The organism is Ewingella allii (assembly GCF_044430645.1).
GTDB lineage: Bacteria > Pseudomonadota > Gammaproteobacteria > Enterobacterales > Enterobacteriaceae > Ewingella > Ewingella allii.
The window spans coordinates 1,148,651-1,206,321 of record NZ_JAWUDN010000001.1 but is presented as its reverse complement, the minus strand read 5'-3'; the positions used below and the strand labels follow the sequence as shown (position 1 = coordinate 1,206,321).

Genomic DNA, 57,671 nt, shown 5'->3' with positions numbered 1-57,671 from the left:
AAGCCCACGGTTTTGACCTTAAGGCCGGTGTGACGGCAGCGCACGATCTTGACCTTTGGGCCAGTTTGCGTGGCAACGCAAGGTTTTTCCTCAATCTTTCTAAAGATTGAAAAAGTTTCCGATGCTTTCCAAAGCATCAAAACCCCCTCCCGCTGATAACGATATTCATTTACACTGGCGCACTTGCCCGCGCACGGGCCATTCCAATGAGGATGCACGATGCTCCGCCGGTTCTTCTCTTATTACGCGCCTTATAAAAAACTGTTTTACCTCGACTTTGGCTGCGCGATCCTCGGTGGATTGCTGGAGCTGGGGTTTCCTATGGCAATCAAAACCTTTATCGACAAACTGCTGCCAGCTCATGACTTCGTGGTGATCCTGATAGCGACCGTCGGGCTGCTGTGTATTTATTTGATTAACACCGGGCTGATGGCGGTGGTCAACTATTGGGGACACGCGCTGGGTGTGGGGATTGAAACGGATATGCGCCGTCAGGCGTTTAGCCATTTGCAGAAACTCTCTTTCCGCTATTACGACAACACCAAAACCGGCCACATTATTACTCACGTCACCAAAGATTTGGAAGAAGTGGGGGAAGTGGCGCACCACGGCCCGGAAGACCTGTTCATCGCGATCATGACCTTTATCGGCGCCTTTATTTTGATGGCGACGGTGCACTTGCCGTTGGCGCTGATGACCATCGTGATTGTGCCTTTTATGACCTATCTGGTGAGCCGTTACGGCGCGCAAATGACCGAAACCTGGCGTCGCCTGTTTGGTCAGGTGGGTAACTTTAATGCGCGCATTGAAGAGAGCATCGGCGGTATTCGCGTGGTGAAAGCCTTTGCCAACGAAGCCCATGAGAAAACCTTATTTGCCTCCGACAACGAAAACTATCGTGTTACCAAGCTGAAAGCCTATCGCATCATGACCGCCAGCCTGACGCTGAGCTACCTCAGCACGCGGCTTATTCAAATTGTGGTGATGATCGCCGGGACCTGGTACGTGGTTAACGGCCAACTGAGCTACGGCGGTTTTGTCGGCTTCTTATTATTGGTGGAAGTGTTCTTCCGCCCGGTGGCAAAAATCACTTCGGTATTGGAAAGCTACCCGAAAGGCATTGCCGGGTTTAAACGCTTTACCCAGCTGATTGACACCGCGCCGGATATCGTTGACCGCCCGAATGCGCGGGCCGTTGAGCATCTGCACGGCGACATCTGCTATCGCGACGTGGTGTTTGGCTATACGCCCGCCAGTAAGATCCTCAATGGCATCAATCTGCAGATTAAAGCCGGAGAAACGCTGGCCTTTGTCGGGCCATCGGGGGCGGGGAAAACCACGCTGTGCTCGCTGTTGCCGCGATTCTATGAGCTGGATAGCGGCTCAATTACCATTGATGGCATTGACATTCGCGATATGACGCAGGCGTCGCTACGCAACAATATCGGCATTGTGCAGCAGGATGTATTCCTGTTCGGCGGCAGCATTCGCGAGAACATCGCCTATGGCAAACTGAACGCCACTGAGGCAGAAATCCGCGAGGCGGCGCGTCAGGCAAGGCTTGATGAGGTGATTGATGCCTTGCCACTCGGCATGGACACGGTGATTGGCGAGCGGGGCGTGAAACTCTCCGGCGGGCAGAAACAGCGCCTGTCGATAGCCCGTATCTTCCTGAAGAACCCGCCAATCTTGATTCTGGACGAGGCCACCTCTGCACTGGACACCGCCACCGAGCAGGCGATTCAGCAATCACTGGCTGACCTGTCCCAAGGCCGTACCACGCTGGTTATCGCCCATCGTCTGGCAACCATTCAAAATGCCGATCGCATTGTGGTGGTAGATAAGGAAGGCATTGTCGAGCAGGGCACCCATGAACAGTTGCTCGCACAGCAGGGCCGCTACGCTCAACTCCACGCCGCGCAGTTTAGATAATCCCGCCGTCTTTGTTCAGTACACCGCCGCTTTTCTCTCTCATGAGTGGGAAAGCGGCCTCTTTCTCTGCCAACACAAACGATTCACTTAACTGACTTAACGCAGTTGGAATAAAAAGCAGCCAAAACGGGCATGTTGGTAATAACCAATTTGGGATAATTTGAATCAAGATCTCATTATTGCAATTTAGTGAAAGTTTTAAATTTGACTTATTAATTATCTAATCAAAAAAAATAAACAAATGGAGTGGGTTCATAAAATTAGAATTACCTTTTCTATTAAATCGATATAAAAGCACACTAAAAAATAGTTATCCTGCTATGCACTATAAAAAGGCATTACTGCTATTCCGAATGTGTTTTTATTAATGATTGTTAACATCTGGCAACCCCCGCAGAACAGTGATCTCAATAACAGAAAACATACATTTCTAAACATAGTTTGCACCAAAACTATGCAATGCACTATTGTGGTGCAATTCTTTATGCAAAAAACGCATATAATCAGTAAGTTACAGACCCTTCATTGAAATATATTGTTACAACTCTTTGCGTTAAATTAACGTTATCGCCCGAACTTTTCCATTTTAACTTTTCGTGCTTAATGCTAAGGTTCGAATCGTTTTACAGACAGAAGCATTTAAAAACATTTAAAAAACTCACAGCTCGATATTTAAAAGCGGGCATGAGAAATCCTTTATATAAAATCAAGGAATATAAAATAATGATGAAGCGCAGTGTGCTGGCCGTAGTGGTCTCTTTAATCGTTGCATCCTCAGCTGCTAATGCAGCAGAAGTTTATAATAAAGACGGCAATAAATTAGACCTGTACGGTCGCGTGAACGGCAAACATGCCTTCAGCGATGACAAAGGTTCTGACGGCGACAAAACTTATGTCCGTTTTGGTTTTAAAGGGGAAACTCAAATTAATGACCAACTGACCGGTTACGGCCAGTGGGAATACAACGTTCAGGCTAACCACGCTGAATCAGCAGGCACCGAGGGTACGAAAACTCGTCTGGGCTTCGCAGGTCTGAAAGTTAAAGATTTCGGTTCTTTCGACTACGGTCGTAACTACGGCGTTGTTTACGACGCAATCGCGTTTACCGATATGATGCCTGAGTACGGCGGCGACACTGGTTACACTGACAACTTCATGGTTGGTCGTGCTAACGGTCTGGCAACTTACCGTAACCAAGACTTCTTCGGTCTGGTTGAAGGCCTGAACTTTGCTCTGCAATATCAGGGTAAAAACGAAGGTGACGCTAACCGTCCAGACGGTAAAGCGAATGGCGACGGCTACGGCGCGTCATTGGATTATGAAAACATCGGCGGCACGGGTATCGGCGCAGCATTGGCGGGTTCTTCTTCTGACCGTACCAATGGCCAAGCTAACTCTACCTACGGCAAAGGCGACAAAGCTTCTGCATGGGCTACCGGTCTGAAATATGACGCTAACCAGGTTTACCTGGCAGCGATGTACAACGAAACTCGTAACCAGACTCCAATCAGCGTTCCAGCGACTGGCGCGGTTCCAGCTACTTCTGGTTTTGCTAACAAAACCAAAGGCATCGAGTTCGTTGCACAGTACCAATTCGAAAACGGCCTGCGTCCTTCTGTAGGTTACGTACAGTCTAAAGCTCACGATATCGAAAACGGTATCGGCGATGCAGACATCGTTAAATACTTCGAAGTGGGCGCAACTTACTACTTCAACAAAAACATGTACGTTTATGTTGACTACCTGATCAACCAACTTAACGACGACAACAAGCTGGGCCTGAACACCGACGATATCACTACCGTTGCCCTGACTTACCGTTTCTAAGTTGATTCAAAGCATTATTACCCGTTTCTGTGTCTGAAAATGGTAATGGTAAAAGGCAGAGTTTCATTGGCTCTGCCTTTTTTTCGTCTTGAATTTGCCTCGCTTGCCTTCAGTTCTCATACCTTACACTTCAATCGCTTAACCCATAGCCTGAAGGTATAGCGCTACGCCAAACAAGTATTCGCCAGCCTGCAACCCGCATGAAATAGTCGTGCTTTCCTTTATTAGCTGCCCAAGTTAAGGAGCACCAAGTCTATGCAAACCATTCCCAAACCTTATTTACTGTTTTTAGGTGATGTGACCGATCCGCTGGCAGTGAAAACGGCGCGCGGCATCCACCACTGGCGACCAGAAGCCTGTATCGGCCAGCTGCGTCTGGCGGAGGACTCCATTTCTCTCGGCTTGGAAGAAATGGATGTGGTTACAGCCAAGCAGCAGGGGGCGAGGACCATGGTGCTGGGCACTGCCAACTCTGGCGGCAAGCTTCCTGGGCATTGGTTAACATCCATTAAAGCGGCGATCCGCGCCGGTTTAAACGTGGCCAACGGCCTGCACCAAAGGTTGAATGATATTCCCGAGCTGGTGGATTTGGCGGAACAGTATCAAGTTCAGCTGTTTGACGTGCGCCACACGCAGCCCGCGTTAGACACCGGGACTGGCAAACGCCGCAGCGGCAAACGCATTTTGACCGTCGGCACCGATTGCTCTGTCGGCAAGATGTACAGCTCGCTGGCGCTGGAAGCGGCGCTGCGCCAGCTGGATATTCAGGCAGATTTTCGCGCCACCGGGCAGACCGGCATCTTAGTCGCCGGAGCCGGAATTGCCATTGATGCGGTGATTGCCGATTTTATCTCCGGCGCGGTAGAAGCACTGGCTCCGGCCAATCAAGACAATCATTGGGACATTATCGAGGGGCAGGGATCGCTGTTCCACCCATCGTTTGCCGGGGTCAGCATGGGGCTGATCCACGGCGCACAGGCCGATTTGCTGGTCATGTGTCATGAGCTTGGCCGTCCGCATATGCGCCATTTACCTCATATGCCGCTGCCAAGTTTACGCCAGTGCGTAGAAACCAATCTCGCGGCGGCGCGGCTGACCAGCCCACATGTTCGACTGGCCGGTTTCTCACTCAACACTTCGGCGGTGGATGAGCAGCAGGCCAAATCCGCACTGGCGGAAATTAGCGCAGAGTTTGGCGTGCCAGCGACCGATCCCGTGCGCTTTGGTATGCAAGAGGTGGCGCAGTGGGTCAAAGAACAGGGCTGATTTACCGTATCTGAACACAGATGTTGCAGCCAAGTGACAGCCATTTTGCTACCTTCAGTTATCAGTTTTTTTGTGGAGCCACTGGCGCATGCGTCTTCGTCACATTGAAGTTTTTCAAGCCGTTTTACAGGCGGGCAGCGTCAGCGGCGCGGCGCGTTTGCTTAACGTGTCGCAGCCTAACGTTAGCCGCGTGCTCAACCACGCCGAGCAGCAACTGGGCTTTGCGCTGTTTGAACGTAGCCCGCAGGGGTTGATTGTGACCCCAGAAGGGCGGCGATTAATGCCGGAAATTGACGCCTTATTTAGCCATATCCAGACTATTTCTGCCTTGGCCGAGCAGCTGCGTCAGGGGGAAGGCCAGCACGTGCGCATGGGGTCGGCTCATACCCTCGGGCAGGTGATTATGGCCCCGGTGTTAGCCAATTTCCGCCGCCAGACGCCCGGCGGCAGCGTTGAATTGGTGACTACCCACTTCAACACGCTGAGTCAGGATCTACTGCAATACAAGATGGATTTTGCCCTGACTTTCGCCGAACAGGTGCCCGGCGAGCTGATTGCCGAATCTGTTTATCAGGCCAACATGGTGGCGCTGTTGCCACTCGATAGCCCGCAGGAAGGGCCGGTTTCACTCAGCTGGCTGTGTGACAACGAGCTATTAATGTTGCAGCAGCAGGACCCACTTGGGCAGGTGTTAAATCGCGTTTTGCACGAGCATGGCCTGTCGCCGCGTTCCCAGCTGTATATCAAAACGTATTCGGTGATTGCCGATGTGGTGCTGGCCGGAGGCGGCGTCGGCGTGGTGGATACCTTTACCGCCAGCCGTTATCGCGGGCAGCTGAAAATCCTGCCAGTGGTGGAGTATCTGCCTTTCGAGGTGATTTTGCTCAGCCGTAAAGATCAGCCGGCGTCACAGGCCGCGTTGAAACTTCAGCAGCTGATTCGCCACAAGCTGTGGGAGTTGGAAGGGCAACTGCTGAACCCTGCCTGAAGCTCAATTTTCCTTCCTTTATAGTGCGCCTTGTTCAATCAGCAGATAATAGTCCTCGATTATCTGCTGGTATAGCCCCACGCTCTCTTCTAGCCTTGAAACTCGGCAATACTCGTCAGTTTGGTGAGCCATTGAAGGCTCGCCCGGTCCGAGGATCAGGCAGGGCGGATTGCCCAAGGCGTCAACCAACAGCGCGGCGTCGGTAAAATAGGGCACAATTTTGGCCTCGACCGGCGTGTCATGCAGCGGCTGGCAGTGCTCGAATACGCTCTGCACCCAAGGGTTTTGTCGCTCAGTCAGCACGGCGGGGAGGTCAACTAAGGTCTCTATAGTGACAACGTCACTTAAATGCTGTTGCAAACGCGATTTCAACGTAGAGTGCACCAGCGTTGGATCGGTACGCATATCCACATCAAAACTGGCCCTGTCCGGCACTGAATTAATGTTCAACCCGCCCTGAAAAGTGCCGACGTTGAGCGTCGGTTTCTTCATTAATGGGTGCGGCGGGCCGGGGTCGAAATGGCGGATTTTGCCAATAGCGTCAGCCGCCAGATAGATGGCGTTAATCCCCAGCTCCGGCATCGCGCCGTGGGCGGTTTTACCATGGGTAGCGCAACGCAGCCACAGTGCTCCCTTGTGGCCGACCATCGGATAATTGCCCGTGGGTTCGCCGACAATCAGCGCCCCCGGCTGGGCCAGCGTCAGGTTTGAATCATTAATCATGGCGCGCGCGCCGTCGCAGCCCGTCTCTTCGCCGCCGGTTAGGATCAGCATCACGCCGCTGTTCTGCGTAATGACCCCTTGGCGATGAATGCAGGCGACAATAAAGGCCGCGATGGCCGCTTTCATATCGCTGCTGCCACGGCCGTAAAGCTTACCGTCAGCGATCTCTCCGGCAAAAGGATCGAACTTCCACCGGGCGTTTCCCAGCGGAACCGTGTCGAGATGGCCGGTAAACGCCAGAGGTTTACCCGCCGCCGAGCCTGCTAAAGTGGCAATCAGGTTGCAGCGCCGTTCACCGAAAGGCTGTAATTTGACCTCGAACCCGGTGTCGCTCAGAAAATTCGCCAGCCAGCTCAGGCATTCTACCTCGTCGCCCGGCGGGTTAATGGTGTTGAAGCCAAGCAGAGCGCGGGTTAGGGCGATAACGTCTTGATCCATTTGGCGCTCCTTAATGCAGATTTTTGCGTTCGGTTTAGCGACTGAAAACGCGCTGCGGGTTGCCGATTAACAACGTTTCCAGCTGTTCACCCGTCACGCCGTGGCGACGCAAGCGCGGCACGAAATGCTTGAGGATGTAACCATAACCGTGGCCGCCAAACTTGGTCAGCATGGTCTTGAGGAAAACGTCCTGCGACAGCAACACTTGCTCGATAAAACCGTCATCAATCAGCTCACGAATCGCCCGCGCGTTGTCTTCGTCGGAGGGCGATTGCGCGCTTTCGTCGGCATAAAAATAGGGCATGCCAATCATGTCGTATTCGAGAAAAGCGCCGCGCTCGGCCAGCGTTCGCTGATAGTTCTTATCCGCAAAGCTCGGGTTCATGTGGCACAGCACCACGTGGCGCAGGTTGGTGCCTTCTTCCGCCAGAATATCCAACACTTTGTGGCCATAGCGCTCCCAGCCCGGCAAGTGGATTTGCATCGGCACGCCAGTTTTGGCGCTGGCGCGACCCGCCGCCCGCAAGGATTTCTCCTCATTCGCGGTGAAGGCTGCCGATACGCCAATTTCGCCAATCAGCCCGGCCACCACATCAGGTTTATCGCTGAAGCCGCCGACGTCATAAATAATCTGATCGGTCAGCGCTTCCAGCGAACGGCTTTTCACATAGTCGGGGTGAGACGGCTCAAGGTAGAAGCCGGTACCCATAATAATGTTTAAACCGGTCAGTCTTGAGATGCGTTGCAAGGCTTTCGGGTCGCGGCCTATGCCGATATTGGTGGGATCGACTACGGTTTCGCCCCCCAGCGCGCGGAACTTCATCAACTCTTCAACGGCTAAGTCAGAATCAAACAGCTGGCAATTATCACGGCTCATTAAAGGGTTAAGTTGCAATTCGCCCAGATTCTCAATTTTCACCGGCATCTCGGCGATGTGCCGCTCGCTACAGCAGCAGGGCGGCACCCACTTGCCCGAGGCGTCGAGCAGGATGTGCTCGTGCATCAGGGTGACGCCCAGTTTCTCCACCGCCAGCGGGCCGAGCACGGTCATGGCGAAACCACTCTCCGCGCCCAGCGGGAAAGGGTCGGCATGTCTAAATAAAGAACCTGCGAAACCGTCTTTAGAGGTCATGGCGCTATCCTTTACTACTTCGAACCGGGTTAAAAATGCGGGTGTTCAGCCAGATAGCCAGCAGAATGATTAAGCCCGTAGCGATTTGGGTATAGAACGGCGACATGTGAGACAGGATCAGACCATTTTGGATAACCGCGATGGACAGCGCGCCAAGCAGGGTGCCGATAATGGTGCCGAAGCCGCCAAACAGGCTGGTGCTGCCGAGCACTACGGCTGCAATCACTTGCAATTCAAAGCCTTCGCCCTGATTTGACGACCCACTGCCCAGACGCGCAGTAATGATCATCCCGGCTAAGGCCGCTGCCATCCCGCAAATCACATACACCCACATGGTGGTCGATTTGGTATTGACCCCGGCGCGGCGCACCCCTTCGGCGTTAGCACCAATCGCGGTGACATAGCGACCAAAGCGCATATGGTTGAGCAGCACGTGTCCGAAAACTAACGCCAGCACCCCGAGAATGGCGGGCAGCGGCAGCCCCAGCACCCAAGCGCGACCCAGCAGCGTAAACGGACTATCCGCCGGAATAGGGATGGAGTAGCCCTGAGTGATCAACAGCGCCACCCCGCGAATGACCGCCAAGGTTGCCAAGGTGACAATAAACGCCGGGATGCCCTCATAGGCAATGAAGTAGCCATTGATGGCGCCAATCAGGCCGCCGAGTGCCAGCCCGCCAATCAGCACCACGGGCCACGGAAGTCCCCAGTTATTCAAGGCAATAGCGGATAACGCGCCGACCAGCGCCAGCGTCGAACCGACCGACAAATCAATGCCGCCGGTGGTGATCACCAGCGTCATAGCGGCCGCGACAATCAGCAACGGCGCGCTTTGACGGAGGATGTTTAACCAATTGTATCCACTGAGGAAATTGTCCGTTGCGAAAGAGAACACCACGCAACAGAAAATGAAAAATACCGCAATGCTCACCACGCCTGAATGGTTGTGCAGCATGCGCCGGGTAACCGATTGTTTAATAAGTCGGGGACTGGACATGTTTATGATACTCATGGGCTTACCCTTTTAATTCACCAGACGGCGCTTAGTGGTGCACAGCTTCGCGCGCAGAGTGGGCCTCGAACTTCTCGCCGACAATCAAATTCACAATGTCGGACAAGCTGGTTTCGGCGATTTGTCGGTCGGCAACATTGGTCCCTTCGTACATCACCATGATACGGTCACAAACCAGGAACAGATCTTGCAGACGGTGTGTAATGAGGATCACGCTGACGCCGCGAGCGCTGACCCGGCGAATCAGTTCGAGCACGGCTTCCACCTCGGCAACCGCCAGTGCGGCCGTGGGTTCGTCCATGATCAACACTTTCGGGTTGAAGGCTGCGGCGCGGGCGATGGCGATGGCCTGGCGCTGACCGCCGGACAAATTACGCACCAGCAGGCGAGTGTCGGGGATGGAGATCCCCAAGCCTTGCAGCATTTCGTGGGCCTCTTCGTGCATCTTTTTCTCGTCGAGGAAGGGGATGCCCAACACGCGAGTTTGAGGTTCGCGGCCCATAAACAGATTGCCCGCCACGTTGACCGTGTCGCACAGCGAGAGATCCTGATAGACCATTTCGATATGGCAGCGGCGCGCGTCAGAAGGGTTAGCGAAATGGACATCCTGACCGTCAATGCGCAGGGTTCCACCGGTTGGCACCACGGCACCGGCCAAAATTTTAGTCAGCGTGGATTTACCCGCGCCGTTATCACCGACCAAACCCAGCACTTCGCCGGGTGCCAAACTCAGGTTTACGCCGCGCAAAGAGCGGATTGAACCATAGGTTTTGGTGATATTTACCATCTCGACCCGGGGTGAACCAGATAAGTTTCTGGACATCTCTTGAGACATAATTGCTCTCCAACTGGTGAGGGGCTTGCGGGTGCCGCGCCATAAACCTGCCGCTGCTGACAGTGCCGTCTTCTTGCCTCTTCCGATTTCTCTGTCCTTGTAAACCGGTTTACCCAAAAGGCAAAAATAACGGCGATGTCTTTTCCCGCACCCGTAATGGTCAAAAATATTCTGAGTGTGGAACTCTGTGTCGCCGGTTTGAATCTAGCAGAATGTATGCCAGTTAATTTCGCGGGGAAAAGTGATCGGGTTCAAAAAATAAACAGCAGGTATGTTAAATCCATTAATAATCAATGTGATAATTAAGTGACAAAAAGGCTAAAATTTTATTATTTGAGAGCTAATTCACATCAGCTGAGCAGGTTTAAGCAAGGCGGGCAATAGGGGGGCAGGTTTTTTAGTTGCACAAAAAAGGCGCAAATGCGCCTGATTCGTGCACTAAAACTAATCAATCTACGATTTCGTTGGAGGGGCAACCGAGTCGCGTGAGATCCACTCCACGGGAATTCGCGACACCTGCGACACGTCGGGTTCATCGTTAAACAGCTTGATCAGCGTTTCAACCGCGACGCGCCCCAACTCCCTTGCCGACTGGCGAATGGTGGACAGGCGCGGGGTGATCAAATCTGAGTAGATGGCATCATCGAAACCCACCAGAGACAGCGAAGCCGGAACGGCCAGCCCGCGCTGGCGCATGCCGTCGAGCAGGCCAAGGGCCAAATAGTCACTGGCGGCAAAAATGGCGGTCGGCGGCTGTGGCAGGGCCAGTAACTGGTCGAGCGCAGCGCGGCCAAAGGTGCGGCTGTAATCACCGTACAGCACCATGTCGGCGCTGTAGGGCAGGCCCGCGTTGAGTAAAGCTTGACGAAAACCCTGATGACGTTCGCGCACGCTCATCAATTCATCCGGCCCGCCGACAAAGGCAATGTGCCGATGCCCGGCGGCAATCAGCTGGTTCGCCGCCAGCTCGCCGCCGTGAACATTATCCGAAAATACCTTGGGTACCGTGCTGCCGGGCACATCTTCATCCAGCAAAACCACGTGGCGCTGGCCCTTCAACTGCTCGCGCAGCTGGCCGTTATCCGGGCGGTTAGTGGTGAACAGCAGGCCATCAACCTGACGGGTATCCAGCCAGCGAATGAACTGGCACTCTTTCTCCAGATTGTTGCGTGTGACGCACAACACCAAGCTGTATTTATGCTGGGAAGCGGCTTCCTCAGCAGCATCGGCCAGCTCGGCGAAGAAGGGGTTGGCGATGTCCGGCAGCACCAAGCCTATGGTTTCACTGCCGCCCTTGCTTAGCCTGCGGGCCAGACTGTTGGCGCGGTAATCCAGCGCCTTAATGGCTTCTTCAATCCGCGCGACCGTGGGCTGGGGCAGAGAGATGCTTTTGTTGAGGTAACGCGAGACCGTCGCTTTCGACAAACCGGCGTATTTCGCGACGTCGGACAACACTACCCGTTTTGTTCCCATTAACTTTTCATCCTTCACATAAGGGCTTCAGTTGACACGCTGCTCACAATGCCACGGATCAGATAAAATTTATACTTGACAATTTTTTGACGTCGTTTAATTGTAATTAACAGTTTACCCGCGTTACCAGCTTCAGCGAATACTCTCCGTTTGGAACGGTCTGTTTCGTTAAATCGACATTCTGACGTGTGCCTCCCGCCAACATTCTCCTGAGTGTGCATAGTTATATGCTTTCGTTCAGGTTTCAGCTGCTCAACGACTTTCTAAAGTTGTTGCCGCCAGCTTATTGCATTGTCATCACCAAATCTTGAGGATGTCATTATGTTGAACAACACCGGAAAGAAAAAATCACTTTCTCCCTTTAACGCTTTGAAATTAAAAAAAGCGGCCTGCACAGCTATCGCTACTCTGACTCTTTCAATGTTCAGTTATTCAGCTTTTGCAGCAGACGCGCCGACCTATGCTCTGGTGCAAATTAACCAACAGGCGCTGTTCTTCAACTTAATGAATAAAGGCGCACAAGAAGAAGCCACCAAGTCTGGGGCGAAATTAGTTATTTTCAACGCCAATGATAATCCGGTTTCACAAAACGATGCGATTGAAACCTATATTCAGCAAGGTGTTAAAGGGATCATGGTGGATGCTATTGATGTAAACGGCATCATGCCGGCCATCAAAGAAGCCGCCGCTAAAAATATTCCTGTTATTGCTATCGATGCCGTATTGCCAGAAGGCCCGCAAAAGGCGCAGGTTGGCGTAGATAATAATAAGGGCGGGGCGCTGATTGGTAATTACTTCACTAAATACGTCAAAGACAATATGGGTGGAAAAGCCAAGTTGGGCATCGTCGGCGCATTGAATTCCGCAATTCAAAACCAGCGCCAAAAAGGGTTTGAAGACACCCTGAAAGGCCACGATGGCATCAAAGTGGTGGGCGTGGTCGATGGCCGAAATATTCAGGATGACGCCCTGACGGCGGCAGAAAACCTGATCACCGGCAACCCGGATATGACCGCGATTTACGCCACCGGCGAGCCTGCGCTGCTGGGCGCGATTGCCGCAGTGGAAAACCAGGGCCGCCAGAAAGACATCAAAGTGTTTGGCTGGGATCTGACCGCGAAAGCCGTCAGCGGCATCGATCAGGGCTATGTGGCGGCGGTGTTGCAGCAAGACCCTGAGAACATGGGCGTGTCAGCCGTTAAGGCACTGAATACGCTGGTGGTAGATGGCAAAACGGTCGACAAGACTATTCAGGTTCCGGCCACTATCGTGACCAAAGCTAACGTGGATACATTCCGTCCATTATTTAAGCAATAAGCTTAATCAAGTATGAAAAGCAGTGGCAAAAAAAGTCGTTAAAAATAGAAAGAAAAGAGCGGGTTACGTTACTTCTGCGTAACCCGCTAGCCGCTAGGCCAGAGGTGAATTGAGTATTTCCACCAGTTCGGTTTGGCTTGGAAATGCGCTAAAGGTGCCGGTACGGCTGATGGTGATGGCCGCCGCCCGCGCGGCGCGTTGCAGGTCTAGCTGCTGAGGGGAAGGTGCCGAGCGGCGTAGCATTGAGGCCAGCATTACGGCCAAGAAGGTGTCGCCAGCGCCGGTGGTATCCACCACTTTGCACGGCGGCGTGGCGACATGCAGCTGCTGGTCGGCAGTGGCGAAATAGACGCCGTCAGCTCCCAGCGTCACCACTACGGCAGAGGCTCCGGCACGCAGCAGTTTGCTGGCGGCTTCCACCGGCGGCAGTTGAGGCGCGGTGAAATAGCTCGCTTCACCTCGGTTGACCACCAGTAAGTCGACCAGTGGCCATAGCTGGGAGAAGGCCGGTTTGACCGGCGAAGGATTGAAAACGGTCCGCAAGCTTAGGCGACGGGCCAGCTGGAAAACGGCGGCGGTTTTCTCTAATGAGAAATTACCCTGCTGTAATACAACATCACCAGGCTGTGCGTTATTTAATGCCTGTTCAATATCCGCTAATGATAATGCATCGGCGGCAGTAGTGGTGGTGATAATAGAATTATCACCGTCGGCGGTATTTAATATGAGTGAGGTGTCTGTGCGACAGTTTAATGATTCTTCCGGAAATAAAGTTAATAACTCTTGGGCTAATTGTTGGCGACACCATTGGCCCTGATTATCATTTCCGGTTGCGGCAATTAGCACAGTACTCACCGCGCAACGTGAAAGAATAACCGCCTGATTAGCGCCTTTACCGCCCAGATCTTGATTTATTTTCTGGCCGTGAATTGATGCGCCTTTTTCAGGTATTTCATTTATTACATACGTTTCGTCAACGCCTGTATTACCTACGACGAATACACGCATAATTAATCCCCTAGAAGGTGAATGAAGATGGCATCTATATCAGCAGGAAAACCAAGTGCGATTCAAGAAATATTTTCTCGTTCTAAAGCAATAATGGGTGTAGTACATTGTGAAGCCTTTCCTGGTTCGCCAAATTATCAGGGTAAATCAATTAATAAAATAATCGATGTGGCGTTAAAAGATGCCGATGCTTATTTAAAAGGCGGCATTCACGGGCTGATTATTGAAAACCACGGTGACATTCCTTTTTCTAAGCCAGAAAATATTGGTCATGAAACGGCGGCATTTATGTCGGTGATCACTGACCGAATTAAACAAGAGTTCGGCGTGCCGCTGGGTATTAACGTATTAGCCAACGCCGCCATCCCAGCATTAGCCACGGCGCTGGCCGGCGGCGCAGATTTTATCCGCGTCAACCAGTGGGCCAACGCCTACATTGCCAACGAAGGTTTTATTGAAGGCGCCGCCGCCATTGCGCTGCGCTATCGCTCCCAGCTGCGCGCCGAGCACATCAAAATCTTCGCCGACAGCCATGTTAAACACGGTAGTCACGCCATTGTGGCCGACCGTTCCATACCTGAATTAACCCGCGACGTGGATTTCTTCTTGGCAGACGGCGTAATTGCCACCGGCCAGCGCACCGGCGATAGCGCCACCATGGAGGAAATCGACGAAATCCGCTCCGCCACCGAGCTGCCGCTGCTGGTAGGTTCAGGCGTTACGCCGGACAATATTTGCGCTATTTTACAGCGCACGCAGGGAGTGATTGTGGCCAGTACGCTGAAGTTCGGCGGCGTGTGGTGGAATCAGGTTGAACTTGAGCGAGTCAAACACTTCATGTCTATCGCTCGCGCTGAACTGGAGGACTAATATGTCGACCGCAATGGGAAAAAGTCAGAATTCGTTTACCGATTGGCTGCTTGAGGAGCATCAGGAAGTCTGGCACGCCATGCAATACCATCCTTTTGTCACCGGCATTGAAGACGGCAGTCTGCCTGCCAAGGTATTTAATCAATATCTGGTGTATGAAGGGGATTTCGTGGCCACGGCCATTGGCATATTTTCCTATGCGGTAATTAAAGCGCCGGATATCCGCCATCAGCGCTGGCTGATTGGCGTGCTCGACGCGCTGGCAAATGAGCAAATTGCCTATTTCGAGCGAGTGATGGAAAAGCGCCAGGTGACGCCGTCGGACTATCAGCGCAGTGCGCCGGATGTCTCGCGCTTTAGTCAGGGGATGCTGCGCACCGCGCAAAACGGCAGTTATGCCGAGATCCTCACCCTGATGTTTGGTGCCGAGTGGATGTACTACCACTGGTGTACGCGCGTCAGTCAGTCCGCCATTGCTGACCCAGAAGTGAAAGATTGGGTGGTGATGCATGCCGAGAAGACCTTTATCGATCAGGCGAGCTGGCTGAAGGCGGAACTGGACAACTGCGCCGCGTCGCTGAGCGAGGAGCAGCGCCAGCATCTGTCAGCGCTGTATGGGCAGGTGTTGCAGTGGGAGATTGATTTCCACAGCGCCGCCTTTGATTAACTCTTTGCCCAGCAATAAAAAAGCCTTCCATTTGGAAGGCTTTTATCTTTGTGGCTCAGGCCAAATTACTCTGCCGGCTGCCAGCGCGCCCGACACTCATCGCGGCGGAAATTCAGCACCCGGCTGCGATTGGCAATCAGCTGCACATTGTAGCCTTGGAAATAGAGGCAGAAGGTTTTTTGCCACGGGCCGTCAGGCATTTCGACTAATAACCGACCCAGACCAATCGACTTTAGCTTGCCTTTGGCGCGCAGGGGGCCGACGCCCATCAGCAGATAATCCTCTTCTATATCAAAGGCCGCCTGAGATTGCGGATGGAACCAGCGCCCCTGAACCATAGATAAGCACTGGGTTGGCGTCGCGGGCACAAAGTAGCGCGTCGCGTGACCCATCTCGCCTTGCAGCGTTTTGCCGTCCCAGCGCAGGCGCATGGGCATATGGGCGGAAAGCGAAATCGCTTCGTTTTCATCCGCGCCCTTATAGAGCTTTTCGCTCGCGCCGAGATAATTCGCTATTCCTTGCTTAACCTCAAGCCAATAAGGCTCGGCGATGCTGGCATAAACACCGTCGGGAATGGCCTGACTGCGCGGTGGAAGAGGCGCGCCGAGCAGGGCAGACATCACCTCAAAGGCGGTATCGAAGGCCGGTGTGTCTTCGCGGTTCGACACCATCGCCACGCCGACATTCAGCTGCGGATGGAGTAAAAAGTAAGTTTTGTATCCGGCGTGCGAGCCACCGTGACCATAGACTTTATGCACGCCGACCTGAGTTGAGGAGATGCCCAAACCATAGGCGCTTGGCGTGCCGTCTTGCAAATAGCGCGGCTGGGTCAGCTTCTCCAGCACTTGCTCGCCCGGTCCCTGATTCGCCAGCAGGCTTTGCAGCCAAGTGGTCAGGGATCGCAGGCTGCCGGTGATGCTGCCGGAGGCCGAAAGATGCATGCCCGCGCTGGCGGTTTTCCAGCTGTCGCCGTCGCGCCAATAGCCGGGCGCTAAATCGGCAACCACGTCAAACCAGGTTTCCGGAGCGTGCAGGGCGATATCCAGCGGCGCGGCGACGTGCTCGCGCAGCAGGTCATTAAATTGAATGCCTTTGGCGTTGAGAATGGCTTCCACCAGGCGATAGCCGGTATTGGAGTAGGAAATCTCAGAACCGGCCGGGAAATTCAGCGCGCCGTCTTGGGCAAGGAAATCCAAAATGGGTTGAGGTTCAGTGGCGCTATAAACCGAAATGCCCAGCAGCGAGAGGGTTTCGCGCACGTCGGGCAAACCGCCGGTCATATCCAGCGCCTGTCCAATAGTGACGTCAGCCATCGGGGCTTTTAACGCGGGCAGGTGCTGCCCCAAACGGTCTTGCAGTGATAACCCAGCATGGCTACGAAACAGGGCCAGAGTAGCAAAAATATGCTTGGTTATTGAGGCATAGCGCACCACGTTATCGAGGGTGAAAGGCTCGCCGCTGCCGAGGTTCGCCAGTCCGCCCGTGGCACTGCCTTTGATTTCATCACGCGTAAACAGGCTGATCGCACCGCCGGGTTGGTCCGGGGTGTTCCACTGTCCGGTGATTCTTTTCGCCGTTGCCAGCGCCGCGTCCCACTGCAAAGGCGTCGGTGGTTCGCGTAGGGTGAATGTCATTGCTGTTCCCCTTTATCTAATAGTCATGTGTGGTAGAGAGAGCGGCATGGCCACTCCGTCCTTGTTACTCACTTCTCCCAGAAGCCAGCCCATTTCAACACCATTTTGCGCCACAATTCTGGCTCAAAGGTGCGTAAAGCTGACCTTGACTTGTGAGCGAGCCGATGGTTTTAATGAGAGATGGGCTTTAGTCGCCATCTTTATGCATCTCATTGAAATCCTAAGATGAAAATGTGCTTAGCCGGTCGTTTTTAGCGCCGATAAATGCCGTTATGCTTTTTTCATAATTAACCAGAGTAGACCCTTTTATGAATAACACCGAACGCGGAACGGAAACGCTTATCCCCATTTTTGACGGCCACAATGACGTTTTACTGCAATTGTGGGAGCAGCATCGTCAAAACCCCGAGCAGGCTTTCCTCCAAGGCCCGGCCAGCGGCCAGATGGATTTACCTCGTTGTCAGCAGGCCGGTTTTGCAGGTGGTCTGTTCGCCGCGTGGGTGCCATCCCCCCGTTTTGATGCAGCAAGTAGCGTGCCGGATCTGCAAATTGACGGGCGTTTTTTGCTGGAAGGGACTCAAAAGCATCCTGATTTTTCGCCGACGCCATCGTTTGAATCGGCCCGCGACACCACCATCGCCATGATGGCTTTCCTGCTGCGCATAGAGCAGCAGTCGCAGGGCGCGGTGAAAGTTTGCCGCAGCGCCGCCGATATTCGCGGCGCACTGTCCAGCAAGGCGCTGGCGGTGGTGATGCATATAGAAGGCGCAGAGGGCATCGATCCTGATCTCTACACCCTCGACGTCCTGTACGAAATGGGCCTGCGCACGCTCGGCCCGGTGTGGAGCCGTCCGAATATCTTCGGCCACGGCGTGCCGTTTAAATTCAATACTTCCCCAGATACCGGCCCCGGTCTGACTGACTTAGGCGTGAAACTGGTGCAAGCCTGTAACCGCAAACGTATTTTGATCGATCTGTCGCACATCAATGAGCAGGGCTTCTGGGATGTGGCGAAACTGTCCGACGCGCCGCTGGTGGCCAGCCACTCTAACGCCTTTGCCCTGTGCGCCCAGTCGCGCAACCTGACGGACAAACAGCTCGCCGCCATTAAAGAAACACAAGGCTTTGTCGGCGTGAACTTCGCCACGCCGTTCCTGCGCGAAGACGGCAAAAACAGCCCCGACACGGGAACCGAGGACTATCTGCGCCATCTGGATTATCTGGTGGAAACGCTGGGTGAGGATCACGTGGGCTTTGGTTCAGACTTCGACGGCGCGCCGATGGCACTTTTCATGCGCGACGTCAGCGGGCTGCCGGTGTTAATTGAGGCGATGCGTAAAACGGGATACGGCGAGCAGCTGATTGCCAAAATTGCGCATCAGAACTGGATTAACGTGCTGGAAAGAACCTGGGGCGAGTAATGCTCTAAACAGGTTGGAAGGAATGGCTCCTTGGGCAGTTCGCCTCGGGAGCCATTTTTTATGATTAATCTGCGAACAGCGTCTGTTTCAGCGCGCGCTCCACGCCGCGCAACTCGGCTAAACCGCGCAAACGGCCAATAGCCGAATAACCCGGATTGGTCTTTTTGTGCAGGTCGTCGAGCATCTGGTGGCCGTGGTCCGGACGCATCGGAATAGGGCGCAGATCCCCGGCGCGGCGGCGAGCCTGTTCCTCAGTCAAAATCGCTTTAATAATGGCGACCATATCGACATCACCGTCCAGATGATCCGCCTCGTGGAAGCTGCCCGGCGTGGCTTCGCGCCGCGTGGCGCGCAGATGCACGAAGTTCACGCGGTCGGCGTAAGTGGTCATCATCTTCACTAAATCATTGTCTTCGCGCACCCCGTAAGAGCCGGTACAGAAGCAGAAACCGTTGTGCAGGCTATCCACCGTCTCTTTCAGCCACTGCATATCTTCAATAGTAGAAATAATGCGCGGCAGGCCGAGGATTGGCCGCGGCGGATCATCAGGATGTACCGCCAATTTCAGGCCATGCTGCTCGGCCACCGGCACGATGCTGCGTAGGAAGTGCGCCATGTTTTCACGCAATTTTCCCTTATCAATACCGTCATAGGTGGCCAGCCGCGCGCGGAACTGGTCCAGCGTGTAACCCTCTTCGGCACCCGGCAAACCGGCGATAATATTGGCGGTGAGGGTGGCGATATCTGCTTCGCTCATGGCCGCGAAATAGGCACTGGCCTGCCGCTGCTCTTCGGCGGAGTAGTCCCGCTTGGCCCCCGCGCGTTGCAGGATATGCAGCTCGAAGGCGGCAAAGGCGATATGGTCGAAACGCAGCGCGCGCGAGCCGTCCGGCAGCAAATAGCCGAGGTCGGTACGGGTCCAGTCGAGGATCGGCATGAAGTTATAGCAGACGGTATCGATGCCGCAGGCCGCCAGATTGCGCAGCGACTGCTGATAGTTGGCAATATACTTTTCAGCGTCTCCGCTGCGCGTTTTGATCTCTTCGTGAACCGGGATACTTTCCACCACCGACCACGTCAGGTTTTTCTCTGCCAGCTCTGCCTGACGCTTCTTAATCTCTTCGACGGTCCACACTTCGCCATTAGGGATGTGATGCAGGGCAGTAACCACCCCGGTTGCCCCAGCCTGTCTGACATCGTCCAGCGACACGGGATCTTTCGGGCCGTACCAGCGCCATGTTTGTTCCATGTGAAATTCCTTGTTTGCGACCTAAGTCAGCTTATGTGCGAGGAAGCGTGAAAATGGACAATCTGTGACGCGGGCTGTTTTAGTTTTCTTGACGTCAGACAGCATGCCAGTTCACTCTATTAACATTACAGGTCAGGTGGTAGGGTGGTCAGGCCACCTGACCGACATATCATTCAGGATGCTCAGGATCATTAATGTGATCCGGTCGACAGTTTTGCTAACGCCAGTGATTTTTGTCTCAGGCAAGCCAGACTTCGCCACACCAGCCGGAGAGAACCATGGAATTACCTACGCTAAAAGTAGAAAGGCTGTACCGTCAGATTTCAAACGTGCTGATTGGCTGCATCAAAAACGGCCAGTTTGCACCGGGTGAGATGATCCCGTCCGAGCGCGACCTGTCGAAGCAGTTTGGCGTGAGCCGCTCGTCGATTCGCGAGGCGTTAATCGCCTTGGAAATCACCGGCTGGATTGAAATTCGCACCGGCAACGGCGTCTACGTCAACAATACCTTACCCGAGCAACCGGCGGCGCAGAGCGAAGAGGAGTTCAGCCTCGAGTCACTACTCAAGGCGCGGCAGATTTTCGAATGCACCACCGCAGAGCTTGCCGCCCTTAATGGCACTGACGAGCAGCGTCGGAAACTCACCGAGATTAATCAGTCGCTGGTGCAGTTGAACATTAATAACGACAGTTTTCTCGAGGAGGACCGCCGTTTTCATCTGATGATTAGTGAGATGACGGGCAACGAAGTGCTGCGCGATATGATGGAATACCTGTGGGATAAGCGCAGTTCGCGACGTTTCGTGCGTCTTGAGCGCCACTACAGCGAGAGTGATTTCGCCCGCGAGATGAATACCGACCATCAGGGGATCACTGACGCCATTCTGGCGGGGGATGCCGCCGGGGCGAGGGCGGCGATGCAGGCGCACCTTCAGCATGTGTATGATCAGTTATTGGAGGGGTGACGCTTTTTGGGAAAAAGCTGGCAAAAAGGGTTTTGGATTTAATTTCAAATTCAAATTCAAATTCAAATTCAAATTCAAATTCAAATTCAAGGTCGTGGGCGCCGGCCCACACCGGGCAAAGGGGGCGTAAACGCGCCCCCTTGTGCAATCCCGCGTTTTTCTGTGGTGAGATCGAGGCTTCGCAGGGTTGGAATGGACGTGTTCCAGCGGCCACGGTGTTCGTCGCGAAGTGCCGCCGCTTAGGCGGTTCCCGAATTTCAGGCTTCGAGCCTTTGGTCTCGAACCATTCATTCTGCGTCACTTCTGAACGCGACCTACTGGCATTTACACCGTGCCGTTTCAGTGGCTTAGATTAAACTGAACAGCGATGAGAAGTGATTTAACTCAGCGCATAATCATCTCCCATATACCTTAGCTCCCCACGAAATCATCCCCTCCAACATTGGCTTCAGCACCCCCTGCAAAACAACCGCTTTATCCTCGAGGTACGGATAGGGCTCAAACTCATCCATGTAGTTGCACTGCGCCAGTTCGAGCTGCACCGCATGCTGGTTGGCCTGCGGTTGGCCGTAGGCGCGGGTGATGTGGCCGCCTTTAAAGCGACCATTTAGCACGTGGCTGAAAGTGGATTGCTGCTTGCACAGGGCGTCGAGCATGTCGCTCAACTCTGGGGCACAGCTCGCCCCGCTGTTGGTGCCGATGTTCAAATCGGGCAGCTGGCCGTCGAACAGGCGTGGGATCACCGAGGCGATGGAGTGGGCATCAAACAGCAACGCGTAGCCGAACTCCTGCTTCATGCGGGCAAGCTCGGACTCAATCTTCTGATGATAAGGCTGCCAGATCTCATCCAGATAGCGCTGACGGGTTGCAGCGTCGGGCTGGCCGTCAGCTTTAAAGGTTGGGCGACCGTCGAACAGCGTATCGGGGAACAGGCCGGTGGTGGCGGTGGTGTACAGCGGCTGATCGTCTGCGGGGCGATTAAGGTCAATCACGAAACGCGAATACTGCCCGACCAAAATATTGGCGCCGAGAGATTGGGCGAAGGCGTAGAGCTGTGGAATATGCCAGTCGGTGTCCGACAGGGGCAGCGCGTCGTCGCTCAAGCCGCTGGCGACTTCAGGCGTGAGCCGGGTTCCGGCGTGGGGAATGCTGATCAGCAAAGGGCTGCGACCCGCGCTGAAGTGATAAGGATCGGCAATGGTTGGCGCGCTATTCAGACTCATGAACGAACATCTCCTCGATAAACCACGGTACAGGGCAGTTGACCACCCAGCCAATAAACTAACTCTGCCGGACGCTCGACCGGCCAGTGCACAAAATCAGCCACTTTTCCCACTTCAAGCGAGCCGTGAGTCTGCTGCAAACCCAGCGCCCGCGCGCCGTGGCATGTGACGCCGGCCAAAGCTTCTTCAGGCGTCATGCGGAACAAAGTACAGGCCATATTGAGCATTAAACGCAGGGAAAGCGCGGGAGAGGTGCCAGGGTTGGCGTCGCTGGCAATCGCCATCGGCACGCCGTATTGGCGGAACAGCGCCACCGGCGGAGCTTGGGTTTCGCGCAGCATGTAATAAGCCCCGGGCAGCAGCACGGCGACCGTGCCGGACTCGGCCATGGCTTTGACATCCTGCTCGGTGGCGTATTCCAGATGGTCGGCAGAGAGTGCGCCGTATTGTGCTGCCAACTGGCTGCCGTGCAGGGAGGAGAGCTGCTCGGCGTGCAGCTTAACCGGCAGGCCAAGCTTTTGCGCCGTCTTGAAAACGCGTTCAATCTGCTCGGGGGAGAAGGCTAAGTGCTCGCAAAAACCGTCTACGGCGTCCGCCAAACGCTCAGCTGCCACCTGAGGCAGTAAGTTCTGGCAAATGTGGTCGATATACTCGTCGGCGCGACCCTGATACTCAGGCGGCAGGGCGTGGGCGGCAAGGCAGGTGGCTTTAACCTTCACGGGCTGGGTTTCGGCCAGCTCGCGGATCACCCGCAGCATCTTCAGCTCGCTCTCATCACTCAGCCCATAGCCGGATTTGATTTCGATGCAGGTCACCCCTTCGGCTAACAGCGGGGCGAGGCGAAAACGCGCCTGTTCAAACAGGGTTTTCTGGCTGGCGGTGCGGGTGGCATTCACCGTCAACAAAATCCCGCCGCCCTGAGCCGCTATCTCGGCATAGCTCACGCCGTTCAAACGCTGCTCAAACTCGGCGCTGCGATCGCCGCCAAAAACCAGATGCGTGTGGCAGTCCACCAGGCCGGGGGTGACGATGCCGCCCTCGAAGTGGTGGCGGGAACTGGCGACAAATTTCGGGCTACTTTCCTCAGCGCCGATCCAGACTATTTTTCCATCTTTGACAGCTAACACCCCGTTTTCAATCAGGTTATAGCTTCCATCTCGCATAGTAACTAGCGTCGCGCCGGTCCATAGACTGTCGCAAACCAGCCTGTCTGAAGCAGTGTTCAAAGGAGAAATCGATGACGGCATGTAAGGCTCCTGACCGCGTTTATCTTGTATAGACAACTATAGTCAACCTAACGTATTCGCCGAAAAGCGGCAAGCCATCGCCAGAGGTTTTTAATTTTTTTCGAGGTGTATTCCAAAAACAGGCATTCGTATTAGACGGGAATCCTGTTTATTTATACAGTTCCCCGCGAAAAGGGCATTTTATGGAGAGGGGAATGGCAACAGGGAGATTAGCCGTGGCTGGTAAAACGACCAAACAGTTGGTAGCGAGAGCCGGGATAAACCAGACGGGCCGAGGTGACGACGCGATTTCCGCTCCAGGTACGGCGGTGGATCAGCAGGCAAGGTTCATGCTCTTTCAGTTGCAGCAGCTGGCGCTGGGTATCACTGGCGCTAATAGCTTCGACGCGGTGCTCGCCTGCGGTCAGCGGAGCGATTCGCATCAAATAGGTGTAAGGCGTGGCGTTGTTCATCACGTTTTGCAGGTAATCCGGCGCGGCCTGAGGGTTCACATAACGGTCTTCAATCTGTACCGGCACGTCGTTTTCAAAATGGACGATTTGCGAATAAAACAGCGACTCGCCGGGTTTAATCTCCAGCTGCAGCGCCTGTTCGGCATCGGCTAGACGGGTTTCACAGGCCATCACCACGCTGCTGTGACGGTGACCGCGCTGGGCGATTTCATCAGCAATATTATGCACTTCCAGCATCGGCGTGTAGGCCTTGGCTTCGGCCACGAAGGTGCCGACGCCCTGCATGCGCATCAAAAAACCTTCGTTGGTGAGTTCCCGTAAGGCGCGGTTAATGGTCATACGGCTGACGCCAAGCTCGTTTACCAGCTCGCTTTCTGAGGGGACGCGCTGATGGGGCTTCCACACGCCGTCGCGAATTTGCCCGATGATGGCCTGTTTCACGCGTTGATAAATCGGCGCTGGGGTGTCGCTAATGGCGGCGGCCAGCTCGGATAATCGCTGCTGTGAAACACCCTGTTGGGACAACGGTGTGGATTCAGACATATCACTACCTCATTAAGAAAAATCAGCCGGGTACGGGCAGAGCCACTCACCCACGCCGACAGAGTAAACGAACGCCAAATGCGCGTCATCAATGCGTGATGAAAAACGAAAATATTAAAAAAAACGCTCGACGAAGTTTACAGCGCAATCGGGCATATGTATATGTATAGACAAGTAGCCGGAACGTTTCGCAATTGTTTCTTATAAATTGCATTTGTAGACCTTCAATCTCAAGATTTAGGACTGTCTCTATGCCTGCTTATTTCGCCACACGCGCACTGTTGCCACAGGGTTGGGCGAGTCACGTGCGACTTACCGTTGATGAACTGGGCGTGCTGACCTCGGTAGAGGCCAATGCCCAGCCGGAAGGGGCTTATCGGCTCAACGGGCCGATTGTGCCGGGGATGCCAAACCTACATTCTCACGCTTTTCAACGGGTCATGGCCGGTCTGGCTGAAGTGGCGGGCAACCCGCAAGATAGTTTCTGGACCTGGCGAGATCTGATGTATCGGCTGGTCGGCCGTTTGACTCCTGATCAGGTGGGCGTGATTGCCCGCCAGCTGTATATCGAAATGCTCAAAGGCGGTTATACCCAAGTCGCCGAATTCCACTATTTACATAATGATATCAACGGCCAGCCATATAGCGACATGGGTGAAATGACTGCCCAGCTTAGCGATGCCGCCGAGCAGGCGGGCATTGGTATGACGCTGCTGCCGGTGCTCTACAGCTACTCGGGGTTTGGCGCGCAGCCTGCCCAGACTGGCCAAAGACGCTTTATTCAAGATGCAGAGAGTTACCTCAATCAACAGCAAGTGATTGCTTCGCAGCTGCAAGACAAACCACTGCAAAATCAGGGGCTGTGCTTCCATTCGCTGCGCGCGGTATCTCGTGAACAAATGCAGCAGGTGCTGGCTGCTAGTCCAGAGGATCTGCCGGTGCATATCCACATTGCCGAGCAGCAGAAAGAGGTGAATGACTGTCTGGCCTGGAGCGGGCAACGGCCTATTGCGTGGCTGTTCGATAACATCGACGTGGACCCGCGCTGGTGCCTGATCCACGCTACACATCCCGACCGTTTCGAGCTGGCGAGCATTGCGGCCTGCGGCGCGGTGCTCGGCCTGTGCCCAACCACCGAGGCGAATCTCGGCGACGGCATTTTCCCCGGCGTGGATTATCTGGCGCAAAAAGGGCGCTGGGGCATTGGCTCTGATAGCCATGTGTCTCTCAACGTGGTGGAAGAGCTGCGCTGGCTGGAGTACGGCCAGCGTCTGCGCGACCTGCGCCGCAATCGCCTGACCAGCGCTGAGCATACTTCAGTAGGGGATTTGCTCTACACCCAGGCGCTACGGGGCGGTGCTCAAGCCTGCGGCGCGGCTATCGGTCAGCTTGCCGTGGGCTATCGCGCCGACTGGCTGGTACTAGACGGTGAAGACCCGTACCTCGCGGCGGCGGCAGACAGCGAACTGCTCAATCGGTGGATTTTTGCCGGTAGCGCCGCGCAAATTCGTGACGTTTTTGTGGCGGGCAAAGCCAAAGTGGTCAATGGCCGCCATCCTCAACAGTCTCAGGCCAGCGCGGACTTCCTTGCATTGCTCCAGCAACTGGCAAGGGACGCGGCATGAGCGCATTAACCCGATTCTCCTACGCCAGTCTGCCTGTCAGCCCTTGGCGCAACGGCGGGGGGGAAACCCGTGAAATTATCAGCTGGCCTGCGGGTCAACGCGATTTTGAGTGGCGGGCCAGCATCGCCACCATTGCGGCTGATGGGCCTTTTTCTCTCTTTGCCGGTATTGACCGCTCGATCACCTTATTAAATGGCGAGGGCGTGCATCTGCACGGTGAGCAGGGTGTCGACCACCCCTTAACTAAGATTGGCGCGCCTTACTCTTTCGCTGGAGAAGTGCCGATCGCCGCCACGCTGCTGGGCGGCGTGACCAAGGATTTCAACATTATGACCCGTCGCGGCAGCTGCGCGGCGCAGGTCAGGGCGCAAAGCCATGACTTTGAGGTCAACTGGCAAACCGCCGGGCTGCTGTACGTTCTGCGCGGAGAGTGGCAGGTGACGCCCTCCATCAAACTGGCCGCGGAAGATGGCTTGTACTGGGCTTTTGAGCCGAACCAAGAAAAACGCCAGCCAGTCCGGGCTTTGCTGCCAGATGCGAAACTGCTTTGGGTAGAAATCACCCGCTGATTTAGCGATTTCAATAAAGGGCCCGGCCATTTCACTGTGTCGGGCGTTGTTTGTCCCTAACTTGTCTATACAGGATTAGATTATGTCATCTGCATCTCACGACATTCGCGTCTGCCATCTGCATCCCGGTCAGGTTGACCTCGCCACGCTGCGCGCGATTTACTCTGCCGAAAAACGAGAAAACTCGCAGCAACATTGGAGCGTTCGCGTTGAACTGGCCGAGGAAGCGCGCGCGGGCGTGCTGGCGTCACAGGAAACGGTGAACCGCATCGTTGAGTCCGGCAAAGTGGTTTATGGCATCAACACCGGGTTTGGCAAGCTGGCGCAAACTCGCATTCCGGCAGAGCGTCTGGCCGAGCTGCAGCGCAATCTAGTGCTGTCGCACAGCGTCGGGATTGGCAAAGAGCTGGCCGATAACGTGGTGCGTCTCGTGATGACCACTAAGATCCTCAGCCTATCGCGCGGCCATTCTGGTATTCGCATGGAAGTGATTGATGCACTGATAAGCTTGCTCAACGCGGGCGTGCTGCCGTGTATTCCAGAGAAAGGCTCGGTGGGCGCGTCGGGAGATTTGGCTCCGCTGGCCCACCTGTCGCTGATGCTGATCGGCGAAGGGGAAGTCACCGCGCAGGGCGTGCGCATGTCGGCGGTAGAAGGGCTGGCGACCGTCGGTTTGAAACCTATTGAGCTGGGGCCAAAAGAGGGGCTGGCGCTGCTAAACGGCACGCAGGTATCGACCTCTCTGGCGCTGGCCGGGCTGTTTGAAGCTGAACGAGTCTTCTCCGCAGGCTTGGTGGCCGGGGCACTGTCGCTGGAAGCGATCAAAGGCTCGGTGAAGCCTTATGACGCGAGAATTCATCAGGCGCGGGGCCAACTGGGGCAAATCTCCGTCGCCGCGGCGGTAACCGCATTACTCGAAGGGAGTGACGTTGTCACCTCTCACGCCGACTGCGGCCGGGTGCAAGACCCTTATTCTATCCGCTGCGTGCCTCAGGTGATGGGCGCATGCCTTGATAACCTGCAACACGCCGCCCGCGTTTTGCAAATCGAAGCTAACGCCGCTTCGGATAACCCACTGGTGTTTGCCGAGAACGGCGATGTTATCTCTGGCGGTAACTTCCACGCCGAGCCGGTAGCCTTTGCCGCCGATATCATCGCGCTGGCGGTGGCCGAAATTGGGGCTATTTCCGAGCGCCGCCTGGCATTACTGCTCGACACAGGGCTGTCAGGTCTGCCGCCGTTCCTGGTTAATGACGGCGGGGTGAACTCCGGCTTTATGATTGCACAGGTGACCGCCGCCGCATTGGCCTCTGAGAACAAATCACTGGCGCATCCGGGCAGCGTGGACAGCCTGCCAACTTCCGCCAATCAGGAAGACCACGTCTCTATGGCGACCTACGCCGCCCGTCGCCTTGGCGACATGTGTTTCAACACTTCCGTGGTGGTGGGCATTGAGGCGATGGCTGCCGCGCAGGGCATCGACTTCATTCGCCCGCTGAAAAGCTCTCCGCTGCTAGAGAAAGAGTTACAGGCCATTCGCCAAGACGTGGCCTATTTGGAAAAAGATCGCCTGATGGCACCTGACGTAGAAGCCATGCGCCTGTGGGCCAGTCGCGGGCAGTGGCCGTCGGTCATTGAAGCTTTGTTACCGAGTTTTAACTGATTAATAAGGAATTCAACATGAATGCACCTCAGAAAACGGCGGTTGCTCGCGCGGTTCGCGCCCCTCACGGCACGGAATTGAGCTGTGAAAACTGGCTGATTGAAGCGGCCTACCGGATGATCCAGAACAATCTCGATCCTGACGTGGCCGAGCGCCCGGAAGATCTGGTGGTTTATGGCGGTATCGGCAAAGCGGCGCGCAACTGGCCGGCCTTCGAAGCGATTTTAGACAGCCTGCGCAAGCTGCACGCTGATGAAACGCTGCTGGTGCAATCCGGCAAGCCTGTGGGGATTTTCCGCACCCACGCTGACGCGCCGCGCGTGCTGATTGCCAACTCTAACTTGGTGCCGCACTGGGCCAACTGGGACCATTTCCACGAGTTGGATAAAGCCGGGTTGATGATGTACGGCCAGATGACCGCCGGTTCGTGGATCTACATCGGCGCGCAGGGCATCGTGCAGGGAACCTATGAAACCTTCGCCGAGGCGGGCCGCCAGCACTACAACAGCAATTTGCGCGGTAAGTGGATCCTGACTGCCGGTCTTGGCGGCATGGGCGGTGCACAGCCTCTGGCTGGCGTACTGGCGGGAGCCTGCGTGCTGGCGATTGAGTGTCAGGAGTCGCGCATCGATTTCCGCATTCGCACCCGTTACTTGGATTACAAAGCGTACAGCATCGAAGAAGCCTTGGTGATGATTGAGAAAGCCTGCGCGGAAAAACAGGCGATTTCCGTTGGCCTGTTGGGTAACGCGGCGGAGCTGATGCCGCAGCTGGTGGCGCGCGCCAAGCAGGGCGGCCTGCGCCCGGATATCGTCACTGACCAGACTTCGGCCCATGACCCGCTCAATGGCTACCTGCCGGAAGGCTGGACGCTGGAGCAATGGCAGGACAAACGCGTCTCTGACCCGCAGGCGGTGGTGAAAGCCTCTCGCGCGTCGATGGCGAAACACGTGCAGGCGATGCTCGACTTCCACGCCATGGGCATTCCAACCGTGGATTACGGCAACAATATTCGTCAGGTAGCGAAAGAGGAAGGTGTGCTGAATTCCTTTGATTTCCCGGGCTTTGTTCCGGCTTATATCCGCCCGCTGTTCTGCGAAGGCAAAGGCCCGTTCCGTTGGGTGGCGCTCTCCGGCGACCCGGAAGATATCTATAAAACCGACGCCAAGCTGAAAGAGCTGTTCCCGGACAATGCTAATCTGATCAACTGGCTGGATATGGCTCGCGAGCGCATCGCGTTTCAAGGGCTGCCGGCGCGGATCTGCTGGTTGGGCCTCGGCGAGCGTCATATCGCCGGACTAGCCTTTAACGAAATGGTGCGCAACGGCGAGCTAAAAGCGCCGGTAGTGATTGGGCGGGACCATCTGGATACCGGCTCGGTGGCCTCGCCAAATCGCGAAACCGAAGCGATGAAAGATGGCTCCGACGCGGTTTCTGACTGGCCGCTGCTCAACGCGCTGCTTAACACGGCGGGCGGCGCTACCTGGGTCAGCCTGCACCATGGCGGCGGCGTAGGCATGGGCTTCTCTCAGCACGCGGGGATGGTCATTGTCTGCGACGGCACCAAAGAAGCCGATGCCCGCCTGTCACGCGTGCTGTGGAATGACCCGGCAACCGGCGTCATGCGCCACGCCGACGCGGGTTATCAGCAAGCCATCGACTGCGCCAAACGCAATGACCTAAACCTGCCAATGGTGTGAGTAAGCTAAGTTAGAAAGATAAGGGCAGGCGCGAGCTTGCCCTTTTTTATGGCGAAGATTAAACCGGCACGTGAACATGCTTTTTGATGTTTTTCAGCCAGGTGATCATGGTGAAAGTCATGATAACCAGCAGCGCCCAGGAGCTCCATTTACCCAGATGCACGCCGGACCAGCTGCTGAGCTGATTAGGGTAGCGCCAGATAGTGAAGAAGGTGCTGATGTTCTCCGCCAGCCAGATGAAGAAGCCAATCAGAATAAATGCCAAAATCAGCGGCATGCGGCGTGGGGTATCGTAGGGAGTGAACACCACATAGCTGCGGGCGTAAAGCCCCAGTACCAGCGCGGTGATGTACCAGCGGAAATCGCCAATGTAGTGATGGGTGAAGAAGTTCACGTAAATCAGCAGCGAGCAGATGGCGGCCAGCGTATAGGGCGGGTAGTTGCGCACTTTAACGTCCAGCAGCCGCCAGCACTGAATCATATAACTGCCCACCGCCGCGTACATGAAGCCGGAAAACAGCGGCACGCCGAACAGCTTGGTGTAGGCGAAATCCGGGTAGCTCCACGAGCGAATGCCCGACGAGGTTTTAAAAACTTCCAGCGCAAAACCGACCACGTGAAACAGCATGATGGCTTTAAACTCATCCAACGTTTCAAGCTTGCTGGTCAGCATCCACACCTGAATAAACAGCGCGACCAGCAGCAAAACGTCATAGCGCGGGACATGGAATATGCCGCCGCGCGGCACCAAAAACACCGCCAAAAAGAACAGTCCGACGAAGATACAGGCGCGCGCCTCTTTCACCCCGAAGAAAACAAATTCGGTTAAAAAGCGGCGAACTCCGCGAATTGGCTGCTTTTCGCGGGGTTGAGTCAGAAATAAATCCAGTCGTTGTAAAGGGCCCATGGTCGTCCTTGAATAAAATCCCCATTGCAGGAAAGCCGCTAAATTTACTTCATCACGCGCAGTTGCGCACGCTCATTATAGAAACGGCGGTAGGCGAGGTAACCCGCGATGATGGTGGAGACGCTGGCGGTGCCAAGCAGCATAAAGGTGACCATTATCTGGTACTTAATGGCTTTTACCGGATCGATACCGGCGAAAATCATCCCGGACATCATGCCCGGCAGGCTGACGATGCCGACGGTCTTGGCGGCATCGACGGTGGGGATCATCGCGGCGCGAATGCTGTCGCGAATAATCGAGCCGGACGCCAGCTTGGTGGATGCGCCGAGGCTGAGCATCTCGAGGATTTTTTGCTGGTTATCCATAAAGCGCTGGTTGAGATTGCTGTAACACAGCCCGACCGCCACCATGGCGTTGCCCGCAATCATGCCGGAGACGGGGATCACCTGCATCGGCAGGAATTCAATCGAGCGGCTGAGGATCAGGATCACCAGCGTCAGCGCGGTGCTGGCGGTAATAGCGATAAAGGAAATCGCAAAGCCGTTATCAATATTCCGGCTACGCTTTTTGGCGTTAAAGGCGGCGTTAAAGCAGATGAACAGCACCATCAGCAGGGTCAGCCAGCCGTCATTGAGGTCGAAAATGTATTTGAGCACATAGCCGACCGCCACCAGTTGCACGATAGCTCGCGCGACGCTCCAGATGATGTCCTTTTCTAGTCCCAGCTTCTCGCGTTTACTGACCAGCAGGGCGACGATGACCAGAATGAGGGCCAGCGCCAGTGATTCGTTAGTGATGTTATGCTGGCTCATGGTCGATGCTCTCGGCGGCGCGGTGGCTTAGGGTGATAACGTTTTTGGCGTGGCGGATCTCATTGCTGTCGTGGCTGACCCAGAGTACGGCGAGGTTCTCCTGCTCGACCAAATCGGCGATGATCTGATTGACGTTGTGCTTATTCTCTTCGTCGAGGGCGCTGGTAATTTCATCCAGCAGCAGGATATCGGGCATAAATTGCAGATTGCGCAGCAATGAGACGCGCTGCTTCTCGCCGCCAGACAGCTCTTGGGCTTTCTTATCCAGTATATCCGTCGGCAAATTGACGCGCTCCAGCCACTGTTTCACTTTGGCTTCATCCATCTTCTGGCCACGAATTTGATAAGGCAGCGCCAGATTGTCGCGCACGGTATCGCCAAACAGCGAAGGGGTCTGGAAGCAATAGGAGACCTGCTGGCGATATTTTTCCGTTTTTAAGCCGGTAATATCGTCGCCTTTGAACTTGATGGTCCCGCCGGTCTGGGTTTGCAGCGCAGCAATGATCTTCAGTAGCGTGCTTTTGCCACTGCCCGAAGGCCCGGTCAGCAGCGTGAATTCACCCGGATTTAGGGTAAATGAAACGGGTTCCAGCAGGGGGCGTTGATTGAGGGTAAAGCTGACTTCCTGAAGGTCTAAAAGGGGCGCAGACTGCGGCATGGCGTCTTCCTTGGTGGTCCATTGAATGCGCGCATAATACCACTCAGTTTGTGTCAGGTAACAAACTGAGTTGCTTCAAATCGTTTACAAAAGCCTTGGCAGTCGATGGACGGGCTGCATCACAGCCCTTTGGGGATTTCCCGATAGAAACCTATACCAATCAGCCTGCCAAACAGGAAGGGCACAAACTTACGGCTGCGCAACCAAAGCTCCATACGGCCCGGTGGTTTGCTGCGTTTCTTCTGGCCCGCTTTGCTGATCATGATTTGCAAAGACTGGGTTGCCCAAGTAGGAAAGGCGCGACGGCGCTGGACGCGCTGTAAGTGCTTCAACTCCAGCCTGCCTTTGAGCAGCGGGGCGCTGATGATATTGGCAGTCGCCACGGCGTCCTGAATCGCCAGATTCACTCCGACGCCGCCAATCGGCGACATAGCGTGGGCGGCGTCGCCAATGCACAAGATGCCCGGCTTGGCCCACTCTTTCAGGCGGTCGATACGGATTTTCAGCAACTTGACCTGATCCCAGTCGGTAATGTCGTTCTGCAGGCGGCCCAGTTCGAAAGGCGAAACCTCGGCGATAAGCTCGATAAAGGGCTGCAAACCTTTCTCACGCAGCGCGTCGAGGCTGTCTTTGGCGATGGAGTAGCCACACTGCCAGTAGTCACCACGGTCAATCATGATGAAATTCTTCTTCGGCCCGCGATGGCCCATCGACCACTGCGGGTCATCCGCCAGCTTGTGGATTTTCAGCCACAGCACGTCACGCGGCGCGCCAAAACGGCGGATTTCCATCCCAGCCTGTTCGCGCACAATGGAATTACGCCCGTCACAGCCAACCACCAGCTTCGACTCAATCCGCCGCGTTTCGCCATTAATGACTGCGTTAACGCCTTTCACCACGCCATTCTCTTCAATCAGGCCCTTCACCTCGACGTTGTGCAGCAAGGTGAAGTTCGGCAGCATCGCGGCCTTGCTGCTAATGAAATTGAGGAAATCCCACTGCGGCATAAAGGCGATGAATTTGCACCGGGTCGGCAAGTGGCTGAAGTCCGCCAGCGTGGTCTCTTTGCCGTCGATTTCGCCATACAGCTTCTCAGCGCGTTGATGAGGCAATTGCAAGAATTCGTCGAGAAAGCCTAATCGCCAGATAATTTCCAGCGTTGAGGGGTGAATAGTGTCACCACGGAAATCCCGCAGGAAATCGGCATGTTTCTCCAATACGGTAACGGTAATACCTTGGCGGGCAAGCAGATAACCCAGCATCAAACCCGCAGGGCCGCCGCCAACGATGCAACATGAAGCGGAAGAGTGTTCAGAATTAAAGCTCATGGAACCTGTCCGGCAGAAAATGATTTACATGATAATAATTATCATTTGAAGGGGTGGCGGTCAATCTTTTGACCGCTTTTAAATTCAACTTCAAGGTTGAAATCGTGGGCTCGCCGCCCACACTGCTAAAACCTTGCGTTGCCACGCAAACTGGCCCAGAAGGCGCGTAAGCGCGCGCCCTCTGGACTCACGCGCTTTTTGTTGCTGGAAGATCGAGGCTGCGCAGGGTTGGAATGGACGTGTTTCAGCGACCTTTGTGATCGCCGCGAAATGCCGCCGCTTAGGCGGTCCCCTCGCTGCGGGATTACAACCCGCGTAAAAAGACACGCGGTTTTCCACCTCTTGCTCGGCGTCACTTCTGAACGCGGCCCATGGGCATCTACACCGAACCGTTTCATTCCAATTCAAAAAACAATCCTGAAACTACTGAAACGGCACGGTTGAAATGCCTCAAAACCGCAGTCAGAAATGACGCCGAGGGAGTGGTTCGAGACCCAAGGCTCGAAGCCCGAACTGAGGGAACCGCCTAAGCGACGGCATTTCGCGGTGTGAACGGAAGTGACTGAAACACGTCCATCCAACTAGCGGAGCGCGCAGTGAAAGAGCCTGGGGGTCCAGGGGGCGGTGGCGATATGCCGCCCCCTGGTCGGTGTGGGCCGACGCCCACGACCTTGACCTTAAATTTGAAATAAAAAAAGGCCGGTCAGCTTTCCCTGACCAGCCCTTCTAACATCGCGCCAGCGAAACCCTAAACGGCTGGTTTGGCGATCACGTTGCGGTTTTCCATGCGGACTTCGGCGATTTGCACGTCGATGATATCGCTCTGACGGTAGGCGACTTCGCCCTTGATCAGTACGGTGCCGGTGTCGGCGCTGCATACCAGCTCGTCGCGCACGCTGTGCAGGAACGGAGCAGGGATGAAGGCGACGGCGCCGATGTCTTGCAGGCGAACGCGCAGGCCACCGCGGGTGACGTCGATGATTTCGGCGCTGAACTTGGTGTCAGTACCGACTTTATCTTCTAAGTAACGCGCGTACAGCCAATCACCGACATCACGCTCGGCCATGCGGTTGGCGCGGCGGCGCTCCGCCAGTTGCACGGTCATCTCGTCTTGGGGCTTCTCAGCGGCCTGCTTGGTGATCATCGCCTTCAACAGGCGGTGGTTGACCATATCGCCGTATTTACGGATTGGCGAAGTCCAGGTGGCGTAGGCTTCCAGACCCAGACCAAAGTGCGGGCCAGGGACGGTGCTGATTTCGGCGAAAGTCTGGAAACGACGAATGCGGCTGTCGAGGAACTGCGTTGGCATCGCATCAAGTTTACGACGCAGTGCGCAGAAACCCGGCAAGGTCAGCAGTTCTTCAGCATTAGCTTCAACATCATTGGCTTGCAACACGGTGATGGCGTTCTCAACCAGCAGCGGGTCAAAGCCGGTGTGCACGTTATAAACGCCGAAACCAAGAGTGTCGCGCAAGGCGATGGCGGCACAAACGTTCGCCGCGATCATCGATTCTTCAACGATGCGGTTAGCAATGCGGCGATGCTCGGCGACGATTTCCAGCACGTTGCCTTTCTCGCCCAGAATGAAGCGGAAGTCAGGGCGGTCTTTGAACACCAGCGCGTTGGCGGTACGCCACGCGCTGCGCACGTCACAGACGCGTTTCAGCAGGCGAATCTGGTCAGCAATCACATCACTTTGTGGCTGCCATGCGCTTTTCTCTTCCTGCTCAATCCAGTCGGAAACATCGTCATAGGCCAGTTTGGCTTTTGACTCGATGGTTGCCGCGAAGAAGCGAATGTCGCTACCCAGCGCGCCGTCGGCGGCGAGGGTGACGCTACATGCCAGCACCGGGCGCTGAACGTCCGGCCACAGCGAGCACAGGTCGTCAGACAGTTCGCGCGGCAGCATCGGGATGTTGAAGCCCGGCAGGTAGTTGGTGAATGCGCGTTTTTTGGCGATGTTGTCCAGCTCGGTGCCTTCGGCCACGTAAGCTGTTGGATCGGCAATCGCGATATTCAGTTGCAGGGTGCCGTCGCCGTTGTCTTTAACATACAGCGCGTCATCCATGTCCTGCGTGCTGCCACTGTCGATAGTGACAAACGGCAGGGCGGTCAGGTCTTCGCGAGTCAGACCTTGATCAAGGATTTCTGCAATTTCAGATTTAGGGGCTTCGCGTTCCAGATTATGGCGCGCCAGCGTGACCCACCAAGGGGCCAGATCGTCATCACCGGTGGTGATCCACTCGGTTAATTCGGCCTGAAAACCACGATCGCCTTCTTTCAGCGGGTGGCGGCGCATTTCTGCTACACACCAGTCGCCGTCATTGACTTCGTGATTGATGTTGCGCGCGGTGCGGCACTGGATGGCGTCACGCAGCAAAGGATGGTCCGGCACGATAGACAGGCGGTCATCTTTCTTGGATACGCGGCCAACAAAGCGGGTGAGGAAAGGCTCAACCAGCGTTTCGGGCTGAACCACTTCGCGGTCCTTCTCGGTCTGTAAAGAGGCAATCACGCGGTCGCCGTGCATGACTTTTTTCATGTACGGAGGCGGAATGAAGTAACTTTTTTGACCGTCTACTTCAAGAAAGCCAAAGCCTTTCTCAGTTCCTTTAACGATGCCTTCAAGGCGGGGAGTCTGAGAGTGAAGTTGCTGTTTTAGCTGCGCGAGCAGCGGGTTATCTTGAAACATATCGTCCAGAGAGTGGGGTTAAAGTGGCTCGATTAGCGGCAGACAGTTTTACGCGAAATGACCGCGTGCGGCAAGCAATAACCCCCTCTTTCACGACATAACCTTGTCGCGAAAGAGGGAATGCAGACTTGAAGATTAGGCGATGCGTTGCAGATCGACTTTCTGCTCGCAGCGGCGGATAGCCACCGGGATCGCTTTAGAGGTAGGGGTGTGAGTTTGGTCACCGAAGCTGGACATTGGCACCAGCGGGTTGGTTTCCGGGTAGTAGGCCGCCAGATTGCCGCGCGGGATGTCGTAGCTCACCAGTTTGAAGCCGGTCACTTTGCGCTCGACGCCGTCCGTCCACAGGGTTTCGATTTCCACCAGTTCGCCATCCTTCATACCTAATGCCGCTAAGTCGTCAGGGTGGATGAACAGCACTTCGCGCTGGCCGTAAACGCCACGGTAACGGTCATCAAGCCCGTAAATGGTGGTGTTGTACTGGTCGTGGGAGCGCAGGGTTTGCAGCGTAAACGGCGCATCCTGATTGCCCTGCGGGATCAGCTGTTCAGGCAGGCTTGCCGCGCTGAAGTTGGCTTTGCCGGTAGGCGTGTTGAATTTCAGCTCGGCCGCTGCGTTACCCAAGTAGAAGCCGCCTTTAATGTCGCAACGGGCGTTAAAATCGGTAAAGCTTGGGATAGTGGCTTCGATATGGTCGCGGATCAGGTTGTAATCGTCCGCCAGCGCCATCCAGTCGAGGTATTTGTCGCCCAGCACGGCGTTAGCAATGCCGCAGACAATCGCCGTCTCGGAACGTTGCTCTGGAGATAACGGGATACCGACACCTTCGGAGGCGTGAACCATGCTGAAGGAGTCTTCAACGGTAATAAACTGTGAACCCGTGGCCTGCATATCCAGCTCGGTACGGCCAAGGGTAGGCAGGATCAAGGCTTCGCGGCCCGGGGTTAAGTGGCTGCGGTTCAGCTTGGTGCTGATTTGCACTGACAGGTCGAGATTGCTCAGCGCCTTCTCGGTACGCAGGGTGTCCGGTGCCGCCGCCGCTAAGTTACCGCCGAGGCAGATAAGCACTTTGGCGTCACCCTTCAACATGGCTTCCAACGCTTCAACCGTGTTGTGGCCCGGGTTGCGCGGCGGGGTGAATTTGAAGTGGGCTTCCATGGCGTCGAGCAGGGCTTTTGGCGCTTTTTCGTCGATACCCATGGTGCGGTTGCCCTGCACGTTACTGTGACCACGAACCGGACACAGGCCCGCGCCCGGCTTGCCGAGTTGGCCAAACAGCAGTTGCAGGTTGGTGATTTCACGCACGGTAGCCACGGAGTGTTTGTGCTGGGTGATACCCATCGCCCAAGTACAAATCACGCGCTCGGCCTGCACGTAGATAGACGCCGCTTCGCGAATTTCTTCTTCGGAAAGGCCAGACTGCTCGACGATTTTCTCCCAAGAGGTAGCATCCACCACCGCCAGATACTCATCCACGCCCGCGGTGTTCTGGGCGATAAAGTCTGCGTCGAAAATGGTGCTCAGGCCGTTGGACACGCGGTCGCGGTCGGCTTCCAGCAGGGCTTTAACAATGCCGCGAACCGCCGCCATGTCGCCGCCAAGGTTTGGTTGATAGTAGGCGGAGCTGATGCGTCCAGACTTGGTGGTCACCACTTCCAGCGGTTTTTGTGGGTCAGCAAAACGCTCAAGACCGCGCTCGCGCAGGGTGTTGAAACTGACTACTTTCGCGCCGCGATCGGCGGCGTGGCGCAGGCTGTGCAGCATGCGCGGGTGGTTAGTGCCGGGGTTCTGACCGAAGACGAAAATGGCATCGGCCTTTTCGAAGTCGTCGAGACGAATGGTGCCTTTACCCACCCCGATACTCTGCTTCAGGCCGACGCCGCTGGCTTCGTGGCACATATTGGAGCAGTCAGGGAAGTTGTTGGTGCCGAACATGCGGCCAAACACTTGATACAGATAAGAAGCTTCGTTGCTGGCGCGGCCAGAGGTGTAGAAATCAGCCTGATCCGGGCTTTCCAGACCTTTTAAATGGCTGGCGATCAGCGAGAAGGCGTCGTCCCAGCTAATAGGCTCATAGTGGTCAGTGGTGCGGTTGTAGCGCAGCGGCTGAGTCAAACGGCCCTGATACTCAAGGAAATAGTCGCTCTGTTCGCGCAGTTTGCTCACGCTGTGCTGAGCAAAGAACTCAGGCTCCAAGGCCTTACGCGTGGCTTCCCAGCTGACGGCTTTGGCGCCGTTTTCACAGAAGCTGAAGGTGCTGTGGTTGTCGTCGCCCCAGGCACAGCCCGGGCAGTCGAAGCCGCGACCCTTGTTCACGCGCATCAGGTTGCGCAGGTTAGAAAGGACTTTTTTGCTGTCGAAGACGTAACGGGTGGTGGCTTCTAATGATCCCCAACCACCGGCAGCACCGGTATAAGGTTTGATCTCAGTTTTGAATTTCATATTTTCGCTTCGCAGGTGTCATTCGAAAAGCCGAATGTGATAAGTGACATGCAATCGGCGGCGCTGAATTGTTAAACCGATTGTTAATTTTATGTCACAAGTTTAGGACTGAAGAGGGGATTTCGTCTAATCGAATGGCGCAATCGTGAGATAGAGCGCGTTTATCGCGGGAAATATCAACAAATTGTAACTAAGCCGTTTCATTATGAAACGCTTAGAAAAATAAACAGGGTTTAGTCGTGCGTCTTTATAGTGCACCCTATGCGCCAATCCGTTTTCTCCTGCAAATTTCGCTGTTTTAGCCTTTATGGAACAAGGTTTGGGGAGTATTGAATCTATTTTAGCCACATGCCGAGCTAAATGCGGCCTGTGGCGTTTGGCGTTATAAAGGAACAAGCCGTGAAACGTAGCGTATTGAGTGTATTAACTGGCGTATTAATGTTATCAGCAGGCGCGGCGAAAGCCGTTGCGCCATTGGATTTCCCGGTGGCTCCGCCAAGTATTGACGCAGAATCCTTTGTATTGATGGATTACGGCAGTGGTGACGTGCTGGCGGCGGGCAACCCGGACGAGCGCCGTAACCCGGCCAGCCTGACCAAACTGATGACCGGTTATGTTATCGACCGCGCGCTGGATAAACACAAAATCACCATGGATGACGTGGTCACCGTGCCGCAAGAAGCCTGGGTGGCAGGTAACAAAAGTCTGGCCGGTTCTTCCCTGATGTTCCTCAAGCCGGGCGACCGCGTCACCGTGCGCGACCTGATCCGCGGCATTATCGTGACCTCCGGTAACGACGCCTGTGTGGCGATGGCCGACTACGTGGCCGGCAGCCAGGACGCGTTCGTTGGCATGATGAACCAATACGTCACCTCTATGGGGCTGACCAACAGCCACTTTGAAACTGTTCACGGCCTTGACGCGCCGGGCCAGTACACCACCTCTTATGACTTAGCCAAGCTTTCTCGCGCCATTATTGGCGGAGAACCTGAGGAATATCATATGTATAGCGAAAAATCGCTGACCTATGACAACATCACTCAGCAGAACCGTAACGGCCTACTGTGGGACAAAAACCTGCAAGTTGATGGCCTGAAAACCGGCCACACCGAAAGCGCTGGCTTCAACATTATTGCTTCTGCGACCGAGGGCAACCGCCGCCTGATCGCCGTGGTCATGGGCGGTAAAAGCTCGAAAGGGCGCGAAGAGCAGGCGCGCAAGCTGCTGACCTGGGGCTTCCGCGAATACACCAGCAAGCAGATTTTCAAAGCGGGACAAACCGTTTCGACAGAGAAAGTTTGGTTCGGCGACCATCAGGACGTCAAAGTCGGCTCGCTGGATGACGTGTTCATCAGCGTGCCGCAGTCCGACGCCGACAAGCTGAAAGCCCAATATGTGCTGACCAATCCGCAGATCGACGCGCCGCTGAAAAAAGGCCAAGAGCTGGGCAGCATCAACATTGTTGATAACGGCAAAACCATTAAAACCATTCCGCTGGTGGCACTGGAAGATGTCGCTAAAGGCGGGATGTTTAGCCGTTTAGTGGATTATGTGAAGTTAAAGATCTAGTTCAGCGCACGGGGCTGAATGACGTGGGGGAGGCGCGAAAACGCCTCCCTTTTTTTTAGGTTCAGAAGGTTAGCTGAGAGATTTACTCTCTAACCAAACGACTTGAGACTTGTAACATGCCGCCGTGGCTGGCACTGCCGGTGAATTGCAACGCTGAGTGTCCGGCAAGATTATCGAAAAGTCTGACCCCCTCTGCGAGCAGAACCGGGATATATGTCAGGGTCATTTCATCCACCAATGACGCCGTTAAAGCCTGCTGAATCATATTCCCGCCATCAATATAAACGTCTTTGCCATTCGCCAGAGTTTTAGCTTGGCCAATCAACGCATGGATATCACCAGACACCGCCTTGATGGTCGGAGAAGCAGGGCGGGTAATAGCCCGCGAGGTGGCGACCAGTACCGGAACATCGCCGTAAACCCACTGGCCCATGGCCTCCAGAACATCATAAGTGTTGCGGCCCATCAGCATGCATCCCACTTGTTCCATAAATGGATCAAATTGCAGGAAGTTGGCGTCGTCAGCTAAATCCCCCGCGCGGGAGTGATCTTTGTTCAACCACGCTAAGTCGTGGTTTGGCCCAGCGATATAGCCGTCCAGCGAGCTGGCCATATACACTCTTACTTTGGTAGGCATCTGATTAGCCATCTTTTCCTCCTTAAATGTTGCGGCTAAGAATAATCCGCTTTTACAAAATGTCACACTTTTTTGTGCAGCCACTATTCACCACCGTTATCTATAACAATGGTCCCTTCACGACTTTCATCCGCCGCGCCGTTATACTCTCTACCATTACTCCTATCTATCACGCGGCTTCTTTACGACCCTATGGACATCAAGCAACTCATTTACCTCTGCAATCTTGAACGCGAGCGGCACTTTGGCCGTGCGGCAGAGGCCAGTTTTGTCAGCCAGCCGACGCTTTCTATGCGATTGAAAAATCTTGAGAAAGAACTAGATCTCAACTTGATCAATCGCGGTAATAATTTCGAAGGTTTTACGGCGGAAGGCCTGCGGGTGCTGAGCTGGGCGCGTGAGATTGTTGCGGTGTATGAAGGGCTCAAGCTGGAAGTGGAGTCGCTAAAGCAGGGGCTGAGCGGTACCTTGCGCATTGGCGTGATGCCGCAGTGCAGCATCTCTCTGGCGCGATTGATAAAGGCGGTGAATGATACCCATCCGGGGCTGGATTATCGCGTGGCGGAAGTCAGCGCCGATCAGCTGATCGAAGCCCTGAGCAGTCACGCGGTGGACGTCGGCATCGGCTTTTTTGAATTTTCCACCCTCAATGAGCTGCGTTTCCAACTGGCGCCGATTGACGATGGCGGCGTCGACGTGGTGTATCACCCCGACCACTTCCCGCAGTTGCAGAATGCGACGTTATTGACCGCCGAGCAGGCTGCCCAGCTGCCTCTGTGCCTGTCGGAGCCGAGCCGCTATTTCCGCCGCTATCTGGATAATCACTTCCGTCAGGCCGGTCTGGTGCTGCACCCGACGCTTGAAAGCACCTCGATTTTCCAACTGATGCAGGGCGTTTTTGTCGGGCTGGGCTGCGCGCTGGTTCCCCGTGGTCATTTGATTGATGAGATGCATCCGGCGCTGAAACGCTGCCCGTTGGATATTGCGCCAATGAGTCGCCACGCTGCGCTGGTGGTAGCTGAAGCAGGGCGCGCCACGCCGCTGGCCCAGCACTTCTTCAACGCCGCCGCGCTATGGATAGCACAACAGCCTAATCCTCAACCCTGAAGCTTTTCGTTCTGTAACATTACGAGACGTTTTCCTATTGATGAAATGAATGTTTAAGACCAAGCTTTACGGGCTTATTTTGCATAAAAGCGGCAATCAAAGCCCGTAAGAGAAATTAATGGAGTTACACATGAAAGCATTAAAAACAGTGTTGTTAGCCATCGCGGCAAGTGGTGTGTTAGTTGCCGGCGGTGCGCAGGCAAATAATCTGTTGAGTTCATTGCAGGACGCAGCCAATCAGCAATTAAACGGCAGTAACGGTGCCACGGCGGGCAACGGGGCGAATTCAGGGGCTTCTTTGATGTCGCTGCTCAACGGCGGTGATAGCGCGCTGACCTCGAAAAGCGCCACCAACGTTGCGGGCGTTTTGCAGTATTGCGTGAAGAATAACGTGTTGTCGCAAGCCAGCACCGAGAATGTGAAAGACAAGCTGTTAAGCAAGCTGGGCATTGAAAGTGCCGCAGGCGCGCAGAGCCAGGATTACCAAAACGGCCTCGGCGGCTTACTGCAAACCGGCAAAGGGCAGAACGTTGACCTCAACAATCTGGGGAACGGCCTGTCGCAGGTGAAAGAGAAAGTGAAACAAAAAGCCTGTGATGTGGTGTTGAAGCAGGCGAAATCCTTTATTTGATTTTTGGGTGTGCGACCCAATTCCGCTAAGGTCTTGGGCGGCTGCCCAAACCCGCTTTTAAAATCTTTAAATTCCAATTCAAATTCCAATTCAAATTCAAATTCAAATTCAAGGTCGTGGGCACCGGCCCACACCGGCAAGGGGGCGGCCAGTCGCCGCCGCCCCCTTGACCCCCGGGCTTTTTTAACTGCGCGCTCCGCTCGTTAGGCGGACTTGTTTCAGGTACTTCCGTTATCCACCGCAAAATGTCGCCGCTTAGGCGGTGCCTTCGCTTCAGGCTTCGAGCCTTTGGTCTCGAACCGTTCGCTCAGCGCCATTTTTGACTGCGGTTTTGAGGCATTTATACCGTGCCGTTTCAGTGGGTTTTGTCTTAGATTTGGGTTTTGCTCCTCCCCCTGATAAGGGGGCTGGGAGGGGGTATTGCAGAAAACTCAGTGACTTATGTGAGGAATGCCTCACGCCAACTCTCCCCTAAATAGGGGAGGGAGCACACCAAAGCACACTGAAAAGGCACGGTGGAGAAGCCAGTAAGTCGCATTCAGAAGTGACGCCGAAGGAGTGGTTCGAGACCTATGGCTCGAAGCCCGAACTGAGGGAACCGCCTAAGCGGCGGCACTTCGCGACGATCTCCGTGGTTCCTGAAACACGTCCATCCCAACCCTGCGCAGCCTCGATCTTGCAGCAGAAAAAAACGCAGGGTTCCAAGGGAGGCGCGTTTACGCCTCCCTTGGTCGGTGTGGGCCGACGCCCACGACCTTGAACTTGAACTTGAACTTGAACTTAAAAAGTTTCCTCAGCTTTCTAAAAGCTGAAAAAGCTTATTCAACCTTTTCTTTAAACTCGCATAAGTCCTCAATCACACAGGACCCGCACCGTGGTTTACGTGCGATACAGGTATAGCGCCCGTGCAAGATAAACCAATGGTGGCAATCGAGTTTGAACTCGGCGGGGACCACTTTCAGCAGCTTATCTTCGACATTCTCGACGGTCTTGCCGGGGGCGAAATTGGTGCGATTACAGACGCGGTAAATATGGGTGTCGACGGCGATGGTCGGCCAGCCAAAGGCGGTGTTGAGCACCACGTTGGCGGTTTTACGTCCGACGCCGGGCAGGGCTTCTAAGGCTTCGCGGTTTTCGGGGACTTCGCCGCCGTGCTTTTCCAGCAACAGGCGGCAGGTCTTGATCACGTTCTCAGCCTTGGAATTAAACAGGCCGATGGTTTTGATGTACTCCTTCACGCCGTCCACGCCCAGTTCCAGAATTGCGGCAGGGGTGTTGGCAATCGGATACAGCTTGGCGGTGGCTTTATTAACGCTCACGTCAGTGGCCTGCGCCGAAAGCAGAACCGCAATCAGCAGCTCGAATGGCGTGGTGTACACCAGCTCGGTGGTCGGGTGCGGGTTATTCTCCCGCAGCCGGCTGAGAATACTGATGCGCTTCTCTTTATTCATGACGCGTTACCCGCGCTGCCTTTCGGCAAGGTCGACTGCTGGGATGCTTGTGATTTGGCGGCCTGACGCGCTTTTTGGCGTTGGTCAATCAGGTACTTACCGGCTAACAGCAGGCCCAAACCAATAAACGCGCCCGGCGGAAGCATGGCGAGCAGGAATGGGTTATCGAGGTGGATCACTTCGACGCGCAGCACCTTGGCCCAGCTGCCGAGCAGCAAATCTGCGCCGTTAAACAGCACGCCGCTGCCGAGAATTTCACGGATCGAACCTAGTACGAACATCGCGGCGGTGGCACCCAAGCCGGTCATCATGCCGTCGAGGGCGGCCAGATGCACCGGGCTACTGGCGGCGCAGGCTTCGGCGCGGCCCACCACAATACAGTTGGTGACGATCAGCGGGATGAAGATCCCCAGCGCCATATACAGGCCGAAAGCGTAGGCGTTGATTAGCATCTGCACGGTACTGACCACTGAGGCGATGATCAGCACGTAAATCGGAATACGGATCTCATTCGGCACCCAGCGGCGGAAAGCCGAGATCATGGCGTTGGTGCAGGTCAGTACCAGTGTGGTTGCCAGACCCAAACCCAGCGCGTTAGTCGCCGTGGAGGTCACCGCCAGCAGCGGGCAGAGGCCCAGCAGCTGTACCAGCGAGGAGTTATTGGTCCACAGACCCTGAACAATTATCTTCTTGGCTTCACTCATCACGGGCTCCACAAGGGGTGAGGTTTGAAAGCTGAGACGGTACCGTCTCGATAAACAGTGCCGTGCGTTTTACTGAACGCACCACGGCGCGCGGGGTAATGGTCGCACCAGTAAATTGGTCGTACATGCCGCCATCTTTCTTGACTGCCCAACGCGGGTCGTCAGGGCCATTAATCACCTGATTAGCAAAGCTTTTGATCCAGTCAGAGATGCGAACTTCGATTTTGTCGCCGAGACCGGGAGTTTCATGGTGCTCAAGAACCCTCGAGCCATAAACTTTGCCATGAAAATCAGCGGCAACCAACAGTTGGATCGCGCCGGAATAGCCGTCAGGGGCAGTGGTTTCAATCGCTGCTGCTACCGGTTTGCCATCCATGCGCGCCAAATACAGGCGGTGCGGGGTAGCAGTACCCAGTGACTCATCCGTGACGTTGTAACATTCGTTCTGCATGTCATTGTTATAGACACTGGAAGGGATCACTTCGTCAAACAAGCTTTTTTGCTGTAACAGCGCCTGATGGGCAATGGTTGGCTTAGTAAGCAAGTTAACCATCGCGGTCATGCCGGTCATCAGCGCGCCAAACACCGCCAGCGTGACACCGTGGCGGCGCATGGTTTGAAGCATTTTACCTTTTTCCATACTGTCCTCAGCGATGCCCGTAAACGCGCGGTTGGGTGTAGTGGTCAATCAGCGGCACGGTGATGTTGGCCAGCAAGACGGCGAAGGCGATACCGTCCGGATAACCGCCGTAGGTGCGAATAAGCCACACCAGCAGGCCAATCAGCGCGCCAAAGATCAGGCGGCCTTTCGGCGTGGTAGAAGCCGTCACTGGGTCAGTGGCGATAAAGAACGCGCCCAGCATGGTGGCCCCGGAGAACAGGCCAATCAGCGGCGAGGGGTGAGCCTCTGGTGAGAGTCCCCAGGCAACGCTGGCGCAGAAGGTCAGCATGGCCAGCATGCTCAGCGGGATGTGCCAGCTAATGATTTTGCGCCACATCAGGAACAGGCCGCCTACCAGAAAACCGAAATTGATCCACTGCCAGCCCAGACCTGCCAGAAGGCCACCAAACAGCGGCTCGGCCAATACCTGATCGGTGCTGTGGCCGGAGCGCAGTCCGGTTTTAAAGGCGTCCAGCGGCGTCGCCTGAGTAATGCCGTCGACGTTCATCTGCAATTGATAAGCCGTCAGCCCCTGACTGTTATGGCCGCCAAAGATGGTCAGCAGCGTGTCGGTAAAGCCCACAGGGTGATGCTGCAAAGCGTCCGGCGGCATCCAGGTTGTCATCTGCACCGGGAAAGAGATCAGCAGTACCACATAGCCGACCATCGCCGGGTTGAAGGGGTTTTGGCCGAGGCCGCCGTACAGCTGTTTGGCGATCACAATGGCGAAAATCGTGCCGATCACCACCATCCACCACGGGCCGAGCGGCGGCAGGCTGACGCCTAGCAGCACGGCGGTGAGCAGCGCGGTGTTATCTCCCAAACGTTTTTTGACCGGCATTTTGCGCAGTTGCAGCACCGCGCCTTCGGTCAGCAGGGCAATCACAATAGCCAGTGCCAGCTGGACCAGCGTGCCGTAACCAAAGAACCAGACCTGCGCCAGCAGGCCGGGAATACAAGCCAACACCACCATCAGCATGATGGCGCTGGTGCTTTGCCGGTTATGGGTGAAAGGAGAACTCGCGATTCTAAAAGCCATTTATTCCTCGTTCGACATAGTCTGAGCAGCCGCTTTACGCGCCTTAACTCGAGCGATCGCAGCAGCCACGGCGGCTTTGCGTGGATCGCTTTCTTGTTGTGTTGGTTCTGATGCAGCCTGTTCAGACGCGTCTTCCTGCGCGGCGGCCTTCTTGGCTTTGGCGCGGGCAATGGCGGCGGCGACGGCCGCTTTACGCTTGTCCTCTACCGACGGTTCAGTCGGTGACGGTGTCACGGAAAGCGTGCTGTCAGTGGCTTCAACCACCACGCCGCTGTTACCGGCTTTCTTAGCTTTCACGCGGGCGATAGCGGCAGCCACCGCGGCTTTGCGCGCGGCGTCGTCATCGCTGCTGACCGGAGCAGAAGGCGTGGTGACGGTTTCGGAGGCCACAGGCGTTTCCTGCGTGGCAGCCGCTTTTTTAGCTTTGGCGCGGGCCACGGCAGCAGCGACGGCGGCCTTGCGGGCATCATCGTTGTCGGTTTTTTCGGCGGCTGGAGCAGCAGGAGCAGCTTCTGGTGCTGCAACTTCAGCGCCTTCGGCCGCGGCCTTTTTAGCTTTAGCACGAGCAATCGCCGCGGCCAGAGCCGCCTGACGCGGATCGGCTTCCGCCGCTTTCTCTTGAGATGCAGCAGGGACAGGAGCCTCGGCGGCTTTCTCTGCCGTGGCTTTGTCAGCGACTGGGGTATCCAGCTTCACGGCGGCTTTTTGATGTTTCTCTTCGCGCGCCAGCTTCTCGCGCTCCATGCGCGCCTGTTTGGCTTCGAAGCGCGCCTTGGCTTCGGTGGCTTTGGCGGTTTCTAAATCGACGGCGCGGATCTCGGCTTTTTCCTGGCGGTAGTACTGCACCAGAGGAATATTGCTTGGGCAGACATAGGCGCAGGCGCCGCATTCGATGCAGTCGAACAGGTTATGGTTGCGCGCTTTTTCATGCTCCTGCCCCCGGCTGAACCAGTAAAGCTGCTGCGGCAGCAGGCCCGCCGGACAGGCGTCGGCACACAGACTACAGCGGATACAGGCTTCTTCCGGCTCGGGCTGGCCTATTTCGCTTTCAGAAGGTGCCAGCAGGCAGTTGGAGATTTTCACTACCGGCACGTCGAGAGATGGCAGGGTGAAGCCCATCAGCGGACCGCCCATAATCACCATCTTCTGTGGACTTTGGGGGCGCAGCGCGCCTTCAACCATCAGGTGAGAAATTGGCATGCCGATACGCGCCCAGACGTTGCCCGGCTTTTCCATCGCTTCGCCGGTCAGCGTCACCACGCGCTCAATCAACGGCTCGCCGTCGATAATGGCGCGCTTGATGGCGAACACGGTGCCGACGTTCTGCATCAGCACGCCGATATGCGAGGAGTGATGGCCTTTCGGTACTTCGAGTCCGGTCAAAATCTTGGTGAGCTGCTTGGCACCGCCGGAAGGGTATTTGGTCGGCACTACGCGCAGCTCGAACTTCACGCCGTCAGCCTGCTCGGCCTTAATTGCCTGTTTCAAGGCGCTAATGGCTTCGGGCTTATTGTCTTCAATGCCAATCAGCACGCGCTCTGGCTTAAGCATGTGGCAGAGAATGCGCGTGCCTTGGAGGATCTCAGCCGCGTGTTCTTGCATCAGCCGGTCATCGGCGGTGATGTAAGGCTCGCACTCGGCGGCATTGAGGATCAGCGTGCGGGTAGAGGTCAGTCCGCCCTGAAGCTTACTGGCAGTAGGGAAGCCCGCGCCGCCTAGCCCGGCTATACCGGCCTGATGGATACGCGCATTCAGCTCGGCTGCGTCCAATTGGCGATAATTAGTGACAACGTCACGCTCGCACCAACGGTCTTCTCCGTCGGCAGAAATCAGGATGCACAGCTCTTTCAGGCCCGACGGATGGGCGGTGATGTGTGGCTCGATGGCGGTAATAACGCCGGAGGTCGGGGCGTGAACCGGCACGGTGCGGCCGCGACCGGTGGTCAGCGGCTGGCCTTTTAATACCCGATCACCGGATTTCACGCACAGCTCGCCCTCAGGGCCGAGGTGCTGTTGCAGAGGAATAATATAGCGCTCGGACAGCGGCACGCGGCGCAGGGGCACGTGGCTCGACTGGGTCTTCATTTCTGGCGGATGGATGCCGCCGTCGAAGTCCCACAGTTTGTCTTTCTTGAGCGCAGAAAACAGATTAAACATGGCGTTCCGCTTACTCCGCATGAATGACTTGCACCGGAATGGATTTCATATCCCATTTCCAGTTTGCGGTGGTGGTTTTAATCGGCAGCATTTCAATGCAGTCCGTCGGACAAGGCGCGACGCACAGGTCGCAGCCGGTACATAAATCGGTGACCACAGTGTGGACGGCGCGGGTCGCGCCGACGATGGCGTCAACCGGGCAGGCCTGAATGCACTTGGTGCAGCCGATGCAGTTGCTTTCGTCGATATAGGCCACGGTGCGCACGGGCACTGCTGGCGCGGCGTCATCGCCCAGTGGCTGCGGCTCAACGTTCAGCAGGGCAGCCAGTTTCAGCATCACGGCTTCACCGCCGGGGACGCATTTGTTGATGTTGTCACCGTTGGCGACGGCCTCGGCGTAAGGCTTACAGCCCGGATAACCGCACTGTGCGCACTGGCTTTGCGGCAGAATATCGTCAATCTGATCGACAACCGGATTGCCTTCAACGGCAAAACGGCGCGACGCATAGCCCAGCAGCAGCCCGAAAACCAGTGCCAACGCCGTGAGCGCGCCAATCGCAACCCATAATTCAAACATTAGAATTTCACCAGACCGGTAAAGCCCATAAAGGCCAGAGACATCAAACCGGCGGTGACCAGTGCAATTGAAGAGCCTTTAAAGGGCGCGGGGACATCCGCCACCACCAGGCGTTCGCGGATAGCCGCAAACAGCACCATCACCAGTGAGAAGCCAAGAGACGCGGCGAAGCCGTACAGCGCGGACTGCATGAAGTTGTGCGCCTGGTTGATGTTCAGCAGCGCCACGCCCAGTACCGCGCAGTTGGTGGTGATCAGCGGCAGGAAGATGCCGAGCAGGCGATAGAGCGACGGGCTGGTTTTGCGCACCACCATTTCGGTGAACTGCACCACCACGGCGATCACCAAAATGAAGGCCATGGTGCGTAGATAGACCAGCCCCAAAGGCATTAATACGAAGGTGTTTACGATCCACGAGCAGATATTCGACAACGTGATAACGAATGTTGTGGCCAATCCCATGCCGATCGCGGATTCCAGTTTTTTCGACACGCCCATGAACGGGCAGAGGCCGAGAAACTTAACCAAAACAAAGTTGTTCACCAGTACGGTACCGACGAACAGTAACAAGTATGAAGTCATAACATTGCCTGAAGATTACTGTTAATTACTGTAGAGAGATCCGCGCCTGACGGGCAGGCGCGACAACCGCTAAAGCTAAAAATATTGTCTGAAATAACCTCTCCACAGACAACGGAGTCACTGTAAGGTTATTCCGTGAACGTCTCTTTAACGCGACGAGAACGTTTGAAATAGGGCACTAATAGCGCCGCTGGTAGCAGTGACAGCAACAAATTACGCACCGCCATATCGTCATTGATTGGCGAAAACGCGAAGGCTTTGATAGCCAGCAGCACCGTACACAGCAGCCAGATGGTGAACACCTTTGGCACCACGCGGCGACGTTGGCAGAACTGCAACAGCAGCACGACGGTAAATGCGCCCATTGCCAGCGAGGTCACCACTGAGAAATACCATTGCAAAGTAAAGGCTTGCGAATTAGTTATCAGATATTCGCGCGACTCGGGCACAAACAGCGCCATCGAGAACAGGACCAAGGTCAGCGCGACGCTCAACAGCGTAACAATCAGATAAGCCAGAGGAGCGAGTAACCAGCCGCCAATGCGTTTATATTCCGTTTCACGGGAGATCGGTTGTTGAGACATAATCAGCCTTAAGTTACTTTGGATGCCGAATAAACGGGCGATATAGCCCTATTCAAGGCGCAGAAGTTTACCCTGAGATGTAAACCAGCTCTATCGTATTCATGTGATTGATACCCGAGAGCCTTAGGGATGAGCAATATTGGTTAATCCCTGACAATCAAATGACGCGAAAACGTTCAACAACCGACGCCATAAAAAACGCCTGAGCTTGCTCAGGCGTTATTGTTTGCGGGGAGGTGAAGCCGATTAGTGCAGGGGAACAAAAATCTCGGTGGCGACCACCACCACAATCAGGCCCGCCAGTACCGGCACCGAGGTGCGCTTCACTACTTCAAATGGCGAGATTTTTGCCATACCCGCCACGGCGACCACCACGCCGGAAACCGGGGATATGGTGCGGCCAAGGTTTGAGGCTTGCAGCATCGGTATCACCAAATACTCTGGATTGATGCCCATTTTGGTGGCCAGTTTCGGGATCAGCTCGACGAAAGCGTAAAACGACGCGTTGCCCGAGCCGGTGGTCATGGCCGCCAGCACCGTGATGATCACCAACACCAGCATCATCACCAGCCCGCCGGAACCTACATTTTGCGCCAAACCAATCAGGCTGCTGATAAAGCCTACGGTGCTTAAGCCTTGGGCAAAGACCCCGGCGGCGACCAGCAGCATCACCACGTTGGCGAAAGCGTCCGCCATGCCGCGATAGGCGACGTCCAGCCCGGCGAATACGGCTTTGCCGCTACGATTGCGGAAGGTTTCGATAATCGCCGTCAGCGCCATGCAGATAACCAAAATGGTGATGATGTGCAGGTTCGGCCCCCATTTGCCGTCGAATACCAGCACGCCGACAATCGGGGTAAATGGCAGGATGGCGTAAAACCACGGGGCATTGGTTTCCACGGTGGTGACGGGTGTTTCTTCAATAATCTGCGCCGTGCCGGCTTCGCGTTTGTCGAGGAAACGCTGCCAGAAGAAGTGGGCAATCGCCATCACCACAATGGCGGCGATAGAGATTGGCAGGGTGACTTTAAAAGCGAAATCGACCAGCGGCATGTTGGAAGCTTGCGCGGCCAGCACCACGTCGCCGGAGGTTGGCGAGAGAATGATCGCCGCCGGAGAGGCGCAGATGGCGGCTGCTGCACCGCGACTGATGCCGACGTTGACCATGATCGGGAACAGGGTTGCCATCAGCAGCACGCCAAGGCCGGTGGCCGAAGAGACGGCGAGCGACATCAGGCAGGCGAGAATATAGGCCGCCACCATCAGGATATAGGGGGAGTTGATCATCTGTAGCGGGCGCGAAGCCAGGCGCACCACCACGTCGTTGGCACCGATGTGGGTCATGTAAGCCGCAAAGCCGCACAGCATCATGATCATCATGCCGAGGTCGCCGCCGCGACTCATCAGCAGGATTTTGACATATTCGACGATATCGGTGCTGTTCCAGCCGGTGGATTTAGTGCCTTCCGGCAACACGCTGTGGCCCATTAGGGCGCTGATAATTAACAGCAGCAGCCCGCCCACCATTAGCACGCCGGTGGGCGAATAGCCTTTAATAATGTAGCGGCCTACGATAACGGTTATCACTAGCCCTATAAGCAAGTCCCACATAGATTCAGATCCCCAGAAATAAGAAATAATGATGCATAAATAACGACATGGATAAGCACTGTGCACAATCTGGGCACATAGCGTCTATGATGTTTATCAAGGTAATCATCCATGTTGTGAATAAAAACACTGGGTGATTTATTTATTACGAAGGAGATGAAGATGTCTGAAACGTTGCGCGTCGGGCTGGTCGGGTACGGCTTTGCCAGTAAAACCTTTCATTCCCCGCTGATTGCCGGTACGCCGGGCCTTGAGCTGGCGGTGGTCTCCAGCAGTGACGCCAGCAAAGTGCAGGCGGACTGGCCTTCAGTGCAGGTGGTGGATAGCCCGGAGAAAATCTTCGCCGATGCGACTATCGATCTGGTGGTGATCCCAACCCCCAATGCCACCCATTTCCCGCTGACCCAGCGGGCGCTGGAGGCCGGGAAGCACGTGATTGTCGACAAGCCTTTTACCGTCACGCTGGGCGAGGCGCGCTCGCTGAACATTTTGGCGCAGGAGAAAGGCAAGGTGCTGTCGGTGTTCCACAACCGCCGCTGGGACTCGGATTTCCTCACCGTGCAGGCTTTAATCAATGAAGGGACGCTGGGGGAGATTGTCTATTTCGAATCCCATTACGACCGTTTCAGGCCGCAGGTGCAGCAGCGCTGGCGAGAGAATGACGAGCTGGGCAGCGGCATCTGGTATGACTTAGGTTCACACCTGCTGGATCAGGCGCTGCGGCTGTTTGGCTTGCCGGACAGCATTCAGTCGGACTTGGCCGTGGTCAGGCCGGGCGGCAAGGCGGTGGATTACTTCAATACCACGCTGACCTACGGCCGCCGCCGCGTGGTGCTGCACAGCACGGTTTACGCCTCGGCCGAGACCGCGCGCTTTATCGTGCAGGGGGAAAAGGGCAGTTTTGTGAAGTATGGCCTCGACACCCAAGAAGAGTGCCTGAAAGCCGGGCAGCGCCCACCTCAGGCCAAGTGGGGAGAAGACCCGCGCGACGGCGTGTTGACCTTGAGCTATGAAGGCGTGCTGGCAGATAAGCCTCTGCCCACCTTGCCCGGCGATTATCCGGCTTACTATGCCGGAGTGCGCGACGCCATTCTCGGGCTGGGGGAAAATCCGGTTCCGGCCAGCGATGCTATTCGCGTGATGGAGTTGATTGAGCTAGGTATTCACTCTTCCCATCAGCAAGCCACCTTGAAAGTACCGAAAAGTTGAGCGACATTGATGACTTAGACGCCGCGCATTGCGGCGATTTTTTTGCAAGGAACTCTACATGTCTTGGTTACAGCGACTGCGTATTGATAAATTTCTGCTGATTTTGGTCAGCGTGGTGGTCATCGCATCATTCTTTCCCTGCGAAGGGATCTACAAAACGGTTTTTGAACACCTGACTACCGCCGCCATTGCGCTGCTGTTCTTTATGCACGGCGCCAAGTTGTCGCGTGAGGCGATCATGGCCGGGATCAGCCACTGGAAGCTGCATCTGGTGGTGTTTCTCAGCACCTTTGCGCTGTTCCCGCTGCTCGGTTTAGGGATGAAATGGCTGGTGCCGCTGGGCATTTTAACCCCGACGCTGTACTACGGTTTCCTCTATCTCTGCGCGCTGCCTGCCACCGTGCAGTCTGCCATTGCTTACACTTCGGTGGCGGGCGGTAACATCGCTGCGGCTATCTGTAGTGCTTCTGCGTCGAGCATTCTTGGCGTGTTCCTCTCCCCGGTGCTGGTTGGCCTGCTGATGCACACCCAGGGCGGCAGCAGCAATACGCTGCACGCCATCGGTTCCATCGTGCTGCAACTGATGGTGCCCTTTATTATTGGTCACCTGTGCCGCCCGCTGATTGCCGGCTGGGTGCAGCGCCATAAGAAAATCGTCAATATCACTGACCGTTCTTCGATTCTGCTGGTGGTGTATGTCGCCTTCAGCGAAGCCGTGGTTGAGGGGATTTGGAGCCAAATCGACGGCTGGTCGCTGTTGGCGATTCTGGTCTGTTCGCTGGTGCTGCTGGCGATTGTACTGATTATCAACACACTGGTGGCGCGCTGGCTGAGTTTCAGCACTAAAGATGAAATCACCATTGTGTTCTGCGGCTCTAAGAAGAGTCTAGCGAACGGTATTCCGATGGCCAACGTGCTGTTCCCAGCCTCGGCGGTAGGGGCGATGGTGCTGCCGCTGATGATTTTCCATCAGGTTCAGCTGATGGTCTGCGCGGTATTGGCTCAGCGTTATGCGAAGAAAGTGGCAAAAGAAGACGTCGAGCGGGAAGGCAGTAAAGCGGCTTTAGAGCAGTAAAACAGTCAGTTAGAAAGAGGGGATGAGGCGTTTACCGTCTCATCCCCGTCTCATTAGGCTTTTACTTTAGCGCGAATGGCGTCTTTTTCAGCCTCGCTGAGGAAGGCCATGGTCAAGCCATTCTCCTGCGCCTGACGGATTTCATCAGACGTCAGCCCCGCTGCCGGAGCCGCAACGCGGTATTCGTGCTCAATCTCAATCCCCTGAACCGCCGGGTCATCGGTGTTAATTGACGCCAAAACGCCGTGACGCAGGAAAGTCGCCAGCGGGTGGCTGTCGAGCGCCGCTACGGTGCTGGTTTGGATATTGGAGGTCAGGCAAGACTCGATACCAATCTGGTGCTTGGCTAAGAAGTCCATCAGCTCTGGGTCTTCCGCCGCTTTCACTCCGTGACCGATACGCTCTGCGCCCAGCTCGCGAATCGCCTGCCAGATGCTCTCCGGGCCTGCCGCTTCGCCCGCGTGGACGGTAATGCGCCAGCCCGCGTCGCGCGCACGGTTAAAGTGGCTGAGGAACAGGCTGCCGGGGAAGCCCAGCTCGTCACCGGCTAAGTCCAGCGCGGTGATGCCGTCGCGGTGCGCCAAAAGGCCGTCCAGCTCTTGCAGACAGGCCTCTTCACCGAAGGTGCGGCTCAGAATACCAATCAGGCGCACGTCAATGTCATGCTCCTGACGACCACGACGGATACCATCGATCACGGCTTCGACCACGCCCGCTACTGGCAGATTGTGGGTCATCGCCATGTAATAAGGAGAGAAACGCAGCTCGGCGTAGTGCAGGCCCGCATTGGCGGCGTCGGCGACGTTTTCCTGCGCCACGCGGCGGCAGGCATCGAGATCGCCGAGCACTTTCACGCCCCAGTCGAGTTTCTGTAAGAAGCTGACCAAATCTGGCTCAGTCTTGGTTACCTGAACGTGGGGACGCAGTGCGTCAAGCTCAGTCGCTGGCAGAGTAAGATTAAATTGGCGACCTAAGTCGAGGATGGTTTGAGCGCGAATATTGCCATCAAGGTGGCGATGAATGTCAGTCAGAGGGAGGCGTGTATCAATCATGGGGTGCACTCATTATCGTTTGAAAAGTGCGGGGCATTATAACCGTTGAGAGGGATTTGTGAAATTTTGTTGCGCAACAAAGTGAGAAATAAGCACTTTGTTGCGCGTAAATAGTGCAAAACGGAAGGATTGCAGTGGTTTACGCCTTAAGGGCGCGGATCCCAGCGATTAACTTCTCCACCCCCATTTCGACTTTAGAACGCGGGCAGCCGACGTTCAAGCGCAGGAAACCTTGGCCTTCTGCGCCGTAGGTGTAACCCGGCATGATGGCGACTTTCTGATTATCAATCAGCTCACGCTGCAAGGCTTTGTCATCCAGCTTCAGCGGGCGCAGGTCAATCCACGCCAGATAGGTCGATTGCGGCGGCTGCCAGTTCAGCTCGGGGAAGGCCGCATTGAGGGTGTCGGCGACATAATGCAGGTTGCTCTCCAGATAGCGGCGCAGGGCGTCGAGCCAGACGTCGCCCTGACGATAAGCCGTGACGTGGGCCAGCACGGCTAACACAGCCGGTGAGGAGAGACCGTCGCTGGCTTTAAGCTGGTGCATGTAGGCGTCGCGCTGCGCCGGGTCGCTAATCAAGCCATAAGCCCCGGTCAGGGCTGGAATGTTGAAGCTTTTCGAGCCGGAGGTCAGCAGCGCCCACTGGCCGGTTGCCACTTCATTCCACGGCGTATGGCGGTTATTTCCCCAGATCATATCCATGTGAATTTCATCACTAACTACCCGCACATTGTGCCGCTGGCACAGATCGGCAATCAGTGTCAGATCGGCTTTACTCCACACTTTCCCCGTCGGGTTGTGCGGGCTGCACAGCAGCAACAGGGTGCAATCCGGCGCGGCCAGCTGTTGCTCAAGCAAATCGCTATTGAGCAGCCAGTCATTGCCCTGTTTCTCCAGCGGGCAGGCGATAAGCTTGCGCTGATTGCCGTCAATCACCTTGAAGAAGGCGTCATAGGCGGGAGTGAAGGTCAGAATGCCGTCGCCCGGCTGGGTCCACTGGCGAATCAGCTGCGCGACCATGTAAATCACCGAAGGGCCGTAGACCACCATGTTGCGGTCAATCTGGCTGTTAAAACGCTGCTGGTACCAATGCTCAATCGCGCCCAGAAAGTCATCATGCTGCCAGCGGCTATAGCCCAGTACGCCGTGCTGTAGGCGTTTTTGCAGCGCCTCGAGGATGCAGGGCGCGGTGGCAAAATCCATGTCGGAGATGGTGAACGGCAGCAAGTCAGCACTGCCAAAACGGTCAGCGACGTAATCCCACTGGGTACACCAGGTGCCGTGGCGGTCAACCGGGGTGGAGAAATCAAAAAGGCTTGTGGACATTTTCGCTCCCTGAAATCGGGTCATTCTAGAAGGTGAAAAGGGCGACCTGACGTCGCCCTGTAAGCTTGGATGATTATATGGTGGCCGGTTCCGGCGCGGCGCTATTTTTCGCGTCGCGGATCAGCCAGTCGAGTTCATCTTTCACTGACTGAACTTGAGGACCGATCACCACTTGCAGGTTGTGCTCGTTGAGATGCACCACGCCGATAGCGCGATTGGCTTTCAGCGTCGCATCGTCAACCAGCGACATATCATGCACCGACATGCGCAGGCGGGTGATGCAGTTGTCGAGAGAGACAATGTTGTCCGCGCCGCCCAGCGCGCTAAGGATCACCGGCACGTTGTAGCCCGATTTGCTGTTAGAGGCCACTGGCGCTGCGCTTGGCATAGATTCCGATTCACGGCCCGGCGTTTTGATATTAAAGCGCAGGATAGAGAAGCGGAAAATCGCGTAGTAAGCGGCGAACCAGATAGCGGCCACCACTGGCACCAGATACCACTTGGTGGCCGTACCGTGCAGGATACCAAACACCACGAAGTCGATGATGTTGCCGTCGGTGTTACCGATGGTCACGCCCAGCACGGACATAATGGTGAAGCCCAGACCGGTCAAAATAGCGTGGATGATGTAGAGCACTGGCGCAACAAACAGGAACAGGAACTCGATGGGTTCGGTAGTCCCGCCGACCACGCAGGCCACCACGCCGGAAATCAGCAGGCCTTTAATTTTATGACGATTTTCTGGTTTAGCGCAGTGGTACATTGCCAACGCCGCACCCGGCAAGCCGCCGAGGAAGGCTGGCATTTTACCTTGGGACAGGAATTGGGTGGCGCTTTCAGAGAAGCCGTGGGTGGTCGGGCAAGAGAGCTGGGCTTGGAAGATAGTCAGCGCGCCGCTCACTTCACGACCACAAACGTCCATGGTGCCGCCCGCTTCGGTAAAGCGAATCAGGGCAACCAGAATGTGGTGCAGGCCAAACGGCAGTAACAGACGTTCGCCGGAGCCAAAAATCATCGGCCCAAAAATACCGGCGTCGTGGATCAGGCGACCTAAGCCGTTAATCCCGGCAGCAAAGAACGG

General features: G+C 55.5%; 49 protein-coding genes (2 of these 49 running past the window's edge). 18 read left to right on the top strand and 31 right to left on the bottom strand.

What is annotated here, in order from left to right; translation table 11 throughout:
• Positions 1 to 137, bottom strand: the 5' end (the start) of a protein-coding gene (locus tag SBO83_RS05735) for a hypothetical protein (protein ID WP_396130761.1). Its footprint begins 220 nt before the window's first position; only the first 137 of its 357 coding nucleotides appear in the window; it begins with the start codon at positions 135 to 137; its stop codon lies beyond the left edge, outside the window.
• 82 nt (positions 138 to 219) lie between these two features.
• Between SBO83_RS05735 and SBO83_RS05730 the strand changes: the two genes are divergently transcribed.
• From SBO83_RS05730 to SBO83_RS05715, 4 genes are all read left to right on the top strand, one after another.
• Positions 220 to 1,932 carry an ABC transporter transmembrane domain-containing protein gene (locus tag SBO83_RS05730; protein ID WP_396130760.1) on the top strand — a complete coding sequence of 571 codons (1,713 nt, stop codon included), beginning with the start codon at positions 220 to 222 and terminating at the stop codon, positions 1,930 to 1,932.
• Between the two features lie 723 nt (positions 1,933 to 2,655).
• Positions 2,656 to 3,759: a porin gene (locus tag SBO83_RS05725; RefSeq protein WP_272901263.1), complete on the top strand. Its 1,104-nt coding sequence runs from the start codon at positions 2,656 to 2,658 to the stop codon at positions 3,757 to 3,759.
• A gap of 255 nt (positions 3,760 to 4,014) precedes the next feature.
• Positions 4,015 to 5,025: an N-acetyltransferase DgcN gene (dgcN, locus tag SBO83_RS05720; RefSeq protein ID WP_396130759.1), complete on the top strand. Its 1,011-nt coding sequence runs from the start codon at positions 4,015 to 4,017 to the stop codon at positions 5,023 to 5,025.
• Between the two features lie 88 nt (positions 5,026 to 5,113).
• Positions 5,114 to 6,013 (top strand): LysR family transcriptional regulator, encoded by a 900-nt coding sequence (locus tag SBO83_RS05715; protein WP_185690022.1) that lies wholly within the window; start codon positions 5,114 to 5,116, stop codon positions 6,011 to 6,013.
• 18 nt (positions 6,014 to 6,031) lie between these two features.
• On the opposite strand, the gene SBO83_RS05710 is transcribed toward SBO83_RS05715, so the two are convergent.
• The 5 genes from SBO83_RS05710 to SBO83_RS05690 all read right to left on the bottom strand — a co-directional run bounded on the left by SBO83_RS05710 (position 6,032) and on the right by SBO83_RS05690 (position 11,626).
• Positions 6,032 to 7,174, bottom strand: coding sequence for a M20 family metallopeptidase (locus tag SBO83_RS05710; protein WP_396130758.1), 1,143 nt, complete (start codon positions 7,172 to 7,174; stop codon positions 6,032 to 6,034).
• Between the two features lie 34 nt (positions 7,175 to 7,208).
• Positions 7,209 to 8,306: a phosphotriesterase family protein gene (locus SBO83_RS05705; protein WP_396130757.1), complete on the bottom strand. Its 1,098-nt coding sequence runs from the start codon at positions 8,304 to 8,306 to the stop codon at positions 7,209 to 7,211.
• 4 nt (positions 8,307 to 8,310) lie between these two features.
• A complete protein-coding gene (locus tag SBO83_RS05700; protein WP_396130934.1) occupies positions 8,311 to 9,309 on the bottom strand; it encodes an ABC transporter permease subunit in 999 nt (332 codons plus the stop codon).
• A 40-nt stretch (positions 9,310 to 9,349) separates the two neighbouring features.
• Complete coding sequence (locus SBO83_RS05695) at positions 9,350 to 10,105, bottom strand: ATP-binding cassette domain-containing protein (protein WP_396130756.1); 756 nt, start codon at positions 10,103 to 10,105, stop codon at positions 9,350 to 9,352.
• Positions 10,106 to 10,606: 501 nt separating this feature from the next.
• Positions 10,607 to 11,626 (bottom strand): substrate-binding domain-containing protein, encoded by a 1,020-nt coding sequence (locus SBO83_RS05690; RefSeq protein WP_396130755.1) that lies wholly within the window; start codon positions 11,624 to 11,626, stop codon positions 10,607 to 10,609.
• 318 nt (positions 11,627 to 11,944) lie between these two features.
• Here SBO83_RS05690 and SBO83_RS05685 point away from each other — a divergent pair, with 318 nt between their 5' ends.
• The gene (locus tag SBO83_RS05685; protein ID WP_396130933.1) at positions 11,945 to 12,943 is read left to right on the top strand and encodes an ABC transporter substrate-binding protein; all 999 of its coding nucleotides are present in this window, start codon (positions 11,945 to 11,947) and stop codon (positions 12,941 to 12,943) included.
• Between the two features lie 93 nt (positions 12,944 to 13,036).
• Here the strand turns inward: SBO83_RS05685 and SBO83_RS05680 are convergent, their stop codons facing one another.
• Positions 13,037 to 13,951 (bottom strand): PfkB family carbohydrate kinase, encoded by a 915-nt coding sequence (locus tag SBO83_RS05680; protein ID WP_396130754.1) that lies wholly within the window; start codon positions 13,949 to 13,951, stop codon positions 13,037 to 13,039.
• A 27-nt stretch (positions 13,952 to 13,978) separates the two neighbouring features.
• On the opposite strand from SBO83_RS05680, the gene SBO83_RS05675 reads away from it, so the two are divergent.
• Both SBO83_RS05675 and SBO83_RS05670 read left to right on the top strand, forming a co-directional pair.
• Positions 13,979 to 14,821 carry a BtpA/SgcQ family protein gene (locus SBO83_RS05675; RefSeq protein ID WP_353501972.1) on the top strand — a complete coding sequence of 281 codons (843 nt, stop codon included), beginning with the start codon at positions 13,979 to 13,981 and terminating at the stop codon, positions 14,819 to 14,821.
• Position 14,822: 1 nt separating this feature from the next.
• Positions 14,823 to 15,488 carry a TenA family protein gene (locus tag SBO83_RS05670; protein WP_353501973.1) on the top strand — a complete coding sequence of 222 codons (666 nt, stop codon included), beginning with the start codon at positions 14,823 to 14,825 and terminating at the stop codon, positions 15,486 to 15,488.
• A gap of 65 nt (positions 15,489 to 15,553) precedes the next feature.
• Here the strand turns inward: SBO83_RS05670 and SBO83_RS05665 are convergent, their stop codons facing one another.
• A complete protein-coding gene (locus tag SBO83_RS05665; RefSeq protein WP_396130753.1) occupies positions 15,554 to 17,122 on the bottom strand; it encodes a serine hydrolase in 1,569 nt (522 codons plus the stop codon).
• A gap of 308 nt (positions 17,123 to 17,430) precedes the next feature.
• Between SBO83_RS05665 and SBO83_RS05660 the strand changes: the two genes are divergently transcribed.
• A complete protein-coding gene (locus SBO83_RS05660; protein WP_396130752.1) occupies positions 17,431 to 18,543 on the top strand; it encodes a membrane dipeptidase in 1,113 nt (370 codons plus the stop codon).
• A gap of 64 nt (positions 18,544 to 18,607) precedes the next feature.
• Here the strand turns inward: SBO83_RS05660 and uxuA are convergent, their stop codons facing one another.
• Positions 18,608 to 19,792, bottom strand: coding sequence for a mannonate dehydratase (uxuA, locus tag SBO83_RS05655; RefSeq protein WP_396130751.1), 1,185 nt, complete (start codon positions 19,790 to 19,792; stop codon positions 18,608 to 18,610).
• Positions 19,793 to 20,070: 278 nt separating this feature from the next.
• Between uxuA and SBO83_RS05650 the strand changes: the two genes are divergently transcribed.
• A complete protein-coding gene (locus SBO83_RS05650) occupies positions 20,071 to 20,757 on the top strand; it encodes an FCD domain-containing protein (RefSeq protein WP_396130750.1) in 687 nt (228 codons plus the stop codon).
• A 395-nt stretch (positions 20,758 to 21,152) separates the two neighbouring features.
• Here SBO83_RS05650 and hutG read toward each other — a convergent pair whose 3' ends face one another.
• The 3 genes from hutG to hutC form a co-directional block, all read right to left on the bottom strand.
• Positions 21,153 to 21,980, bottom strand: coding sequence for an N-formylglutamate deformylase (gene hutG / locus SBO83_RS05645; RefSeq protein ID WP_396130749.1), 828 nt, complete (start codon positions 21,978 to 21,980; stop codon positions 21,153 to 21,155).
• Positions 21,977 to 23,227, bottom strand: coding sequence for an imidazolonepropionase (gene hutI / locus SBO83_RS05640; protein ID WP_396130748.1), 1,251 nt, complete (start codon positions 23,225 to 23,227; stop codon positions 21,977 to 21,979). The genes hutG and hutI overlap by 4 nt, the downstream gene beginning before the upstream one ends.
• Positions 23,228 to 23,436: 209 nt before the next feature.
• The gene (gene hutC / locus SBO83_RS05635; RefSeq protein WP_396130747.1) at positions 23,437 to 24,222 is read right to left on the bottom strand and encodes a histidine utilization repressor; all 786 of its coding nucleotides are present in this window, start codon (positions 24,220 to 24,222) and stop codon (positions 23,437 to 23,439) included.
• 251 nt (positions 24,223 to 24,473) lie between these two features.
• Here hutC and SBO83_RS05630 point away from each other — a divergent pair, with 251 nt between their 5' ends.
• The 4 genes from SBO83_RS05630 (at position 24,474) to hutU (ending at position 29,779) form a co-directional block, all read left to right on the top strand.
• Positions 24,474 to 25,847 (top strand): formimidoylglutamate deiminase, encoded by a 1,374-nt coding sequence (locus SBO83_RS05630; protein ID WP_396130746.1) that lies wholly within the window; start codon positions 24,474 to 24,476, stop codon positions 25,845 to 25,847.
• Positions 25,844 to 26,416: a HutD family protein gene (locus SBO83_RS05625; protein ID WP_396130745.1), complete on the top strand. Its 573-nt coding sequence runs from the start codon at positions 25,844 to 25,846 to the stop codon at positions 26,414 to 26,416. Before SBO83_RS05630 ends, SBO83_RS05625 begins: the two co-directional genes overlap by 4 nt.
• 82 nt (positions 26,417 to 26,498) lie before the next feature.
• Positions 26,499 to 28,079 carry a histidine ammonia-lyase gene (hutH, locus tag SBO83_RS05620; RefSeq protein WP_396130744.1) on the top strand — a complete coding sequence of 527 codons (1,581 nt, stop codon included), beginning with the start codon at positions 26,499 to 26,501 and terminating at the stop codon, positions 28,077 to 28,079.
• A gap of 17 nt (positions 28,080 to 28,096) precedes the next feature.
• On the top strand, positions 28,097 to 29,779 hold the full coding sequence (hutU, locus tag SBO83_RS05615; protein ID WP_396130743.1) for a urocanate hydratase: 1,683 nt from the start codon (positions 28,097 to 28,099) through the stop codon (positions 29,777 to 29,779).
• A 58-nt stretch (positions 29,780 to 29,837) separates the two neighbouring features.
• Here the strand turns inward: hutU and SBO83_RS05610 are convergent, their stop codons facing one another.
• The 6 genes from SBO83_RS05610 to SBO83_RS05585 form a co-directional block, all read right to left on the bottom strand.
• Positions 29,838 to 30,686, bottom strand: a complete 849-nt coding sequence (locus tag SBO83_RS05610; protein WP_396130742.1) for a DUF817 domain-containing protein — start codon at positions 30,684 to 30,686, stop codon at positions 29,838 to 29,840.
• A 44-nt stretch (positions 30,687 to 30,730) separates the two neighbouring features.
• The gene (fetB, locus tag SBO83_RS05605) at positions 30,731 to 31,498 is read right to left on the bottom strand and encodes an iron efflux ABC transporter permease subunit FetB (protein ID WP_396130741.1); all 768 of its coding nucleotides are present in this window, start codon (positions 31,496 to 31,498) and stop codon (positions 30,731 to 30,733) included.
• Complete coding sequence (fetA, locus tag SBO83_RS05600; RefSeq protein WP_396130740.1) at positions 31,485 to 32,156, bottom strand: iron efflux ABC transporter ATP-binding subunit FetA; 672 nt, start codon at positions 32,154 to 32,156, stop codon at positions 31,485 to 31,487. The genes fetB and fetA overlap by 14 nt, the downstream gene beginning before the upstream one ends.
• 119 nt (positions 32,157 to 32,275) lie before the next feature.
• Positions 32,276 to 33,484, bottom strand: coding sequence for an FAD-dependent oxidoreductase (locus SBO83_RS05595; RefSeq protein WP_396130739.1), 1,209 nt, complete (start codon positions 33,482 to 33,484; stop codon positions 32,276 to 32,278).
• A gap of 748 nt (positions 33,485 to 34,232) precedes the next feature.
• Positions 34,233 to 36,176: an exoribonuclease II gene (locus SBO83_RS05590; RefSeq protein ID WP_396130738.1), complete on the bottom strand. Its 1,944-nt coding sequence runs from the start codon at positions 36,174 to 36,176 to the stop codon at positions 34,233 to 34,235.
• 135 nt (positions 36,177 to 36,311) lie between these two features.
• Positions 36,312 to 38,618, bottom strand: coding sequence for an FdhF/YdeP family oxidoreductase (locus SBO83_RS05585; protein WP_353501990.1), 2,307 nt, complete (start codon positions 38,616 to 38,618; stop codon positions 36,312 to 36,314).
• A gap of 399 nt (positions 38,619 to 39,017) precedes the next feature.
• Here SBO83_RS05585 and dacD point away from each other — a divergent pair, with 399 nt between their 5' ends.
• Positions 39,018 to 40,187, top strand: coding sequence for a serine-type D-Ala-D-Ala carboxypeptidase DacD (gene dacD / locus SBO83_RS05580; RefSeq protein WP_353501991.1), 1,170 nt, complete (start codon positions 39,018 to 39,020; stop codon positions 40,185 to 40,187).
• Between the two features lie 82 nt (positions 40,188 to 40,269).
• On the opposite strand, the gene SBO83_RS05575 is transcribed toward dacD, so the two are convergent.
• A complete protein-coding gene (locus tag SBO83_RS05575; protein WP_396130737.1) occupies positions 40,270 to 40,836 on the bottom strand; it encodes a dihydrofolate reductase family protein in 567 nt (188 codons plus the stop codon).
• A gap of 180 nt (positions 40,837 to 41,016) precedes the next feature.
• Here SBO83_RS05575 and SBO83_RS05570 point away from each other — a divergent pair, with 180 nt between their 5' ends.
• Together SBO83_RS05570 and SBO83_RS05565 are read left to right on the top strand one after the other, a co-directional pair.
• Complete coding sequence (locus SBO83_RS05570) at positions 41,017 to 41,931, top strand: LysR substrate-binding domain-containing protein (RefSeq protein WP_396130736.1); 915 nt, start codon at positions 41,017 to 41,019, stop codon at positions 41,929 to 41,931.
• Positions 41,932 to 42,061: 130 nt separating this feature from the next.
• On the top strand, positions 42,062 to 42,562 hold the full coding sequence (locus SBO83_RS05565; protein WP_353501994.1) for a DUF2501 domain-containing protein: 501 nt from the start codon (positions 42,062 to 42,064) through the stop codon (positions 42,560 to 42,562).
• 818 nt (positions 42,563 to 43,380) lie between these two features.
• Here the strand turns inward: SBO83_RS05565 and nth are convergent.
• From nth to dcuC, 9 genes are all read right to left on the bottom strand, one after another.
• A complete protein-coding gene (gene nth, locus SBO83_RS05560; RefSeq protein ID WP_353501995.1) occupies positions 43,381 to 44,013 on the bottom strand; it encodes an endonuclease III in 633 nt (210 codons plus the stop codon).
• Complete coding sequence (locus SBO83_RS05555) at positions 44,010 to 44,717, bottom strand: electron transport complex subunit RsxE (RefSeq protein ID WP_396130735.1); 708 nt, start codon at positions 44,715 to 44,717, stop codon at positions 44,010 to 44,012. Before SBO83_RS05555 ends, nth begins: the two co-directional genes overlap by 4 nt.
• Positions 44,710 to 45,342: an electron transport complex subunit RsxG gene (gene rsxG / locus SBO83_RS05550; protein WP_353503963.1), complete on the bottom strand. Its 633-nt coding sequence runs from the start codon at positions 45,340 to 45,342 to the stop codon at positions 44,710 to 44,712. Before rsxG ends, SBO83_RS05555 begins: the two co-directional genes overlap by 8 nt.
• 22 nt (positions 45,343 to 45,364) lie before the next feature.
• The gene (gene rsxD, locus SBO83_RS05545; protein WP_396130734.1) at positions 45,365 to 46,417 is read right to left on the bottom strand and encodes an electron transport complex subunit RsxD; all 1,053 of its coding nucleotides are present in this window, start codon (positions 46,415 to 46,417) and stop codon (positions 45,365 to 45,367) included.
• A complete protein-coding gene (gene rsxC, locus SBO83_RS05540; RefSeq protein ID WP_396130733.1) occupies positions 46,418 to 48,574 on the bottom strand; it encodes an electron transport complex subunit RsxC in 2,157 nt (718 codons plus the stop codon).
• A gap of 10 nt (positions 48,575 to 48,584) precedes the next feature.
• Positions 48,585 to 49,151 carry an electron transport complex subunit RsxB gene (gene rsxB, locus SBO83_RS05535; RefSeq protein WP_396130732.1) on the bottom strand — a complete coding sequence of 189 codons (567 nt, stop codon included), beginning with the start codon at positions 49,149 to 49,151 and terminating at the stop codon, positions 48,585 to 48,587.
• Positions 49,151 to 49,732 (bottom strand): electron transport complex subunit RsxA, encoded by a 582-nt coding sequence (rsxA, locus tag SBO83_RS05530; RefSeq protein ID WP_034790318.1) that lies wholly within the window; start codon positions 49,730 to 49,732, stop codon positions 49,151 to 49,153. Before rsxA ends, rsxB begins: the two co-directional genes overlap by 1 nt.
• Before the next feature lie 128 nt (positions 49,733 to 49,860).
• Entirely contained in the window at positions 49,861 to 50,316 is a 456-nt protein-coding gene (locus tag SBO83_RS05525) for a DUF2569 domain-containing protein (RefSeq protein ID WP_185687791.1), read from the bottom strand.
• Positions 50,317 to 50,562: 246 nt separating this feature from the next.
• A complete protein-coding gene (gene dcuC / locus SBO83_RS05520) occupies positions 50,563 to 51,927 on the bottom strand; it encodes an anaerobic C4-dicarboxylate transporter DcuC (RefSeq protein ID WP_396130730.1) in 1,365 nt (454 codons plus the stop codon).
• Between the two features lie 162 nt (positions 51,928 to 52,089).
• Here dcuC and SBO83_RS05515 point away from each other — a divergent pair, with 162 nt between their 5' ends.
• Together SBO83_RS05515 and SBO83_RS05510 are read left to right on the top strand one after the other, a co-directional pair.
• Entirely contained in the window at positions 52,090 to 53,136 is a 1,047-nt protein-coding gene (locus SBO83_RS05515) for an oxidoreductase (protein WP_396130729.1), read from the top strand.
• Positions 53,137 to 53,194: 58 nt separating this feature from the next.
• The gene (locus SBO83_RS05510) at positions 53,195 to 54,211 is read left to right on the top strand and encodes a bile acid:sodium symporter (RefSeq protein ID WP_396130728.1); all 1,017 of its coding nucleotides are present in this window, start codon (positions 53,195 to 53,197) and stop codon (positions 54,209 to 54,211) included.
• A 53-nt stretch (positions 54,212 to 54,264) separates the two neighbouring features.
• On the opposite strand, the gene add is transcribed toward SBO83_RS05510, so the two are convergent.
• The 3 genes from add to malX form a co-directional block, all read right to left on the bottom strand.
• On the bottom strand, positions 54,265 to 55,263 hold the full coding sequence (gene add / locus SBO83_RS05505; RefSeq protein WP_034790328.1) for an adenosine deaminase: 999 nt from the start codon (positions 55,261 to 55,263) through the stop codon (positions 54,265 to 54,267).
• Between the two features lie 139 nt (positions 55,264 to 55,402).
• Positions 55,403 to 56,590: a PatB family C-S lyase gene (locus tag SBO83_RS05500; protein ID WP_396130727.1), complete on the bottom strand. Its 1,188-nt coding sequence runs from the start codon at positions 56,588 to 56,590 to the stop codon at positions 55,403 to 55,405.
• Between the two features lie 73 nt (positions 56,591 to 56,663).
• Positions 56,664 to 57,671, bottom strand: partial view of a maltose/glucose-specific PTS transporter subunit IIBC gene (gene malX, locus SBO83_RS05495; protein ID WP_353502006.1) — the 3' portion only. It continues 606 nt past the right edge of the window; only the last 1,008 of its 1,614 coding nucleotides appear in the window; the start codon falls outside the window, past its right edge; its stop codon occupies positions 56,664 to 56,666.

Bases quoted from the DNA above. Each gene is read 5' to 3' on its own strand.
- fetB (WP_396130741.1), bottom strand. From the start codon at position 31,498: ATGAGCCAGCATAACATCACTAACGAATCACTGGCGCTGGCCCTCATT.
- SBO83_RS05565 (WP_353501994.1), top strand. From the start codon at position 42,062: ATGAAAGCATTAAAAACAGTGTTGTTAGCCATCGCGGCAAGTGGTGTG.
- rsxA (WP_034790318.1), bottom strand. From the start codon at position 49,732: ATGACTTCATACTTGTTACTGTTCGTCGGTACCGTACTGGTGAACAAC.
- fetA (WP_396130740.1), bottom strand. From the start codon at position 32,156: ATGCCGCAGTCTGCGCCCCTTTTAGACCTTCAGGAAGTCAGCTTTACC.
- SBO83_RS05695 (WP_396130756.1), bottom strand. From the start codon at position 10,105: ATGGTAAATATCACCAAAACCTATGGTTCAATCCGCTCTTTGCGCGGC.
- SBO83_RS05660 (WP_396130752.1), top strand. From the start codon at position 17,431: ATGAATAACACCGAACGCGGAACGGAAACGCTTATCCCCATTTTTGAC.
- hutC (WP_396130747.1), bottom strand. From the start codon at position 24,222: ATGTCTGAATCCACACCGTTGTCCCAACAGGGTGTTTCACAGCAGCGA.
- hutU (WP_396130743.1), top strand. From the start codon at position 28,097: ATGAATGCACCTCAGAAAACGGCGGTTGCTCGCGCGGTTCGCGCCCCT.
- SBO83_RS05665 (WP_396130753.1), bottom strand. From the start codon at position 17,122: ATGACATTCACCCTACGCGAACCACCGACGCCTTTGCAGTGGGACGCG.
- SBO83_RS05715 (WP_185690022.1), top strand. From the start codon at position 5,114: ATGCGTCTTCGTCACATTGAAGTTTTTCAAGCCGTTTTACAGGCGGGC.
- SBO83_RS05590 (WP_396130738.1), bottom strand. From the start codon at position 36,176: ATGTTTCAAGATAACCCGCTGCTCGCGCAGCTAAAACAGCAACTTCAC.
- SBO83_RS05725 (WP_272901263.1), top strand. From the start codon at position 2,656: ATGATGAAGCGCAGTGTGCTGGCCGTAGTGGTCTCTTTAATCGTTGCA.
- SBO83_RS05575 (WP_396130737.1), bottom strand. From the start codon at position 40,836: ATGGCTAATCAGATGCCTACCAAAGTAAGAGTGTATATGGCCAGCTCG.
- rsxB (WP_396130732.1), bottom strand. From the start codon at position 49,151: ATGTTTGAATTATGGGTTGCGATTGGCGCGCTCACGGCGTTGGCACTG.
- dgcN (WP_396130759.1), top strand. From the start codon at position 4,015: ATGCAAACCATTCCCAAACCTTATTTACTGTTTTTAGGTGATGTGACC.
- hutG (WP_396130749.1), bottom strand. From the start codon at position 21,980: ATGAGTCTGAATAGCGCGCCAACCATTGCCGATCCTTATCACTTCAGC.
- add (WP_034790328.1), bottom strand. From the start codon at position 55,263: ATGATTGATACACGCCTCCCTCTGACTGACATTCATCGCCACCTTGAT.
- nth (WP_353501995.1), bottom strand. From the start codon at position 44,013: ATGAATAAAGAGAAGCGCATCAGTATTCTCAGCCGGCTGCGGGAGAAT.
- SBO83_RS05610 (WP_396130742.1), bottom strand. From the start codon at position 30,686: ATGGGCCCTTTACAACGACTGGATTTATTTCTGACTCAACCCCGCGAA.
- dcuC (WP_396130730.1), bottom strand. From the start codon at position 51,927: ATGTGGGACTTGCTTATAGGGCTAGTGATAACCGTTATCGTAGGCCGC.
- rsxD (WP_396130734.1), bottom strand. From the start codon at position 46,417: ATGGCTTTTAGAATCGCGAGTTCTCCTTTCACCCATAACCGGCAAAGC.
- SBO83_RS05585 (WP_353501990.1), bottom strand. From the start codon at position 38,618: ATGAAATTCAAAACTGAGATCAAACCTTATACCGGTGCTGCCGGTGGT.
- rsxG (WP_353503963.1), bottom strand. From the start codon at position 45,342: ATGCTTCAAACCATGCGCCGCCACGGTGTCACGCTGGCGGTGTTTGGC.
- SBO83_RS05510 (WP_396130728.1), top strand. From the start codon at position 53,195: ATGTCTTGGTTACAGCGACTGCGTATTGATAAATTTCTGCTGATTTTG.
- SBO83_RS05680 (WP_396130754.1), bottom strand. From the start codon at position 13,951: ATGCGTGTATTCGTCGTAGGTAATACAGGCGTTGACGAAACGTATGTA.
- SBO83_RS05690 (WP_396130755.1), bottom strand. From the start codon at position 11,626: ATGGGAACAAAACGGGTAGTGTTGTCCGACGTCGCGAAATACGCCGGT.
- SBO83_RS05705 (WP_396130757.1), bottom strand. From the start codon at position 8,306: ATGACCTCTAAAGACGGTTTCGCAGGTTCTTTATTTAGACATGCCGAC.
- rsxC (WP_396130733.1), bottom strand. From the start codon at position 48,574: ATGTTTAATCTGTTTTCTGCGCTCAAGAAAGACAAACTGTGGGACTTC.
- SBO83_RS05525 (WP_185687791.1), bottom strand. From the start codon at position 50,316: ATGTCTCAACAACCGATCTCCCGTGAAACGGAATATAAACGCATTGGC.
- SBO83_RS05630 (WP_396130746.1), top strand. From the start codon at position 24,474: ATGCCTGCTTATTTCGCCACACGCGCACTGTTGCCACAGGGTTGGGCG.
- SBO83_RS05710 (WP_396130758.1), bottom strand. From the start codon at position 7,174: ATGGATCAAGACGTTATCGCCCTAACCCGCGCTCTGCTTGGCTTCAAC.
- SBO83_RS05500 (WP_396130727.1), bottom strand. From the start codon at position 56,590: ATGTCCACAAGCCTTTTTGATTTCTCCACCCCGGTTGACCGCCACGGC.
- SBO83_RS05555 (WP_396130735.1), bottom strand. From the start codon at position 44,717: ATGAGTGAAGCCAAGAAGATAATTGTTCAGGGTCTGTGGACCAATAAC.
- SBO83_RS05730 (WP_396130760.1), top strand. From the start codon at position 220: ATGCTCCGCCGGTTCTTCTCTTATTACGCGCCTTATAAAAAACTGTTT.
- SBO83_RS05650 (WP_396130750.1), top strand. From the start codon at position 20,071: ATGGAATTACCTACGCTAAAAGTAGAAAGGCTGTACCGTCAGATTTCA.
- hutH (WP_396130744.1), top strand. From the start codon at position 26,499: ATGTCATCTGCATCTCACGACATTCGCGTCTGCCATCTGCATCCCGGT.
- hutI (WP_396130748.1), bottom strand. From the start codon at position 23,227: ATGCCGTCATCGATTTCTCCTTTGAACACTGCTTCAGACAGGCTGGTT.
- SBO83_RS05570 (WP_396130736.1), top strand. From the start codon at position 41,017: ATGGACATCAAGCAACTCATTTACCTCTGCAATCTTGAACGCGAGCGG.
- SBO83_RS05670 (WP_353501973.1), top strand. From the start codon at position 14,823: ATGTCGACCGCAATGGGAAAAAGTCAGAATTCGTTTACCGATTGGCTG.
- uxuA (WP_396130751.1), bottom strand. From the start codon at position 19,792: ATGGAACAAACATGGCGCTGGTACGGCCCGAAAGATCCCGTGTCGCTG.
- SBO83_RS05675 (WP_353501972.1), top strand. From the start codon at position 13,979: ATGGCATCTATATCAGCAGGAAAACCAAGTGCGATTCAAGAAATATTT.
- SBO83_RS05515 (WP_396130729.1), top strand. From the start codon at position 52,090: ATGTCTGAAACGTTGCGCGTCGGGCTGGTCGGGTACGGCTTTGCCAGT.
- SBO83_RS05595 (WP_396130739.1), bottom strand. From the start codon at position 33,484: ATGAGCTTTAATTCTGAACACTCTTCCGCTTCATGTTGCATCGTTGGC.
- SBO83_RS05625 (WP_396130745.1), top strand. From the start codon at position 25,844: ATGAGCGCATTAACCCGATTCTCCTACGCCAGTCTGCCTGTCAGCCCT.